Genomic DNA, 55,706 nt, shown 5'->3' with positions numbered 1-55,706 from the left:
CCAGCATCACGGTGGCCGCAGGCCGCGGAATCAAGGGATCGTCTGTCATTCTCGTCTCCTGTGCGCCGCCCTGCTGCGGGTCCGACGCGCGAAATACCGCCCGTCGACAACGTCGAGCGCAATCGATTGCCCGAACGCCTTCGACAGGTTTTCCGACGTCAACGTGTCCGACAGCAGACCGGAATCGACGATCTTGCCCTCCGACAAGATCAAGCAGTGTGAGAATCCGCGCGGGATCTCCTCCACATGGTGGGTGACGAGCACCAGCGCCGGTGAGTCGGGGTCCTGTGCGAGGTCTTCGAGTCGCGCGAGCAGCTCCTCACGGCCGCCGAGATCAAGCCCGGCGGCCGGCTCATCGAGCAGCAGGAGTTCGGGATCGGTCATCATCGAGCGGGCGATCAGCACCCGCTTGCGCTCGCCCTCGGACAGCGTGCCGTACGTGCGTTCGGCGAGGTGTTCGGCACCGACGCTTTCAAGCATGTCGATGGCCTGGTCATAGTCCACGTCGTCGTATTGCTCGCGCCAGCGGCCCAGCACCGCGTAGCCGGCCGAGACGACGAGGTCGCGCACGACCTCACTGTCGGGAATGCGCTGGGAAAGCGCCGAACTGCTCAACCCCACCCGAGAGCGCAGTTCGGCCATGTCGACGCGGCCCAGCCGCTCGCCCAGCACGAACGCCGTTCCTGACGACGGGTGGTCGTGGGCGGCCGCAATACGCAACAGCGACGTCTTGCCTGCGCCGTTAGGCCCGATCACCACCCAGCGTTCGTCGAGTTCGACCGCCCATGTGATGGGCCCGACCAGCGTCTGGCCGCCTCGTCGCAGGGAGACTTTGGCGAAGTCGATCAGCAGGTCGGGGTCGGCTGCATCAGCTTCGGCGTCGGCCACGTGACCATCGTGCCGTATTCGACGGCTGTCGCTGACCGAGACCCCATCCTGCTTCGTCGTTGATGATCACGCGCTCGGCCCGGCCCGCGGTGCCCTCGACCAGTCGAGCGTTGCGCTGGTCGGTGGCCGCGACCCAGGCGCGAGCTTCGTCCGGGCTCTTGCCGAATTGAATGTGACGCGCGACAAGACGATCGATTCGCGTGGTCTCTTCACTCGCCACGAACCACACCTCATCCATCGCGCGCCGCGCCCGCTCCCATCGAGGTTCGTCCAGCAGCAGGTAGTTGCCCTCGGTGACGACGAGTCGCGCCGAGGGCAGCACGACGAGGGCGGCCGACAACGGTTGCTCGAGTGTGCGGTCGAAGCCCGGGACATACACCGGGTCGTCGACCTCGCTTCTGACCCGTTGCAACACATGGGCATAGCCCGTTACGTCGAACGTATCGGGGGCGCCCTTGCGGTCGCGCGCGCCGATCCGGTCCAGTTGGACGTCGGCCAGATGGAAACCGTCCATCGGCACGTGGGCTACCCAGTCGTCGCCCTCGAGATCGCGGATCCTGGCCAGAAGCGTCTCGACAAGATGCGACTTTCCGGCGCCGGGGCTGCCCGCGATGCCGAGGATGGCCCGCGCCGATCCTGCCGAATTAGACGCCAGCGCGATCGCATCGCGAGCCAGCAGATCCGCTATCGCCATCTGTCGAGTATTGCGGGTCCACGTTGCTCGCCTCGGCGACGGAGTTTGTCGCGCGCCTGCGGCCAGCCTCGGCGACGGAATTATTCGCGCGCCTGCGGCCAGCCTCGGCGACGGAATTATTCGCGCGCCTGCGGCCAGCCTCGGCGACGGAGCCCCACCCACTCACCGCCAGCACCCGCCTCGGCGTGACACGCAGAAACAGTTGCACCAGCGGGCCGATGCCGAACGCGTACAACACGGTGCCGATGCCGACGGTTCCGCCGAGCAGCCAGCCGACCGCCAGCACCGTGGCCTCGATCGAGGTGCGGATCAACCGCACCGAAAGGCCAGTGCGCACCACCAGGCCCGTCATCAACCCGTCGCGGGGACCGGGGCCGAGTGCCGCGCCGATGTAGACGACGGTGCTGAACGCGTTGAGCACGACGGCGCCGACCATCATCGCGATCCGCACAGGAAGCGACGTCGGTGTGGGCAGCACCGCCAGCGCGGCGTCGACGGTCACCGAGATGACGATGACGTTGGCGATGGTGCCGATGCCCGGCCGGGTCCGCAGCGGAATCCACGCCAGCAGCACCACCACACCAACCACCGCGCACGCCACGCCGATGGTCATGCCGGTGTGCCGGGCCAATCCCTGGTGAAAGACGTCCCACGGGTCGAGGCCGAGCCCGGCCCGGACCATCACCGCCATCGAGAAGCCGTAACCGCACAGCCCGACCAGCAGGGCCGCGCCGCGCAGAGTGGCTTTACGCATGGTGTGGGAAGCGAATTCGGATCAGATCTAATTCCCGCCGCACGCGTTCGGCGTCACGGTCAATGAATTCGGCGGGCATGGAGTCCGCCGGCTCGAAGAGCCGGGCCAGTGGCCGGGCCAGTTTGGATGTCCAATTGATGCTCATGACTCGATAATCGGAAGAACTGGCTTGCTTATCAATAGCCAGTTAGCGCATACTGGCCTGCAATGTCAGTGGAAATGCATGCACGTGCGCTCGATGTGGACCTTTTGGCCCGCGAGCTGGGCAACTGGCGCAGGTCCAGTCACAGCGGCCCGGCCTACCAGGGGCTGGCCGACGGCATCCGGATGTTGATCGTCGACGGTCGGCTTCCCGTCGGAGCGCAGCTGCCCAGTGAGCGCGCGCTCGCCGACGCACTGCGGGTGTCGCGCACCACCGTCACCGCCGCCTACACCCAACTGCGCGACGACGGCTATCTCAACGGCCGTCGGGGGGCGCGCAGCACCACTGCCCTACCCATCACGACCGACGCCCCCACACCCGCCGTCACAGCACCGGCGGCCAGCCTCGCCGAGGCGACATTGGCCGCGCCGGCCAGCGCGCTGATGGAAGCGTTCGCCGACGCCGCCCACGAGGTGATGCCGTACCTGCACGACATCGGTGTCGAACTCACCGGAGTTGCCCCGCTGCGCGAGGCGATCGCCGAAAGGTATTGCGCCCGCGGCTTACCCACCGAGCCCGACGAGATCATGGTGACGACCGGCGCCCTGCACGCCATCGGGTTGATCCTCGCTACCTACACACAACCCGGCGATCGGGTGCTGGTCGAGCAGCCGACCTACCACGGCGCGCTGTCGGCGATCACCACCAGCGGTGCGCGACCGGTGCCGGTGGCCATGGCCGATGACGGCTGGGAGTTGGACGCCATTCAGGCCGCGGTGCGCCAGCTCTCACCGAATCTGGCCTATCTGGTGGTCGACAATCACAACCCCACCGGCATGACGTTGTCAGAACCAGACCGTCGCCGCCTCGGCAGCATCATCGCCGAAACCCGCACTCGCACAATCATTGACGAAACCATCGCCGACATGTGGCTAGACCGGCCGGTGCCTCCGCCGATGGCGGCGTTCATGCCTTCGCGACGCGATCTGCTCATCACCATCGGATCGGTATCCAAATCGTTCTGGGGCGGATTGCGCATCGGCTGGATCCGCGCCGAACGCAGCACGCTTGCCACCATCGCCGCGGTGCGTCCCTCGATCGACATGGGTACAGCGATCGTCGAACAACTGGCCGCGGCGCGCCTGTTCGCCAAGTCCGACGAGTTGCTGGCGGAGCGGCGTGAGATTCTGCGCCATCGTCGGGAACTGTTGAGAGTGCTTCTGCGCGAACATCTTCCGGATTGGTCGGCCAGCGACAGTCACGGCGGCATGTCGCTGTGGATACGGCTGCCCGCACCCACCAGTTCGGCGTTGTCGGCCGCCGCGTCGCGGATCGGTTTGGTGGTGCCGCCAGGGCCGCGGTTCGGCGTCGACGGGACGCTCGAGCGCTTCATCCGGGTGCCCTACACGCTGCCCGACGACAGGCTGGCCGAGGCGGTCCAGCTGCTCGCGCGCGCCTGGCACAGCGTGACCGGAACGGCGACCGCCGACTCACGTGCGGTGGTCGTTTAACCCTTCATGAGTTCGCCGACGTGCGCGCTCACCGAATCAGCAAGGCCCTGAAGGTCATAGCCGCCTTCGAGTACCGCGACGACGCGCCCGTCGCAATGCTTCTCAGCCGATTGCATGATCGCGCGTGTCACCCACGCGAAGTCGTCGGCGGTCATCTGCAACGAACCAAGCGGATCGCGCTCGTGTGCATCGAAACCGGCCGACACGATGATCAACTCCGGTTGGAACGCGTCGAGCGCGGGGAGGATCCGATCCTCGAACGCCTCGCGCAATTCCGCACCACCGTCGCCGGCGGCCAGCGGCGAGTTGAAAATGTTGCCGACACCGGTCTCGCGGACCGCGCCGGTGCCGGGGAACAGCGGCATCTGATGAGTCGACGCGTACAGCACGCTCGGGTCGGAGTAGAAGATCTCCTGCGTGCCGTTGCCGTGGTGAACGTCGAAATCGACGATCGCGACCCGCTGCAATCCGTGCTCGCGCTGCGCATGCCGGGCACCGATGCTGATGTTGTTGAAGAGGCAGAACCCCATCGCCCGTTCGGTCTCCGCATGGTGGCCCGGCGGCCGGCATGCGACAAACGCGTTCTGCACTTCCCCGCTGAGCACCTTGTCGACCGCCTGTACCGTCGCACCGACGCCGCGCAGCACGACCTCCCACGTCGACGGTTCCATCATGGTGTCGCCACCGTCGAGGTAGACGTATCCGGCGTCGGGCCGGGCAGCCTCGAGGCCGTCGACATAGCGGTTGCTGTGCACGTAGCGGGTGGTATCGAGGTCAGCGAGTTCGGCCTCCACACGAACCAACGGGTCGAACTCGGGCCCGCCGAGGACCGACTCCACCACGCGGTACCGGTCGGGCCGCTCCGGGTGTCCATGGGCGGTTCGATGATTGGCGAAGCACGAGTGGTGCAAAAGCAGGGTGGTCATGGCGCTCAGTCCCTCGTCGAATACTGTATGCAGAGCCTAGCGCATGCGCGGACTCTCCGGATCACTCCGGAATCTCGACCCGACGCACTACCCCGTCGCGCGAGTCGGCGGCCTCGATCTCGCCACGGGTGACGCCCAGAATGAACAGCACGGTGTCGAGATACGGGTGGCTCAGCGACGCATCGGCGACCTCCCGCAGCGCGGGCTTGGCGTTGAACGCGACCCCGAGCCCGGCGGCCGACAACATGTCGATGTCGTTGGCCCCGTCGCCCACCGCGACCGTCTGCTCCATCGGTACCCCGGCTTGGGCGGCAAAATCCCTCAGCGCCTTGGCTTTTCCGGCGCGATCGATAACCGGACCAATCACCCGGCCGGTCAGCTTTCCACCGACGATCTCGAGTTCGTTGGCAGCGACGAAGTCCATCTTCAACTCGTGCGCCAACGGATCGATGACCTGCCGAAAGCCACCGGACACAATGCCGCAGTGGTAGCCGAGCCGGCGCAGCGTGCGCAGAGTGGTCCGCGCTCCCGGGGTCAGCTCGATCTGGTCGGCGACATCGTCGAGCACCTCGGCGGGCAGCCCCTCCAGCGTCGCGACCCTGCGGTGCAACGACTCTGCGAAGTCCAATTCCCCGCGCATCGCTGCCTCGGTGACCGCGGCCACGGCAGCCTCCGCACCCGCGCGGGCGGCCAGCATCTCGATGACCTCACCCTGGATCAGGGTCGAGTCAACGTCGAAGACGATGAGCCGCTTGGCACGTCGCGACAGGCTGTAGTCCTCCAACGCGATGTCGACACCCTCGTTCACGGCCACCCGCGCCATCGCGGCCTGTAGCTGTTCGTAGACGCCGTTCGGCGGCACCGACACCCGCAGTTCCAAACCCGTCACGGGATAGTCGGACACACCACGGATGAAGTCGATGTTGACGCCGAGCGCGGCCAATTCCCTGGCCACCACGCCGAACGACTCGGCGGTGATGGGCCTGCCCAGCACGACGATGGTGTGCGTCGACGGCTCGCGCATCACCGGCATTGAATCGCTGCGCTCGATTGTGACGTCAAGGCCGACACCGTGAATGGCGTCCTCGACCGCGCGACGAAGCTCCGACCCACCGGCCACATCGGGCGCACCGACCACCAGCACGCCCAGCGTCAGTCGGCCGCGGATGACGACCTGTTCGACGTTGAGGAGCTCGACCTTGTGCCGAGACAACACCTCGAACAACGCCGATGTGACGCCCGGTTGATCTGGTCCGGTGACGGTGATCAACAGCGATGAGCGCTCGCGCGGAGTGGGGGTACCACCCGCCCGAAGGGCGGAGGGACCGATGGGTGGTGCCACCTTTCGACCTTTACCCCCGACGACCAGAGGTCAGGTGCGGACGTTCGCGTCGTCCAACCGCGTGACGTCGCCGTCGTCGGGGCCGTGTGCGCGGCCGACGTGGGCTTCGGCGCGCATCCGATCCACCATGTGCGGATAGTGCAGTTCGAACGCCGGCCGCTCGGAGCGGATGCGGGGCAGTTCGGTGAAGTTGTGCCGCGGCGGCGGGCAGCTGGTAGCCCATTCCAGTGAGTTGCCGTAGCCCCACGGGTCGTCGACCAGAACCGGTTCGCCGTAGCGCCAGCTCTTGAACACGTTCCACACGAACGGGATGGTCGAGAGCCCGAGAATGAACGCCCCGATGGTGGACACCACGTTGAGCGTGGTGAATCCGTCGGTGGGCAGGTAGTCGGCGTAGCGGCGCGGCATGCCCTCATCGCCGAGCCAGTGCTGCACCAGGAAGGTGGTGTGAAACCCGATGAACGTCAACCAGAAGTGCAGCTTGCCCAGCCGTTCGTCGAGCAGTCGGCCGGTCATCTTGGGGAACCAGAAGTAGATGCCCGCATAGGTGGCGAACACGATGGTGCCGAACAGCACGTAATGGAAGTGCGCCACCACGAAGTAGGAGTCGGTGACGTGGAAGTCCAGCGGCGGGCTGGCCAGCAGCACACCGGAAAGACCACCGAGCAAGAAGGTGACCAAAAAGCCGACCGAAAACAGCATCGGCGTCTCGAAGGTCAACTGGCCCTTCCACATCGTGCCGATCCAGTTGAAGAACTTGATACCGGTGGGCACCGCGATCAGGAACGTCATGAACGAGAAGAACGGCAACAGCACCGCGCCGGTCGCGTACATGTGGTGCGCCCACACCGCCACTGACAGCGCGGCGATCGACAGCGTCGCGTAGATCAGCGTGGTGTAGCCGAAGATCGGCTTGCGGGAGAACACCGGGAAGATCTCGGTGACGATGCCGAAGAACGGCAACGCGATGATGTACACCTCGGGGTGGCCGAAGAACCAGAACAGGTGCTGCCACAGCAGCACACCGCCGTTGGCCGGGTCGTAGATGTGCGCGCCGAGGTGGCGGTCGGCGGCCAGGCCGAACAGCGCGGCGGTCAGCAGCGGGAAGGCCAGCAGCACCAGGATCGACGTCACGAGGATGTTCCAGGTGAAGATCGGCATCCGGAACATCGTCATGCCCGGGGCGCGCATGCAGACCACCGTGGTGATCATGTTGACGCCACCGAGGATGGTGCCGAGACCACCGACGGCCAAGCCCATGATCCACAGGTCACCACCGGCGCCAGGAGAGTGGATCGCGTCGGTCAGCGGCGTGTAGGCGGTCCAGCCGAAGTCCGCTGCGCCGCCCGGGGTGATGAAGCCGGCGATCGCGATCATCGCGCCGAACAGGAACAGCCAGAACGAGAACGCGTTCAGCCGCGGGAACGCCACGTCCGGCGCGCCGATCTGCAGCGGCAGCACCAGGTTGGCGAACCCGAACACGATCGGGGTCGCGTAGAACAGCAGCATCACCGTGCCGTGCATGGTGAACAGCTGGTTGAACTGCTCGTTGGACAAAAACTGCAGCCCCGGCAGCGCGAGCTCGGTGCGCATGAACAGCGCCATCAGCCCACCGATGAAGAAGAAGATGAAGCAGGCGACGCAGTACATGATGCCGATCATCTTGTGATCGGTCGTGGTGATGAGCTTGTAGACCAGGTTGCCCTTCGGACCGAGCCGAGCCGGGAACGGACGGCGAGCCTCAAGTTCTCCAATTGGGGGCGCTTCGGCTACCAACAGGTCCTCCAAACATCCGGTCGGGACATCCCCGCAAGTCTTCAGATACGAATCCTAACCTTCGAACCTGCCCGAAGTCGGGGTGGTCCTACAAACGGTCGTAATTGCCGCCCCGTATCGCCCAACCAGCTGGAAAGTGCGCGGATGTTACGGTCGGCGACGTGCTGATCAGCGGGAGGCGGACTAGCGCCGTCGCGGGCTCCGCCGCCGCGATCACCGCCGTTGTGGTGACACTGGCCAGCGGATGCAGCGTGTCGGGCGGCGACGAGCAGTCAACCGGCGGCGAGCGCTCCGTCATCACCAGCACCACCAAGATCGCGAGCGCCGGCGTGCTGGGCAATCAACGCAGGCCGGACGAATCCTGCGCACCCGATCCCGCTGGCGTCGACCCCGGTCCGCCGGACCGCGAGGTCCGCCATGCGGCAGGCACCTCCACCGTGCACGCGGACCCGCAGCGCATCGTCGTGTTATCAGGTGACCAGCTCGACGCGCTGTGCGCACTCGGGCTGCAGTCGCGGATCGTCGCCGCCGCCCTGCCGGACGGCTCCGACAGCCAGCCGTCCTATCTGGGCACGGTCGTGCACAAGGTGCGCGGTGCGGGTAGCCGCAGTGAGCCCAACTTCGACGCGATCAAGGCGGCCAACCCCGACCTGATCCTCGGCTCCGCCGCGCTGACACCGGACGCCTATCCACAGCTGACCGCGATCGCGCCGACGGTGTTCACCGGGCCGCCCGGCGCCAAGTGGGAGGACAACCTGCGCACGGTGGGCGCGGCGACGGGACGGCTGGACGCCGCCAATGGACTGGTCGACGGCTTTGAAAAGGACGCCGACAAGACGGGCGCCGACAACGACGCCACGCACTTTCAGGCGTCGGTCGTGCAATTCACCGATACCACGATGCGCGTCTACGGCGTAGACACCTTCCCCGGCAGCGTCCTCGCTGCTGTCGGTGTCGATCGTCCTGCGGCACAACGCTTTACAGACAAGCCGTACGTCGAGATCGGCATCACCGACACCGACTTGGAACACTCCCCCGACTTCTCGGCCGCGGACGGCGACATCGTGTACATCTCGTTCGCGTCGCCGGCCGCGAAAGATCGCGCGCCGACCGTGCTCAACAGCGCCGCGTGGAAGAAGCTGTCGGCCAACCGCGACAACCGGGTCTTCGCGGTCAACAACGAGGTGTGGCAGACCGGCGAGGGCATCGTCGCCGCCCGCGGCATCCTCGCCGACTTGAAGTGGGTCAACGCTCCGATCAACTAATGTCGCGCGGGTGTTCCATGTATTGAGGTCGACCTACCTGCAACCGCCCGACATCGTCGAGCAGACCCGTCCGGCCCATCTGGAATGGCTCAACGGAGAGGTCGCCGCCGGGCGGATCCTGCTCGCGGGACGTCTGGAGGACGGGTCAGGCGCCGTGCTGGTCACCGGAGACATGACCGACGAGGACGTACAGGACATCGTCGACCGCGACCCCTACACGCCCGCAGGCGCAGCACGCTACGAGCGCGTCTCGTTCAACGGCGCGTTCTGCGCGCCAGGCATCTAGGCTCCAACTCACAGCCGATTACGGGATTACGGCCGACGCCTCGGTCGTTGGATTCCTTGGGCCGCATCGTTGCGGCGATTCCATTCGGGCTTCGCTAGCCACTTGGCGCTTGCTGAGACGAGATCAAAAGAGGTTGTGATGAGCACTGTTTCCGCCTATGCCGCATCGTCGGCCACCGAACCGCTGACCAAGACCACGATTACTCGCCGCGACGTAGGCCCGCACGATGTCGCGTTCGACATTCATTTCGCGGGCATCTGTCACTCCGACATCCACACCGTGAAGTCCGAGTGGGGTGAGCCGCTGTACCCCGTCGTCCCGGGCCACGAGATCGCGGGTGTCGTCACCGAGGTCGGCGCCGAGGTGACCAAGTACAAGGTCGGCGACCGCGTCGGCGTCGGGTGCTTCGTCGACTCCTGCCGTGAATGCGACAACTGCAAGGCCGGCTTGGAGCAGTACTGCACCGACGGCGGCATGACCGGTACCTACAACGCCGTCGGCAGGGACGGTGAGAAGACGTATGGCGGCTACAGCGGCGCCATCGTGGTCGACGAGAACTACGTGCTGCGCATTCCCGACAGCCTCCCCCTCGACGCCGCCGCACCCCTGCTGTGCGCGGGCATCACGCTGTATTCGCCTCTGCGGCACTGGGATGCGGGCCCCGGCAAGCGCGTCGCCGTCATCGGCCTCGGCGGACTGGGCCACATGGGCGTCAAATTGGCGCACGCGATGGGTGCGCACGTGACCGTGCTGAGCCAGTCCCTGAAGAAGATGGAGGACGGCCTGCGCCTCGGGGCCGACGAGTACTACGCGACCAGCGACCCTGAGACTTTCACCAAGTTGGCGGGCAGCTTCGACGTGATCCTGAACACCGTGTCGGCGAACCTGGACATGGGTGACTACCTCAACCTGCTCGCCACCGACGGCACGCTCGTCGAACTCGGCATCCCGGAGAAGCCGATGCCGGTACCGGTCTTCCCGCTGGCGGCGGGCCGCCGCAGCCTCTCGGGTTCGATGATCGGCGGTATCGCCGAAACCCAGGAGATGCTCGACTTCTGCGCCGAGCACGATGTGCAGCCCGAAATCGAGGTCATCACACCGGATTACATCAATGAGGCCTACGAACGCGTGCTCGCCAGCGACGTGCGGTACCGCTTCGTGATCGACACGGAGTCACTGCGGTGACGACATCGGACTCCGAGTCACTGCGGTGACGACATCGGACTCCGAGTCACTGCGCAACTAGACGGACTCGTCGCCAACGCCGGTCAGCGGCCACCCGGCCGCGGCCAGTTTGGCGGCGACCTGTTGCACGTTCTGCGGACCGGCGTCGTGATGCGCGACGTCCTTGATGAACGCCGCGATTTCGTCCTCGCCGATTTTGCCGTCGGCGAGTGCTGCCGAGCTTTCTGCGGTGATGTGCCGGACCACCTCCTTGATCTGGTCTTCGGTCAGCGGAGTGGCGCGTAGCAGCGCCAGCAGCGGCACCCGGTCGGGGCCGGGAACGCCTTCCGGATAGCCGGCGCGCAGCCAGTTCAGGATCGAGTGCAGAAACGACGTGGCGGCCACGATGCCAGTGTCGTTGCTGTGGAGTGGCTACGCCATAGCGAATTTCACAGGCTGGCGGTCTTTCGCTGCCTGTTCACTGTGACCGGGCTTGGAATCCGCGAGTTGTGTTACGAGCGTGTGTACTCCGGTTGTCGAGTCGACGGAGTGATGCGACGCTCACTGCGGACTGCATCGTCGCGGGCCATTCATGCCCGTCGATCCGAACCAGGAGGCCCGCGGTGACAACTGAACCCGCAGCCGTTGAGACCACCGTCGCGCCGGCGGCAGGCCTGAAAAAGGGCGCCATCGGCATCGTGGCGGTCATCTTCATGGCCGTCGCCAACGCCGCACCGATCACCGCGATGACCGGCAACGTCCCGATCGCCGTCGGCTTCGGCAACGGACTGGGCGCGCCCGCAGGATTTCTGTTCGCGACGGTCGTCTTGACGGTGTTCGCGCTCGGATACGTCGCGATGGCCAAACACATCACCACCACGGGAGCGTTCTACGGCTTCATCTCACACGGACTCGGCCAGGTGTGGGGCATGGCCAGCGGTCTGCTGGCCACGTTCGCGTACGTGATCTTCGAGGGGTCGCTGATCGGCGGGTGCGCGTACTTCGCCAACGATGCGGTGAACACCCTTGTGGGAGTGAACATCCCGTGGTTGGTGTTCGCGATCGCTGCGATTCTCGTCATCGCCGCGCTCTGCCACTTCCACATCACGCTGACCGCAGCGATCCTCGGCGTCACGCTGGTCTCCGAGGTGCTGGTCCTGTTGGCGCTCGCGTTCTCGGTGATCTTCAAGGGCGGCGGCCCAGACGGTTTCATGCTCAACCAGACGGTGCTGCTGAACAACGCTTTCGAGAGCCTGCCCGCAGGTGCGTTCGGCACCGCCGCGGCGGCGGGATCGATGGCGATCGGCTTGTTCTTCGCGTTCTGGTCGTGGGTGGGCTTCGAGACGACGGCCGTCTACGGCGAGGAGTCACGCAATCCGAAGAAGATCATCCCGCGCGCGACGCTGATTGCCGTGATCGGTTTGGGGCTGTTCTACACGTTCATCTCCGCGATGGTGATTGCGGGCAACGGCGCCAAGAACTCCGTCGACACCTCGATCAGCGCGTCGCCGCTGGACCTGTTCTTCGGGCTGGTGAAAGCCAACCTCGGCGGCGTCCTGCTCGACGTCTACAAGATCCTGCTCGTCATCGGATCGTTTGCATGCGCGTTGGCGTTTCACAACGCGGCGTCCCGGTATCTGTACGCGCTCGGTCGTGAAATCCCCTCCAACGCAGTACGTTCCACCATCGGTGAAACACATCTCAAACACGGATCGCCCCACATCGCTTCTGCGGTACAGGCGGTCATCACGTTGGTGATTGTGCTGCTGTTCGCCGGGTTCACGGCGGTGCAGGTGCCCGATGCCAACGGCGCTCCGGTGGACACCCCGTCGCTGGTGCCCTACACGAACATCTACGGCCTGCTGGCGCTGATCGGCACGGCGGCGATCCTGCTTGTGCAGGCGATCTGCTCAGCCGCGGTGATCTGGTACTTCTGGGTGCGAAAGACCCACCGGGGCAACGTGATCACCACACTGATCGCTCCGTTGATCGGCGGCACGGCGATGCTCTATGTGGTCTGGCTGCTATGGGACAACCGCGCGTTTGCCGCCGGCTATGCGGCGAACTCATTGGTGTTCAAGTCCGCCCCGTACCTCATCGTGTCCGTGTTCGTCATCGGTCTGGCGTACGCAGGGTGGATGCGGTACGCGAAGCCCGAGGCCTACGCCGAGATCGGCCGCACGGTGATGGAGGACGCGCACGAGCGCGCGGAAAACTAGCGCCGCGGACAGCCGGGGCGCCGACACTACGGTTGCTGACGACTTTTCCGCCGATCGTCAGAAACCGTAGTCTCGCGGAGGGTCATCAAGAAAGCTCCAAGCCGTAGACCGCACTCTGTCCGCCCGGCGCGACGGCCCCGACGACCCTTCCGTTCACCGACCTCGGCGCGGCCTCCGGCGTCGCGGTGGACACCACAGGAACCGTCTACGTCAGCGACTCGAAGGCCGGGCAGGTGCGCAGGCTTCCGGCCGGCGCGACCCGCTCAACGGTCCTACCGTTCGGCGACCTCGATCGACCCGCCGGCCTCGCGGTTGACGGGGCAGGCAATGTTTACGTGTCGGACTACAGCGCGAACCGGGTGCTCGAGTTGCCCGTAGGCGCCGATCACCCGGAAGTGCTGCCGTTCACCGGCCTTGACAAGCCCTCGGCGCTGGCGGTCGGCAAGTCCGGCGCCGTCTACGTGCTCGACAGCGGAAACTACCGCGTGCTGAAACTGCCGACGCGCTCACGCTAGATTGCTAGCATGCTAGGCTATGCGATGTGGGCGACGAGGACGTCAAGCAGTTCAACGTGTACCTGCCGGTCAGCTTGATCAGACGGGTCAAGCACCACGCCATCGAGACGGAGTCCTCTCTTTCCGCGTTGGTGGCCGATGCGCTGCGGACCTACCTCGACGCCGGCGAAACGCATTCCACGAAGGAGGCGCAATGACGACAGCGGGCATTGAGGCCGTGTTCTTGCAGACCCACAATTGGGGCAAGTCGGCCAGGTTCTTCCAAACGCTGGGCTACGAAATCGAGTTCGAGACCGACCACAACTCCGGCCAACTGCGCCGCGGCGACGGCCCCTACCTGTTCATCGCCGAGGTACCCGAAACCGAGCCCACCGGAAGGCAACTCGTGCTCGGCGTACCCGACGCCGATGCGGTCGAACTCGACGGCTCGGTGGAGGTGGTCAGCGACTGGGAGGACACCCATTGGGGCACAAGGTTGATGACGGTTCGCGACCCCGACGGACGCGAGTGGAAACTGCAGGCACCACAACGATGAGCGACGCATCCTCTGCACCCGACAGCACCGCCGTCCGCACTGCGCTGTGGCGCGCGCTGCACGTCGAACTCGACGCCCCACCGCATGTCCTCGACGACACCATCGGCTTGCGGCTTGCCGATCCCGAGCCTGATTGGCGGTCGCGTGGCGATATGCATCCCAACGGCACCCGCGCGTTCCGCGCCTCGATCGTGGCGCGCGCACGGTATCTGGATGACCTCGTCATCGCCCGTGCGGCCGAAGGCGTCGACCAATACGTCATTCTCGGCGCCGGACTGGACAGCTTCGCGCAACGCCATCCGGACGTCGCCGTGCGGATCTTCGAGGTGGATCAACCCGGTACCCAGGACTGGAAACGGCACAGGCTCCGCGAGATCGGTTTTCCGCCCGGCCAGAACCTGCAGTTCGTACCGGTCGACTTCGAGCGCGGTGAGATGTTTCCGGATGCCTTGCGGGCCAATGGCTTCGACGCAGATCGCCCGACGGTGGTTTCGTCGATGGGTGTCAGTATGTATCTGACCAAGGAAGCGACGGAGACCACGCTTCGGCAGATCGCCGCATTCGCCGACGGGTCGGTGCTGACCATGACGTTCATGCTTCCGCTGGATCTGACTGACGCGGCCGAGCGCCGCATGCAGGAGTCCGTAGAGGCCGCCGCCGCGGCCTCGGGCACGCCGTTCATCAGCCATTACGCACCTGCGCAGATGATCGAAATGTGCCGCGCGGCGGGGTTTTCCAAGGCTGAGCACGTCAGCCCGGACGACTTGACGGCGCGCTACTTCGCCGGACGCGCCGATGGCCTGCGGCCGCCGACGGCCGAACAATTGATCGTCGCGACCGTTTAGACTCTGCTCGCATGAGTAGCCAGCGAGTACCCGGCGGCGTGGTGCACAAGCTGCCCGCGGATCTCCGCAGCGCCCTGATGGGCAACACCGCGGCACTGGCCGCCTGGAAGGACATCACGCCGCTGGCGCGCAACGAGTTCATCTGCTGGGTCGAGGACGCCAAGCAAGACAAGACGCGGGAGCGTCGCATCCGACGGACTCAGGAGGAGCTGGAGGAAGGCATGCGGCGGCCCTGCTGCTGGCCTGGATGCAAGCACCGGGAGCGCACGGGAAAGGCCTAGGCCATCTCGCGGGCCAACGCGATGTGACCCGCAAAGCCGGACCGTTCAGCGCGAACGCGGTAGCGATCCCGGAAGACGCGGTAGCGGTCGTCGTCGCCGCGAACCTGCGCAAGCATCGCGTTCAACCGCAGCAGCGGCAGCTCGTGATAGAGAAATCCGGGCTCGGTCGGCGTTGCTGCGAGGTCGTCGACGGCAGTCTGGGCTTCGGCGACGTCTCCATCGCCGCCTCGGGCGAGCAGTGCCTCGACGAGGACGGTGGTGCACCATCCACGATTCGTCATTTCCCCGGCCGTGATTTCGTCTGCCAGTACGGCCCGACACAGGGCGATCGCACCGTCGTAATCACCCAGCCGGATCTTCTCCGCTGCGATATCGATGTCGACGCACCATGCCGCAACGATGAGGTTGCGGTGCTCGAGAGCCACCCGGCGAACCCTGTGGAGCAGTTCGAAGCCCAACGCGCGATCGGCGTCCCCGCGGCGCACCAGGACCAGCCCGCGGGTGAATTCTGCGTTGGTGAGGGTGAAGTCGTCCCCGAACTGGTCGGCGATCTGTAGTGCGTCAGCCGTATCCCGCAACGCCTCGTCGTCGGCGAGCAGTGCCCAGCTTTGAGTGGCGATGTACTTGAACATCACGACAGCGCAGAACGTAAACTTGTCGGTACTGCGGGCCAGGCTGACCGCGTCGTCGAAGTCTTCGCGCCAACCGGGAATGCCCAACGCGCACCGCGTCGATGCGCGCATCACCAGTGCGAAAGCCAGCGGCGAGCCGACGATCATGTTGCCCATCGTGGGATCGCCACCCGACAGGTCGATGGCACGCTGGCTCAGCGCCATCGCTTCGGTGGCGTCACCCACAGCCCACTTGACGATCATCGCTGTCATCAGCAGCCCTACCGTCAGTTCGGGATCACCGATCGCATCGAGGCGTTCCACATGCTCTGAGGCCAATAGCGAAGCGTCGCTGTACTTCCCGTAGAACTGCATCAAAGTGACCAGCCCTGTTGTCCCGAAGACGAGGGACCGCTTGTCGCCGACCGCCGTTGTGAGTTCTCGCAGTTCCTCGAAGCCGGCGTCGTCCAGCTTCCCGCCGGCGCGCCATGTGGTCGCGCACAACCAGGTGCGGGGGGCGATGCGCATCGCCATCCGACCATCGACGTCGTCCGGGAGTCGGTCGGCGACGTCACGCGCTCGCGCCCAGCTCATCCGCGCACCGGAAATGTCGCGGTGCCGCAACCAGTCCCCCGCCCGCATGTGCCATGTGAACGCTGCCCGCAGGTCGCCTGCGGCCTCCAAATGGTCGGCGACCATCGCGGCTTTTTCGTCCACCGACGCCGGCTCGCGAGCTTCGATCGCGGTGGCCACCCGGCGGTGCAACTCGGCCCGGTCGGATTTCAGTTGTGATTCGTAGGCCACCGCACGGATCAGTGGGTGATGGAATGTGTATTCGTCGGCGGTCGGCCCGCTGTGATCGATCAACTGCCCCATGACGAGGGCATCGACGGCCGGTTCGACGCCCAACGCGGTGACGAGGCCCAGGCGGAATCGCGCGCCGATCACCGCCGCGGCGCACAAGGTGCGCTTGGCCGACTGATCAAGACGGTCGATGCGCGCGGCGATGGTCGCCTGCAGGGTTGCGGGCACGTTGATCTCAGCTACCTCTGCGGCGGACGTGTACTGGCCTGGCTTGCCGCGCAGCACTCCCCGCTCGGTCAACTCGCGCACGATCTCTTCGGCGAAAAACGGTGTACCCGCGGCTCGTTCGGCGATCATCTTGCCGATGGGAGCGACGGTCGGATCGGTGCCGAGCAACTCGGTGATCAACATTGCGGATTCGTCATCGTTCAGCGGTTCGAGGGCAATCGTTTGTGCGCTCGAAATCTGTGCCAGCGCGCCGCGGTATTCGGGTCGGTATGTGACGACCACCAGAGAAGCGGTCTGCGAGATCACGGCAAGGAGGTCCGCGAGCATGGATTCGCTGACCGCATCGATCCAATGCGCGTCCTCCACCACGTAGAGTGCCGGGCGTATCCGCGTCGACGATTCGGCTTCGATGAGTGCCGTCAGCCGCCGTCGTCGGGCATCGGGGTCCACGGCAGGCAACTGGGCGGTCGTCTCTGCAATTCCGAGCAGGTCGTCCAGCAGCAACATGCTTTCCGGGTCGATCTCAGAGAACTTCTGTCGCAACGACTCTCGGGCTGTTTGCGCGTCCAGACCGGCTAGCCCATTGGCAACCCGCAGAAGACGGCCTACGGCGTGGAAGGCGATCTGGCTGGTGTGTGATTCACAGTGTGTGGCGAACACATCCATACCGCGTGCCTCTGCGGTGGCCGAAACCTCGCGAACCAGGCGGCTTTTCCCTATGCCAGGCGGCCCAACCACCGATACCACGGAGCCGTGGCCGTCGACAGCTCGGTTCAGCAAGGCCTCGACCGCGCTCAATTCCGATCGCCGGCCGACCAGATTCGACTCCGCACGCCTGCCGGGTCCGTGATGATCGGTCATTCCCAGCAGCCGGTGGGCGGGTACCGGGTCGACGGCGCCTTTGATGTGGACTAACTCGCGCTCGCCGAGCGTCGCCGTGTGCTCGACCAGCCGCGCCGTGGACGCGCTGAGCATCACTCCACCCGGTGGTGCGACCGACTCCATCCGCTGGGCCATGCCCACTTGCTCGCCAATGGTCGTGTAACCGAACGTTCCAGAACCCATCTCGCCTGCGATCACCTGACCGGAGTTCAGCCCGACCCGCAGGCTCAGCTCTATGCCGTCGCGGCGTCGGACATCAACGGCCAGTTGGTTGGCATGGTCCTGGATCGCCTGCCCCGCGAGGCAGGCACGCACGGCGTGATCCTCCAACGCCACAGGGGCCCCGAACACCGCCATGATCCCGTCGCCGGTGAAACTGCCGACTGTGCCCCCGAACCGCGCCACCACGCGGGCCGACCGGTCGGCCACTTCCGCCATGATTTCGCGCAACCGCTCGGCTCCCACCGCGGCGGCAATGTCCATCGAATGCACCACGTCGGCGAACAGCACCGTGACTTGCTTGTACTCCGCCGAGCGGCGCGCTTGCGTCAGTCGTGCACCACACTGAGCGCAGAACTTCGCGGCGGGGCCGCAGTGCGTGCCGCAGGTATCGCAAATCAGTACCGTCGCCGCACCGTCGACCTCGGCGTCCACCTCAATATCGTGTCACCGCCCCTCAGCGGTGTCCGCCATATCGGCGTGCTAGAAGTCCCAGTCCTCGTCTTCGGTGTTGACCGCCTTGCCGATCACGTAGCTCGACCCCGAGCCGGAGAAGAAGTCGTGGTTCTCGTCGGCGTTCGGCGACAGCGCCGAAAGGATCGCCGGATTCACATCGGTCTCGTCGCGCGGGAACAGCGCCTCGTAGCCGAGGTTCATCAACGCCTTGTTCGCGTTGTAGCGCAAGAACTTCTTGACGTCCTCGGTCAGCCCGACCTCGTCGTAGAGGTCCTGGGTGTACTCGACCTCGTTGTCGTACAGCTCGAACAACAGCTCGTAGGTGTAGTCCTTGAGCTCCTGCCTGCGGGCGTCGTCCTCGAGCGCGAGGCCCTTCTGGTACTTGTAGCCGATGTAGTAGCCGTGCACGGCCTCGTCGCGGATGATCAGCCTGATCATGTCGGCGGTGTTGGTCAGCTTGGCGCGGGAGGACCAGTACATCGGCAGATAGAAGCCCGAGTAGAACAGGAAGCTCTCCAGCAGGGTGGAGGCCACCTTGCGCTTGAGCGGCTCGTCGCCCTTGTAGTACTGCATGACGATCTCGGCCTTGCGCTGGAGATTCGGGTTCTCCTCCGACCAGCGGAACGCGTCGTCGATCTCGGCGGTCGAGCACAGCGTCGAGAAGATGTTGCTGTAGCTGCGCGCGTGCACCGACTCCATGAACGCGATGTTGGTGTACACCGCTTCTTCGTGGGGAGTCAGCGCATCGGGGATCAGGCTGACCGCGCCGACGGTGCCCTGGATGGTGTCCAGCAGCGTCAGACCGGTGAACACCCGCATGGTCAACTGCTTCTCATGCGCGGTCAACGTGTTCCACGACGGAATGTCGTTGGACACCGGAACCTTCTCCGGCAACCAGAAATTGCCCGTCAGCCGGTCCCACACCTCGGCGTCTTTTTCGTCCTGGAGGCGGTTCCAGTTGATGGCCGACACACGGTCGATCAGCTTGATGCCATCAGACACAAGAACCCCTTTTCGCCGCAGAAGTCGGTTTGCCGAACCGGCATGGTCGACACTACCCCTGGGGTGCGACAACAGCCGGAACCGCGACATCTTGTGTTGGCGTGTCGCCCTACTTTGTCGAGCCGACCCCGAAGAACTTGTACTCCGACGCCTTGAACTTGCGCGTCGACAGCCAGTACTGCCAGGTCATCCCGCTCCACAGCGTCCGGTTCACGCCGTGCTCATCGAGATACCAGCTCTGGCAACCGCCGGTGCTCCACACCGTGCCGGCCAATTCGCGCTGCAGTTCGGCGTTGTAGGCGTCGGACGCCGCCCGCGTGGGCGCCAGCGCCTGCGCGCCCGCCTTGTCGACGGCGGCGATCGCGTGTGCGGCATAGCGGATCTGCGACTCGATCATGAACACCACCGAGTTGTGCCCCAAAGCGGTGTTCGGACCGAGGAGGAAGAACAGGTTCGGCATGTCGGCGATCGTGATCCCGTGCAGCGCGGAGACGCCCTCGCGGGTCCACCGATCGCCAAGGTCCTCGCCGCCGGGCCCCTTGATGTCGACGTAGGTGTAGGAGTCGGTGACGTGGAATCCGGTGGCGAACACGACGACGTCGACGTCGCGTTCCGTCCCGTCGGAGGTGACGATGCCACGCGGCGTCAACCGGGCGATCTTGTCGGTGATCACCTCGGTTTTCGGATTGGCGATGCCGACGTAGTAGGTGTCGGAGTTGAGGATTCGCTTACAGCCGGCGCGGTAGTTCGGGGTGAGCTTGCGGCGCAACTCCCGGTCCTTGATCGAGCGCCGGATGTTGTACTTGCCCATCAGCTCACCGATTTTGAGCAACCTGGGCTGCTTGGTCATCGCGAAGCCGACGGCCTCGTGAATCCAGTAGATGCCCGCCCGCATCGCCGCCCTGGTGCCCGGGACGTTGGTGAACATGTCGCGCATCCATTCCGGGATCGGGTTGTTGGGCCGCGGCATCACCCACGCCGGTGTGCGTTGGTACAGGTGCAGCGCGCCGACGTCCTTCACGATCTCGGGCACGATCTGGATCGCGCTGGCGCCGGTGCCGATCACCGCGACCCGCTTACCAACCAGGTCGACGCTGTGGTCCCACTGCGCGGAATGGAATGCCTCGCCTTGATATTCGTCGAATCCGTCGAACTCAGGGACCAACGGGATGTGCAACCCGCCGACGCCGGAGACCACGAACTGCGCGACGAACTCGCGGCCGTCCTTGGTGAACACGTGCCACCGCAATTCGTCGTCGTCCCAATGTGCCCGGTCGACATGCGAGTTGAACGAGATGTAGCGGCGCAGCCCGTACTTCTCCGTAACGCCCTTGAGATAGTCGAAGATCTCCGGCTGAAACGACCACACGTGCTTCCAGTCCGGCTTCGGCTCGAACGAGAACGAGTACATGTGCGACGGGATATCGCACGCGCAGCCCGGGTAGGTGTTGTCCCGCCAGGTGCCGCCGATCTCGTCGGCCTTCTCCAGGATCAGGAACTCCACGCCGCGGCGCTGCAACTCGATGGCCATGCCGAGCCCCGAGAAGCCGGTGCCGATGATCAGCGCGCGGGTGTGCACGGGCTGCTGGGTGCTGTCCGCAGTCCGCTCGGGGGCAACCGTCATCGAAGGGTCCTTCCTGGGAACGCCGGTACCGGGTATTTCCGGCTTCCAGGTTAACGGTCGCGACCGCTGCGGCCAACGGCGCTGATCAGGCGACCGAAACAGCGCGGTCGGCGGACCGGTGCCGGTCGGGGTCGAACGTCTCGAAGTGACCCGAGCCGACCATCGCGATACCGCGCTGCGGCATCCGGAAGTCGCCGAGGCGGGCCTGGCGCAGCAACGGCCCGGCGGGGCCCAGGTCGCGGCCGTGCAACACCGCGGTCGAGTTGGCGACCATCCACAACTGCTTGGGCGCCATCGTGTAGCAATGCCCGTTCGGGGCACGGCCGGTAAGCCGGACGTCGCCGACGCCCATTGTGCGGCGCGCGACGCGGCTCAGCCGCCGGGAAACCGTCGGATCGGCCCATTTCTCGTCGGGCAGCCGGCCGCCGATCTTGCTCATCAGCCGGGTGGCTCGCGACGTCTCGAAGTCGACGGTCCAGTGCAGTGTTCCCGGAATCTGGATCACCGCCGACCACGGTCCGACCCAGCCGACTTCGATATCGCACTGCACCGTGGGGTTGGCCGTGGCTGCGCTGAAGTAACGGGCGCAGCTGTGTTGCCCCGGCGTCGTCGCGTAGAACGTCCAGTTGCACGACGGGTCGCGATGCCACACCGAAACATAGGGTGGTGCAAACGAAGTCGCGGGAAAATGACGCATCGCCAAGTAGTGCCCGTTGTCGAACGGCAGTCCCATGATGCCGAATCCGACGAAACGCTCGTCGTCACCGGGCGGCAGAATCGGGTTGGCCAGCAGGGCCGCAACAGTGTCTTGTGGGGTGAGTTGTTTGGTCATGCACCGATGGTCACGCGCGGGATGGACCCGTCACATGAGGCGTCTGCCCCAATTTCGGTCAGGCGACGTGCTCGCGGCGACGGACGCCTTCGTGCAGCGGCAGGTCGGCGTCGATCTTGATGCCGAGCAGCTCGCACGTGCCGTTGATGGACCCGACCATGATCGTCGTCAGGTGCGCGACGAACTCGTCGGGCGGCATCCGGCGGGGACTGTCCTGCTCGGTGCCCAGCCACCAGTCGGTGGCCGACGCGATCGACCCGAACGCGGAATACGCGGCCAACTCGAGGGCGGTGGCGTCCAGTTCCATATCGCGTAGCTCGTTGTCGAACATGTTGGCCATCGCCAGCGTGATCTCCCGACCTTCGTTGAGCGCACGCATCGTCGATTCGCTCTGCTCGGCGAAGCGACCCTGAATCAGGAACCGCAGCACGTTGGGGTGCTCGTCGACCAACCGGACGTACTGCTCCACGCTGCGCCGGATCACCTCACGCGCCGGGTCGGTTGACAAGTTGATCGACGGGAAGATGGCCGTCCACAACATGTCCCGCAGGCGCTCCCCGACGGCCTGAAACAGATCCGACTTGTCGGTGAAATGCCGATAGATCTTCGGCTTCGCGGTGCCGGCCTCTTCGGCGATCTCGCGCAGGCTCAATTCCGGGCCGAGTCGGTCGATTGCCCTGAAAGCGGCGTCGACGATTTCGGACCGCACCTTCTTGCGATGCTCACGCCAGCGCTCGCTGCGGGCGTCCACCTTGACACCCGGCTCACTTGCCGAACGTGACCTGGCCCCTCGTCGCACCCGATCACTGTACCGCCCGAGGGTCGCTGACCTGGTCAGACCGACGCGCAACACGGGGTGCCGTCGCGCTGGCCACGCGGATTTGCCTGGGAAACACCGACACGTCACCCTGGGTAATATTCGTGCGACATCCCATGAACGAGAGAGACGTATGACGCAGCGATACGACCTGGTCATCGCAGGTGGCGGGCCCTCGGGCTCGGCCGCGGCGTGGCAGGCCGCGCAGACCGGTGCCAAGGTAGTGGTCCTGGACAAGGCGGAGTTTCCCCGCGCCAAGCCGTGTGGCGACGGCCTGACCGCCCGGGCCGTCAGCTATCTGCAGAAGATGGGCCTGGCCGAGGAGGTCAACACCTTCCATCGGGTCAACCGCGTCACCGTGTTCAGCCCGTCGCAGTGGGAGCTGTCGTTCCCGAAGCGCCCCGGCATGCCCGACCACGGCCACACCGTCAGCCGCGAGCATCTGGACACGCTGCTGCTCAAGCACGCGGAGTCCGCGGGCGCCGAGGTGCGCCAGGGCGCCGAGGTGGCCGGGCCCGAACTCGACGAGAACGGACGCGTCGTCGGCGTCGTGCTGAAGAGCGGCGAGAAGGTATACGGCGACGCGGTGATCGCGGCCGACGGCGCCTACTCCCCCATCAAGCGGGCCTTGAAGATCGATTCTGAGTACAACGGCTACTCCGCGATCGCGATCCGCTCGGAGATGCACGCCAGCCGTCCCGACTCCGACAGCCTCGACATCTATTTGAAGCTCGCGTTCCAGGGCGATCAACTGCCGGGCTACGGCTGGGTGTTCCCGATGGGCAACGGGCTGTTCAACATCGGGCTCGGCTACGTGAACAGCTACAAGAACTGGCAGTCGATCAACGCCACGCAGTTCCTCGGCGACTTCCTGCGCACACTGCCGCGCGAATGGGAACTGCCGCCCATCGAGGAGCTGAAGAAGAACAAGAGTGTCCGTGCGTGGCGGCTGCCGATGGGCTTCACCGCGTGGCCGCCGTGGCGACCCGGTGTGCTGTTCACCGGCGACTCGCTGGGCGCTGGTAAGCCGGCCTCCGGAGCGGGTATCTCGAAGGCGCTCGAATCCGGTTTGGCCGCGGGCGAATGCGCAATCGCGGCGCTGCAGAACGGCGGCCCTGACGACTTCACCAACTATGCGCAGCGGATGGAAGCCGCGTGGGGCAAGGAGTACCGGCGCGGCCGTTACTTCCACAAACTGCTCGGTTATCCGAGGTTCGCCAACGCGGGCATCAAGCTGATCGACAACGCGGCGTTCCGCGACCGGATGCTCAAGGCGCTGTACAAGAAGGCCCAGGGTCCGCAGCACACGGTCAAGAAGTAGGCCGTCGTCGCCGAGTGGCCACTTATGTCACGCAGATCCCCGAATCCTGTGTGATAACTGGCCACTCGGCAGCGTGGTCACCCCGTCTTGAACAGCTGGGTGACCTTGATGAGCAATTCATAGCAGCCGTACGCGAACGGGATACCGACCCACACCCACGCCATTGCGATGTACGCCCTGGGCACCGTCGGCTGGTATTCGTGAAGTTCGGTTTCTGTCATCGTGTCTCCTGAAGTACCTCAGCACGTTCCACGGGTGTGCTTGGCTCATACCACTTCTCGCTGACCGGCCGGATCAGTTCGTTGCACACCAGCCCGACGACTAACAGAGCGATCATGATCGAGAACGACAGCGTGTACAAGGCCGGGCCGGACTTGCCTGCGGCTTCCTGGCTGTCCGCGATCGCGTTGACGATGATCGGCCCGAGGATGCCCGCCACCGACCAGGCCGTGAGCAGCCGACCGTGGATCGCCCCAACCTGGTAGGTGCCGAACAGATCGCGCAGATAGGCGGGGACGGTGGCGAACCCGGCGCCGTAGAAGGACAGGATCAGCATGGTGGCGATCAGGAACACGACCTTGTTCGAGTTCTGCATCAGCGTGAGCGTCAGATACAACAGCGCACCCACGCCGAGGTACATCCGGTAGGCGTTCTTGCGGCCGATCACGTCGGACAGGCTGGACCACCCGATGCGGCCCAACATGTTCGAAAGCGACAGCAGCGCCACGTAACCGGCAGCAGCGGCGGCGAGCGCGGCGGCGGCCACGCCACCCGGGAAGAAGTCCTGGTAGATCGGAGACGCCTTCTCCAGGATGCCGATCCCCGCAGTGACGTTGAAACACAACACAATCCACAGCAACCAGAACTGCGGCGTCTTGATCGCGTTGTTGGCCGAGACCTGGCCGACGGAGACCATTGATCCCATAGTCGGAGGCGCGGGCGTCCAGCCGTGCGGCTGCCAGTCGGGCCGCGGCACCCGGACCAACATCCACCCCAGCGACATGAACACCGCGTACACCAGTCCATGCACCAGGAAGGTCTTGGCGATGCCGGTGGGATTGGTGCCGAACAAGCCGAGCATCGCAGTGGACCACGGTGACGCAATCAACGCACCCCCACCGAATCCCATGATCGCCAACCCGGTGGCCATGCCGGGCTTGTCGGGAAACCACTTCATCAAGGTCGAGACCGGTGAGATGTACCCGATGCCCCAACCGATTCCGCCCAGCAGGCCGTAGCCGAACAGCACCAGCCAGTACTGGTGGAGCGCCAGTCCGGCGGAGCCGACGAGCCAGCCGCCGCAAAAGCAGCACATCGCGACGAACATGGCGGCACGCGGGCCGTTGCGGTCGACCCACGTGCCGAACACCGCTGCGGACAGCCCGAGCATGACGATGCCGACGGTGAATGGCAGGGCACTCAGGGTGCCCGAGATGTGCAGCGCGCCTTCCAGCGGCTTCTTGAACACGCTCCACGAGTACGCGGCGCCGATGGACAGGTGTATCGACAGCGCGGCCGGCGGAACCAACCAGCGGCTCCAGCCCGGCGAGGCGATGATTCGTTCCCGACTGAAAAAGGGCGAGTTCACAGGAGTGGTTTATCACGGTTGGGGACCTGTTGACATGTCGGCTTGATTCACGAAAGTAATTGCGACACAGTGCGTTAAGTCATCGTCCGTTGCCAGCGAACCGGCCGGCAACGATGGTCTTACCCTTTGACTGTTAGCCCCTATCGACCCACCAGCCGGGTGGCGGCACGGCTCGGATTGCTCCGCATATACGAGGCAAACACGGGCCCGGTCGCGGGCGACTGACCCCTAATCCCCTATCCGTGCTTGCCTTGGATTCCCTGGCCGGTGGCAGGCATGAAGAGGCGTGCACCCCGTTTCGGCGATCACAGCGTCTTCTGAGAATTGGTCCACCCCCGCCGCCATCAGTGCAAACAGGCGGCCCGCCTCAGGAAAAGAGCGACTAATGAACAGCACAACCATGCGTCGGCTGATCGCCTCGGCCACTCTCGCCACAGGACTCGCCGTCGGTTTCGCCGCAGCGGCACACGCCCAACCAAACAACTCGACGATGTCGGACTACTGGGAGTGCGTCGCGGACCACCCATACAAGGTCGGTGCGGAGACGTGCTGCGTCTTCTACGGCGGCACTTGGGATCCGAGCCAGTACCTCTACGAGTGCAGTCTGGACCGTGGTGAAGCCCCGAAGTCCAAGCTCGACACGATGCCCGGGCTGTCGGTCGACCCGGGTCCGACCGCACCGCCCAAGGGCCCGAGGGTGACGGCGGGTCGTCTCGCGGAGGTAGCGCGATGAACGTCAAGGGGCTGGTGGGCGCCGTGGCGATGACCGCAGGCCTGGCCATCGGACTAGCCGCGCACGCCGCCGCCGCGCCCGTCAGCGACGACTTCTGGGAGTGCGTGGCCGACCACCAAGACACCGACGGCATCGGCGTCTGCTGCGTCTTCTACGGCGGCGACTACGACGAACGCACCGGCGAATGCTGGATCGACCACGAGGCGAAGCTAGAGGAGGCCAATCCCGGCCCCAGCGTTCCGCCGAAGCACGCAGTGCTGACGCGGGTGGATCGCCTGCCCGTCTACACGATGGGCTAGCGCGGCTCGGCGAGTGTGGACGTATTGCACGAGTACTGACCGCATTGCGTGCATCGAGTCCACACTCGCCGGCGGCGTTCGGGTTACTGTCACCAATATGAAAGGCGCGACGCGGCCGTACCGGATGACCGCGCGCGCGGTCACCACGGCGCGTACCGCCACCGCGATACTGGAAGCCACTTGGGAACTGTTCGCCGACAGACCCTTCGCCGAGATCACCCTTGCCGACATTGCCGCCCGCTCGGGCGTGAGAACGCAGACGGTGTTGCGCCGGTTCGGTGACAAGGATGGGGTCTTCGCCGCAATGTTTGCCGAGTTCGGCACTGACGTGGTCGAGCGTCGCGGTCGTGTACGTTCCAAAGCCATTGAGGACATTGTCGCCAATTTGGTTGACAATTACGAACTCTCAGGGCGTCTCACGCTCAAGATGCTCGCCGAAGAGGCGATAACCCCTGCCGTTCGCGATATCCTCGCTGCTGGCCGCACAGGCCACCGCAAGTGGTGCATGGAGGTTTTCTCCGAGACTCTCGCGGGCCTACCAAGGGCGGAGCGCAATCGCCGGCTTGCGCAACTCATCGCCATCTGCGACGTGCACACTTGGGAGGTGCTCAGGATCCGCTCGGGACTCAGCACACGCGCGACCAAGGTGGCGCTGACAGAGATGCTCGCTCCGCTAGTTGTGAAGCGCGGTGGGTAACTGCGAACGGTGTTGCGCCCATTGCGGTTGGCCGCGGTGCGCGGTCCAGCTAGAACAGCGCAAGTTGCGTCGTGCGGTCGTCGCCCAACGCGGGTGGGGTCGGTCGTTGCCGGACCCGCACCGGCCACCAGAACCACCGGCCCAGCAGTGCGGCGATCGACGGTGTCATGTACGACCGCACGATCAGGGTGTCGAACAGCAGGCCCAGCGCGATCGTGGTGCCGATCTGGCCCAGCACCCGCAGGTCGCTGTAGATGAACGACGCCATGGTGAAGGCGAACACCAAGCCTGCCGCGGTCACCACTGAACCGCTGCCGGCCATCGACCGGATGATGCCGGTGTTGATGCCGGCGTGGATCTCCTCTTTGAACCGGGACACCAGCAGCAGGTTGTAGTCCGACCCGACCGCCAACAGCAAGATGATGGACAACGGCAGGACAACCCAATACAGCTTGACACCAAGCAGGTCTTGCCAGACCAGCACCGAGACGCCGACCGACGCACCCAAGGACAACGCTACTGTCCCCACGATGACGAATGCGGCGACCAGGCTTCGGGTGATGAACAACATGATCAGCAGGATCAGGCTCAGCGAGGCGATGCCGGCGATGATCAAGTCGTAATGGGCCATCTCGGCGATGTCTTTATAGGTCGACGCGGTCCCGCCGAGGTAGATCTTCGAGCCCGCCAGCGGGGTGCCCTTGATCGCCTCGGCCGCGGCATGCCGGATCGAATCGATGTGCGAAATACCCTCCGCTGTGGCTGGATCCACGTCGTGGGTGATGATCATCCGCGCCGCCTTGCCGTCCGGGGACAAGAACAGCTTGAGCCCGCGCAGGAACTCCGGGTTGCTGAACGCCTCGGGCGGCAGGTAGAACGAATCGTCGGTCTTCGAGGCGTTGTAGGCCGCACCCAACTGGGTGGAGTTCTGCAGCGCCGCGGCGCTCTGATCGTTGATCCCGGCCGTGGTGGCGTGATTGGTCATGGTCAGGTCGCGGTTGGTTTCCTGGTTGGCGATCTGCGGCGGGATCAACGCCAACAGCTTGGGTTGCAACGCATCGAGCTTGGCGATGCTGCCCGAGACGTTGGCCAACTGGTCGGTCAACTCGTTGATGCCATCGAGGGCGTCGAACAGCGACCGCAACGCCCAGCACACCGGGATGTCGTAGCAGTGCGGCTCCCAATAGAAGTAGTTGCGCAGCGGGCGGAAGAAGTCGTCGAAGTCGGCGATCTTGTCGCGCAGGTTTTGCGCGGTGGCCACCGTGTCGGCAAACGCCTGACTCTGCTCGTGGGTGATCGCGCTGGACTGCTGCTGCAGCGCATACTGCTGGCGCAATACGTCGATCGAGTCGTTGATGACCTGAACCTGCTTCACCAGATCGGCCGCCCGATCCTGTTGAAACGGCAGGTTGTTGATCTGTGCGGCGCTGTTGGCGCTGAGCTGAAACGGGATCGAGGTGTTGTCCAGCGGGGTGCCCAGCGGTCGGGTGATCGACTGCACCTGGGCGATCCCGTCGGTGTGAAAGACGGCCTTGGCCACCCGCTCCAACAGGATCATGTCGGTCGGATTGCGCAGATCGTGATCGGCGTCGATCATCAACAGTTCCGGATTCAACCGCGCCTTGGAGAAATGCCGCTCGGCGGCCGCATAACCCACATTCGACGGCGCACTGGCAGGCATGTACTCGCCAATGTCGTAGCTGACCTTGTAGCCCGACAGCGCCGCCAACCCGATGAACGCCAAGGCCAACGTCGCGATCAGGATCGGGCCTGGCCACCGCACGATCGCCGTCCCGATCCGCCGAGAGGTGCGCTTGGCGGTTTTACGCTTGGGGTCCAGCAGTCCAAATCGACCGCCCACCACGAGTACCGCAGGTGCGAGGGTCAGGGAGGCGACTAATGACACGACGACACCGATCGCCGCGGGGACGCCCAGGCTCTGGAAGTACGGCAACCGGGTGAAATACAAGCAGAATGCCGCGCCAGCGATGGTCAATCCCGAACCAATTATCACGTGAGAGGTCGACCGGTACACATTGTGGAACGCGGACTGTCGGTCCATCCCCTCGTTGCGGTGCTCGTGATAGCGGCCGAGTAGAAAGATGACGTAGTCGGTGCTGGCGGCGATGACCAACAGGGTCAGGATGTTCGTCGAATACGTGGACAGCCCAATGAGTCCCACGTCCGCCAGGAACGAGACGATCCCGCGGGCCGCGGCCATCTCGACCAGCACCGTGAGCAGCGCCAGGATCATGGTCACCGGCGACCGGTAGACGATCAGCAACATCACCGCGATGACCGCGACGGTCAACAAGGTTACCGGCACAGTGCTTGCGTTACCGATCTCGAACTGGTCGGCGATCTGGGCCGCCGAGCCGGCGACATAGGCGTGAATGCCCGGTGGTGCAGGCGTTTTCGCGATGATGTCGCGCAGCGCGTCGACCGACTCCAGCGACAACGCCTCACCCTGATTACCCGCCAAGAACACCTGCACGTAGGCGGCCTTGCCGTCCGGACTCTGCGAGCCCGCCGCGGTCAGCGGATCACCCCAGAAATCCTGCACATGCTGCACATGCTTGGTGTCTTCGTTGAACCGCTTGACCAACTCGTCGTAATAGCGGTGCGCCTGCGCACCCAGCGGCTGATCGCCCTCCAGCACCACCATCGCCGCGCTGTCGGAGTCGAACTCACCAAATACCTTGCCGATGCGCTGAAACGCCTGCAGCGACGGCGAACTCGGCGAGCTCAGCGCCACATTGTGCTCCTCGCCGACCTTCTCCAACTGCGGCACGAACACATTCGTCACCGCCGCCACGGCCAGCCAGAACAACACGATCGGCACACACAACCGGCGCACCCAGGTAGCCACCCGATGCGTCGTCGCCGGCCGCTCGGCCACGTGCAGGCTCATCCCGACTTGTCCAGACAGTAAGTGAAGGCGTTCAACGCGGTGACCGTTCTCTCGTCCTTGACCACGTCGTCGATCGTGATCCGACAACCCAGCGAGTCGCTGTCGCCCTGGGCGGAGACGTTGACAAAGACCGCCGGTTGGGTGGTGGTCGTGTCATAGCTCCACGGCAGCGTCGCGTCATCGACGCGCTGCGGCTGGGCGTTGACATCCATATAGGTGATGGTCGCGACCGTGCCCGGCGGCCCGAACACCTCCATCACCACATGCTTGGGATTGAACGGATGAATCTCATTGGCCGCCCCACTCGGAGTCGACGTGACGTCCTTGGACCCGAAGATGCCGTTGAGCCGATACACCGAAAAACCCGCGATCACCACCACGAACACCGCCACCAGCAGCATCCAATGCCGCAGCACTCGGGACATCCGTGACCCTTTCACACGCGCACCTCGGCGACCGGTGGCGTAGCCATACATCCGCGTACTGATACCCAGGCGGCGCATCAACAAGCTTGTACCGCAATAGGAATCGGCTATGCCGTCACAGTCTCACCCGCCCGACTGACCGCTCAGACGGCCGGCACGACGTTGTGGTTGATGCGGAACATATTGGTCGGATCGAACGTTTTCTTCACAGCGGCCAGGCGCTCGTAGCGTTGCGGGCCGTAGATTGCTATCGCATCGGCCGCTTCTTCAGGGGCGAGGTTGTTCACCATTCTCCGGTCGCCCTGCCAGGGCGCCATGCCGTCGAGTAGCGCAGCGATCGACTCTTTCAGTCGCTGTTCCTCTGAGAGCGGACCGACTTCAACGCCCAGAAGGACGTACGGCAGACCCCTGGTCGCCACCGCGTTGGGCACCGCCGGCTCCCGGTCCCAGGCTCCGCCCAGGGCGCGTAGTTCGGCGATCCACATGGTGGTGTCGGAGTCCGGGCCCACCAGTTCGACAAACCTGTCCTGCGCCTGGGCGGAGAACTCGCGCAGCGTGATACTGCGCTCGTAGTAGGGCAACGGGTCGGTCGGCTCGCTGTGGATCGATGCGACCTCGCTGTACGGCATATCCGCGACGGTGTCCAGGACCGCGGGACCTATCGCCCGGAGCGGCGCAATGATCCGTTCGCCATCCTCGACAGTGCCGGTGAAAGCGATCCGTAGCGACACCGTGAACGCGTCACGCAGTGGTTCGGGCACTTCGGGCAGCGACGGCAGTCGCATCGCGGCAAACGACGAGATCATGGTCTCCGGTGTGCTGGGGTGCCAGGCGGTCCAGGCGCGCAGCACATCGCACATGCGCTCCCCTGGGAAATAGATGGCGCCACCGTAGAGGCGAGACACCGGAAACAAATCGAATTCCAGCGCCGTTACGACGCCGAAGTTGCCCTTGCCGCCGCGCAGCGCCCAGAACAGTTCGGAGTTGGAATCCGCGTCAACATGGCGCAGTTCGCTGTCCGCGGTCACCACCTCGATTGCGCGTACGTGGTCGGCGGCGTACCCGTGGGACCGGCCCAGGGTGGGGCTGAGGCCGCCCCCAAGGGTGTAACCGACGACTCCGACCGTGGGATTCGACCCGTTCAGCGGCGCCAGTCCCACTTTGGCGGCCTTCTGGACGACATCGCCCCACAGCGCTCCAGCGCCAACCCTGGCGGTGCAACGGACGTTGTCGATGGCAACGTCATCCATCCGATGCGTCGTGATCAGCACGGCGCCGCGCGCTGTGCCGACCATCTGATGGCCGGTGGCCTTCACAAGCACGGGGCGTTGCTGTCCCGCCGCGAACGCGACCGCCGCCTGGACATCCGAAGCGCTTTGCGCGACCACGATCAGCGCAGGCCTCAGACTGTGATTCAGGTTGAAGACGGTGCGTTCGTCGTCGTATCCCGCGTCACCTGGCAGCAGCACCGGGCCGGTCACCGCCGTTACGAGCGCCTCGACATCCTCGCGAAGCACCGGCGGAAGGAACGAATCATAGAAAGTCATGGCTCTCTTTCTTCTGGTGTCACGGAACATTGTCTGCGCAAGCACCTTCTGGCTCGCACCACCAGCGGGTGAAACATTTCGCGTTACTCACACTAACGCGAAATCCTGGGGCGTTGCATCGACGGGCAAGCCGGCGCGAACGGCGGGCCCGTCGCGCGCAGATTCACCGCGAAGGCCAGGACGCAGTCCGTCGGGTAGCACCCTTCGTGCGAACCTGCCGATGAATTACCCGGTTCACCAGTGTCTTTCACTAAGTGTTAGCGCCGCCGAGGACGGTAGGTTCAGGGTTTCGCACAGCGAACTGCTCGTGCCGGCTCCCGGCATCCACAACGGCGCGCTCGGGCCAAAACGTAGTGACGAGGAACACAAATCTCATCGGATTGGCTCAACAATTTCGCGTTACTGTCATACATACGAAAACAGGCGCTCAACAACGTTGTCTGAGAACACGTCTGGTCCCTGGCCGTACAGATGAGAGATGGTATGAGCGCTATGGAGCCGACTCGGCAGAGTTATGACTACATTGTGGTGGGTGGCGGAACGGCGGGTTGCGTCCTGGCAGCGCGGTTATCCGAAGACCCGGCCGTTCACGTGTTGTTGATGGAGGCAGGTGCTCGCGAGCCATTGGAAGCGATGGCGGTGCCTGGGGCGTGGCTGTCATTGATCGGAAGCGCTGCCGACTGGGGTGACAGTGGTGCGGTCAATGCCTTCACCGGTACGCGAGTCGCAACGCCCCGCGGTCGCGGCCTCGGTGGTTCGTCGAGCATCAATGGCCTCGCTTTCCTGCGCGGTCACCACGCCGGCTACGACGCATGGGCGCGGTGCGGCGCACCCGGTTGGGGGTTCGATGACCTATTGCCCTACTTTCGGCGCTCGGAGACCGCCAAGGACGGTGATCCGGCTGTCCGCGGAGTCGACGGTCCACTGACCGTGGGTGCCCCGCCCACTCCGAATCCGATGATCACCGCAGCCGTGGAGGCCGCAATCGAGGTCGGTTGCGGACGGGCGGCTGACCTCAGCAGCGGTCTCGAAATCGGCTTCGGCTGGCCTGATTTCAACATTGTGGCCGGAGCGCGCCAGAGCGCCGCCGACGCATATCTGATCCCGGCAATGGAACGGTCGAACCTGGACATAGTGACCGACGCTTTGGTGCGCCGAGTGGTTGTGGTCGATGGACGCGCCGCAGGTGTTGACTTCAGCGCCGGTGGAACCACAGCCACGGTGCATTGCAACGGCGAAATCGTGCTCACGGCGGGAGCTATCGGCTCGGCACAGTTGCTTCTGTTGTCCGGAATCGGTTCGAGCGAGCACCTGCGCGCAGTGGGCGTCGAGCCCGTGCTCGAGCTACCCGGAGTCGGCGCCAACCTACAGGACCACCCGTTGGCCTCCGTGACCTACCAGTCCAGGCAGCCCATTCCGTCGATGCCCGCCAACGCATCGGGTGAGGCTATGGGTTTCATCCGCACGAGCGTCGAGTTCGACGGGCCCGACTTGCAGTTCGTACTTCACAGCCTGCCGGTGCCTGTGCCGACGCTACCGACACCAGAGCATGGCTACTCCATCCTGTTTTCCGCGATCAACCCGCACAGCCGGGGCAGGGTGCGGCTCGCCGGCCCCGACGCCGACATGCTGCCGCACGTGGACCCCAATTACCTAGGTGACGCGCGTGATGTCGCGACCATGCGCGACGGTTTACGGCTAGCCCGCCGAATCGGTGAAGCTAATGCTCTCGGTCCGTGGCGGGGCGCCGAAGTTCATCCCGGACCGCACGTCGACGATGCCGACAACGACGCATTGGACCAATACCTTCGGATCAGTTTGCGGTGCTACTTCCACTACGTGGGCACATGCCGGATAGGCGGCGATGAGATGGCTGTCGTCGATCCGCAATTGCGGGTGCGTGGCATTGCAGGTTTGCGCGTGGCCGACGCTTCGGTGATGCCCTCGATAGTCGCGGCCAACACCGTCGCGACGGTCTACGGCATCGCCGAACGCGCCGCGGACCTGATCCGCGCCGATCGTGACAATTGATCGACGAGAACTCATTCGCTGCAGGCCGTTTCGTCCTCAGATTCCGTCGAGCTGCCGGCTTCTCCATCGCGGGCAGCGGTGCGGAATCTGTCTCGATAGGTTTTTGGTGAGACGCCGAGCTGGGCGATGAAAGCACGCCGCAGGCTTTCGGTGCTGCCGAAGCCTGCGAGATGCGCGGTTTCGCTCACGGTGCGACCGGCGTCAAGCGCGGCGCGGGCGGCGTCGATTCGCGCCCTCTCGACGTAACTGGCTGGGGTTGTTCCGAGTTCGGATCGAAACAGCCGTGTCAACTGACGGGTACTCAAAGATGCCCGCGCGGCAAGACTTTTCACACTGTGGTCCGCGCCGGGGTTGCACGCAATCGCATCGGTGATCGCTCGCAGCGCGGACTGCGGCGGCGGACTGCCCTCGATCAGCGTCGAGAATTGTGATTGCCCCGCTGCGCGTTTCAGATATACGACCAACCAGCGGGCCACGTCACGGACGAGCTCGGTGCCGCAATCCAGTTCGACTAGGGCAAGGGCCAGGTCGATCCCCGACGACACCCCGGCCGATGTGAAGACATCACCGTCACGGACGAAGATCGCGTCCGGCTCAACGGTGATTTCGGGGAAGGCTCGGGCAAGCAACCGGGTTTCGTGCCAATGCGTGGTGGCACGCCGGCCGTTGAGCAGACCGGCCTGCGCGAGGATGAACGACCCCGTGCAGACGGACGCCAGACGCCGGGTCCGACCGGCTACCGATTTGACGGCCGCGACCAGCTCGGGATCAATCGCCCGCGCGGGCAGATGATCACTGCCAGCGACCAGGACGGTATCGGCGGTCTGTATGGACCGCAGGCTGTCTGTGACACCTAGCCGGGTTCCGATCGACGTTGTCACGTCGCGGCCATCCACCGACGCGATCCTGAGTTGATAGTCCGCGCCGAATCGGTTGGCCTCGGCGAAAACTTCAGCCGCTCCCGCGACATCTAGCAGCGTCACCCCGTCGAAAACGACGACCACCACCACCCGCGAACGCGCTTCGGCTTGCACCACGTATTCCATTGTGTCCCTTTTTGAGGGCAAGAGGTCTCAATAGCCGTGGGTCCATAAAGCGCAACCGGCACAGAGTTGTAGATGTAGCCCGCCCAAGGAGAGATGACCATGGCCCCGCAATCGACCCAAACCATTGCCGGCGTAGCGATCCCAGACACCGCACTGGTCCGCGAAGTGACTGAATTCATTCGTGACTCCGAGGACGACCTGCTGTTCGACCACTCCCGCAGGGTGTTTCTGTTCGCCGCGCTGCAGGGCCGTCGCCTCGGGCTGCAGCCAGATCCCGAATTGCTCTATGCGGCGGCGATGTTCCACGACCTCGGCCTCACCCGAGGCTACCGCTGCTCCATGCTGCGCTTCGAAGTCGACGGTGCCGACGCGGCACGAGACTTCCTGCTGCACCGCGGCGTCGACAGCGCCGACGCCCACAAGGTGTGGCTGAGTATCGCGTTGCACACCACTCCCGGCGTGACGCAGTTCCTGGAACCCGAAATAGCTCTGGTCAAGGCAGGTGTCGAGACCGACGTGGTGGGCATCGGCCGCGACCACCTCTCTTCAGATGCGATCGCGGCCGTCACCAGTGCTCACCCGCGCCCGGATTTCAAACGGGGCTTCGTCGCCGCCTTGGCCAACGGCCTAAAACACCGGCCGCATACCACCTTTGGCGTCATGAACGCCGACGTACTCCAGCACTACGACCCCGCATTTGTCCCCGACGACTTCGTCGACATCATCCTCAACAGCTCCTGGCCTGAATAGCCACCCGACCATCAGATCGACGAACGAGAAAGGTTTCCGAGATGAGCACCCGATTTCTGGCAATGGTAGGAAGCCCGCCTACCGCGTCGCCTCTGTCTGGTGAGGCAAATCCGCGTCCAAGCGCCGGGCAGGGTGCGCGATGTTGAGCGCATTTCTTGTTGTTGCAAACACTTCGCGCGTGGGGTGCGCAGATGTGGAATAAGCGCGAGGACATGATTGTGCGCAGCCAACTGCCGTACAACGCCGAGCCGCCACCTTCGGCGTTGGCGAGCAGTGAGATCACTCCGGTGGATGCGTTCTATGCCCGCAATCACGGCCCGTTTCCGGACATCGCCGTCGACCAGTGGCAGCTGACCGTCGACGGATTGGTGGATAAGCCGCTCACCTTGGACTACGAAGACCTGACCACGCGTTTTTCTCAGCACTGGGTGATAGCGACGCTGGCATGTGCGGGTAACCGGCGCGCAGAGCTGCTGCGCGTGCGGCCGATACCCGGCAAGGCGCCATGGGATCGCGGTGCCATCTCGACCGCCGAGTGGCGCGGCGTACGGCTGTCGGACGTTCTGCGTGCGGCCGGCGTCCATCACGATGACGGACTACATGTGGCATTCGACGCCCCGGATGTGGCCCAGGAGGCCCGGCCTGTGCAGTCCTTCGGCGGCTCCATCCCGCTCAGGAAGGCGATGTCCGACGAGGTACTGCTGGCCTGGCAGATGAATGGCCAAGCGCTACCGCGCGCCCACGGTGGACCGGTGCGCGTCGTCGTCCCCGGCTACATCGGGGCCCGCAGCGTCAAATGGGTCACCGCCGTTACGGTCCAATCCGTCCCGTCACAGAACTATTTTCAGGCCCTCGATTATCGAATCCTGCCACCCGAGGCGGACGCCGATACCGCGGGGCCGGGCGAGGGCATTTCGCTGTCAACGCTCGAACTCAACTGCGACATCTTGGTTCCCGACGACGGTGGTCAGGTCGCCCCCGGTGCGCTGACCATCCGCGGGTATGGGATAGCGAGCGACGGCCACAGCGTCGCGCGTGTCGATGTATCCATTGACGGCGGGCGCAGCTGGCAGCAGGCCAACCTTCATCGCGCACCAAGTCAGTGGGCATGGCGGCCTTGGTCGCTCACCGTGGATGCGAAGCCCGGACCATTGAGCGTCATCGCGCGGGCCTGGGACGACACCGGCCTGCTTCAGCCGGAGTCCGCGGAGTCGTTGTGGAATCCGCGCGGGTACGGCAACCATGCATGGGCCCGCATCGAACTGACCGTCGGGGCCACCTCGGGGTCGCGGCATCCCGATCCGGAACCCGAGAACGCGTAACGATCGCGCGCCACCCAAAGGAGAGCCGAAGATGACTGTTTTAGAGCTGACAAGCGGTGCGGCAGCAGATTTCGATCAGGGCGAGGTGTATTTCATAGGTAACGCCACCACCTTGATCCGTTTCGGCGGGCTGACAATCCTGACTGATCCCGCCTTCCTCCACAAAGGCGAGCACGTCCATCTAGGTCACGGCGTTTGGGCTCGCCGCGAGGTCGAGCCTGCCTGCCAGATCGCCGACCTGCCGTCGATCGATCTCATCGTCTTATCGCACTACCACGGCGATCATTTCGATGACGTCGCTGCACAGGAGCTCGATAAGGAGCTGCCCATCGTCTCGACGGCCGATGCGGTGGAGAAGCTCAGCGCTCTCGGCTTCGAACAGGGCCATGCGCTCGGCACCTGGGAATCGCTCGTGGTGCACAAAGGCGATGCGACGTTGAACATCACCGCCATGCCGGCCAAACACGCCACGGAGGAGGAAGTCGACGGGCTGTTGATGCCTGTCAACGGGCACCTGCTCGACTTCAGCAGCGGCTCTGATCACCTCTACCGGCTCTACATAACCGGGGACACGATGCTCGTCGACAGTCTCGAGGAGATTCCGCGCCGGTATCCCGACATAGACCTCGGTCTGATTCACACCGGTGGCACCACTTTTCTGGTCACCGTAGTCACGATGACCGGCGAGCAAGGAGTGAGAGCCGTCGAGATCACCAGACCGAGGACCGCCATCCCGATCCACTACAACGACTTCTCGGTCTTCCTCTCGGGACTCGACGAATTCAAGAAAGCCGCCCAGAACTCAACCATCAGCACCGAATTCGTCTACCTTGCACATGGGGAGACTTACAGATTCAAACCGCGGGTGTGAAGGTCGGCGGCGCGTCACAGCATGCAGCTGACGCAACCCTCCACCTCAGTGCCCTCGAGGGCCATTTGGCGCAGCCGGATGTAGTACAGCGTCTTGATTCCCTTGCGCCAGGCGTAGATCTGCGCCTTGTTCACGTCGCGGGTGGTCGCTGTGTCCTTGAAGAACAGCGTCAGGCTCAAGCCCTGATCGACGTGCTGCGTCGCCGCCGCGTACGTGTCAATGACCTTCTCGTAGCCGATCTCATAGGCATCCTCGTAGTACTCGAGGTTCTCGTTGGTCATGTACGGCGCCGGGTAGTACACCCGCCCGATCTTGCCTTCTTTGCGGATCTCCACCTTCGACGCGATCGGGTGGATCGAACTGGTTGAATGGTTGATGTAGCTGATCGAGCCCGTCGGCGGAACCGCCTGCAGGTTCTGGTTGTAGATGCCGTGCGCCTGCACCGACTCCTTGAGGAACTGAAGTCGGAATCAGCCCAGCACGCGTCCCTAGGACCGCTACAATTCGGCAGTTATCGCCGCGTAACGGCACTGACTCGCACCGTCGTGGCGGCCGCCCGTCATTACTCTTCAATACAGAAGGTGACGTGACCACTGACCGGCGAAATACCGCAGTCAAGCGCGAAAACATCAAAGACACCGTGCGCAATGCTCTCTGGGCCCGAACTGCGGGCAGATGCACGATCTGCAATCGACGCCTACTTGGTGACAGCCGAACGTATCTGCACTCTGTTCTCCTTGCAGAACTCGCACACAACATCGGCGCCACGGCAGGACCCGGCTCGCCTCGTCGCAACGATGACATCGCCGACACAGAGTCCGAGGAAAACTTGCTGCTCCTATGCCACGACTGCCACAAGGTCATCGATCACCCTGAACATATCGACCTCTTCCCGCCCGAGAAACTGCGTGAAATCAAAGAGGCGTTCGAGCGGCGCATCGAGATGGTCACCGAGAGCGGTGGGCTGACTAGAACGGCCGCCCTCCGCGTCGGATGCAAGATCCGCGGCTCCCTAGCACTTGCATCTCAGCGAGAGGTTGCCGAGACTCTCCTCGCTGTGAACTATCTCGGACTGGTGGAGACGCAACGCAGCGGGGACTTCACCTGTCGGATCCACGGCAGCGCAGGCGGCAAGGGCTTCTGGGATAGCGCCCAACAATCTATCGATGACGCGCTGTATCTCGTGCGTCAAGCCATCGATAGCGGTGACGTTGAACACATCTCAGTGTTCGCGATCGCACCGATACCAGTTCTCGTATATCTCGGCTGGAAGTTAGATGACAAGACCCCAGCACGTATCTTCCAGAAGCACCGCGGCCAATTCATCGGGTGGTCGTGGACAGACCATGATGACCCCATCGATTTCGAAGTTTTGACGGCAGATGCACAAGCGGACGCCAGTGACGTCGTGCTTATGTGCGCGGTTACCAGCGAGGTGAACACAAGCCGGCTTCCCGGACCGATTGCGGTGTCGCCGCGAATCGAGGTTCGGGCGGTGACGGTTGCGCCGGGGCCGACCCTGATGTCGCACGAGCAATCGTTGGCTAACTTCGCAATTCGATGGCGAGACGCCCTGGCCGCGGCTGAATCGCTATATCCGACCGCACGGCGATGGCACTTGATCACCTCGGCACCGGTAAGTGTCGCGATCGAGATGGGTCGTGCTGTGATGAGGGACGCACACCCGCCCGTGGAGGTCTATGAACTAAGCGGCGACGCATACGAAAGCGTGCTCGTTATCAACAGCTGATGAACTGCGGCTTCAAACTCGAGATCAAGCCGCGCCGACAGTCGAATTCAATTGCGGATCGACGGATGTCGAAGCAGGCACAAACGCACGCAACGGTCCAGCCTCGCCGTGCGGCATAGAGATCAGGTGCGTGCCCGAAACGGCTCCCCCAGCACCAAGGTGACTCCCCAATATGCTTGTGAGGCTGGCTGCTACTCCGGCCAGGTCAGCAGCCGAGCCGTGGAAGGTCGGCGTAGAGCATCCCCGGGTAGGAATGATCTGATCCTCGTGCACCGCCGACGAATTCCAAAGCCTGTGAAACGCTTCGAGCGATCCGTCCTTGGCGATCTTCTCCCCGACGCTACGGTCGATCGCCAACGGGCCGATCTGCAACGGTGGCGTAGAGACGGTCAAGATACCCAAGGTCCCTGTCCGAGAATCGGTGGCGACCTGCGCCAGCAGGGGGCGGTCCACAAATCCATCGGCGAGGTCATCGAGCAGTCGACCGACAGCGACGCTCACCGTCGCGTCGATGATGACGTCAACGCCACCCAGGTATTCGCCGGGGATGGCCCCGCCCTGCATCTCTACCTCGACCGTGTCGCTAATTGCCCGGAGGCGTTGCGCGAGCCCTTGCACCTTTGTATTCCCGACATCGGCCTCGACAAAATTCTGGCGCACCAGGAGACCGCCCGAGACTGTGCCCGGGTCGCATAAGACGATCTTCGCGGCTCCAGCCCGCACCACGTACTCCGCAATCCATGAACCGAGGCCGCCGCAACCCCAAATCTGAACGGTCTTGTCCGCGAAACTCGCTACTGGCCGAGCTACATCACGACGCGTCGTGACCTCTTGGCGCTCATCGGATACCGGCCACCACTCCAGCGGTATAGCCGGGTCAACCTGCGATGGGTCAATCTCGATCATCGGACCCCTCCCTCTAGTCGAATTTGCGACCGCACGAATATGGTCCGCCCCGCTAGCCGGGATGCTGGCGGCCAATAGATGCGGGGGACCGCCGTTCGGGTGAGGTACGGCGACGACGAGCCGTTGGGGGTTACCGTCGGCCTTGCGAACCGCGCTTGCTCCGAGCACAGTAAGAACCATCGCTGAGAGGCCAGTCCCCGCCGGTCCTCCCCAGAAAGCAGCACCTGGGGCCGCCCGCCCGAGATACGGGTCGTCGATAGCGTGAAGGAACGTCCCCAGACAACTCCCGGCGCCGAATGGCAAGTCCGCATCCAGCGCAACGACGGGGATGTGCTCAGCCTCCGCGGCGCTGGGTGGGCGGTCAAAGGCCAAGTCGAACCGGTGCGCCGTGCGGAATATGAGCCACCCGTGCTGGGCCCGCATGCCAGCTCGAAGTTCTTCTCGCACAACGACGGTCGGCGCCCCATCCGTCGCATGAAGAACTCCGCCGACAGCGTGGTAGAGCGCAGTCTGCGCATCGAATCGTGCAGCCGCGGCATCCCGAAGCCACTCGACGAGACGATCCAGGAAACCACCGAATCCCGCAATCGGATCCCACTCCCGTGACGCGTCGAGGTAAAGACAAAGTCGCTGCCCTTGTAGCACGTGTGCGTGGTGCAGGAACCGCAGATGATCGACCTCGATACTCGGCGGCGCTAGATCGAACCGGCCCACGTGGACGATGAAATCCTCGTGTTCGTCGAGAATGATCCCACCATCGACGCAAGGAATGTTGTCGGTGCGGAGTCGAAGGCGCAACCGCATCGAGCCGGAATTGCTCAGGCGGTAGTTGCCCACCACCTCGACGTCACCCGGAAACGCCTCGGCGATAGCGTCCAGGTCAGCCAAGACCTGACGCTGCCAGTCGCTGAGGTAGTGCTTGGTCACCCCGCGCGCCCCGACAAACTTACCGTTGCGGCGCCAGCCGATCCGGCCCCTGCGCCAACCGCGCCGTACTTCCCTTCCGCCCCATCGGATTTCGGAGCCGTGAATCCGTCACCGAACAAGGCCTGCCATTTCTTCACGCTCTCGTCCGAGTCGGTCTCGTCGTACGCGGCTTTGATCTCAGCAGCGTGCGTATGGATTCGGTCGCGGAAGTATGCATACGTTTCCTGGCTCCAGCGGTGGTCGAACGACGTACCCGTACCCGCCGGATCCATGATCACCGGCTTGAGTGGCCTGTCCTGTAGCCAGTCGTCGAGATCCGACACAATGTGCACGAGCGCCGTCGGCAGATCCGCGTAGTACCCCGTGTCGATGACCTTGCGCCACGCTTCCACCCGCTCGCCTAGCAGCGTGGTGAGCAGGATCGACTTCGTGCCGGTAAAGGAATTCTTGTGGTCACGGAGAAACTTCATGATGCGGATGACCTCGCGCAGGTGCTTGTTCGCGATCACATCCTGGGACTTCATCCAGGCGGTGAAGCCGTCCGTATCGGTGCGTTCCCATTCGTTGTCATCGCGGTTGATGATCCATTGGGTGCCGTCGGCGCGGAGCACAAACGGGACGATGTCGAGGTGCATGGCATTGTTGGCGTAATTGAGATAGACGCACCGGCACTTCCGACCGTGCGGCATGTCCTTATAGGGCGACGTATTGTGCAACACGCGATAGATGGCGTCGCCGTACGCCTTCTTGTCATCATCCCAGTCAGGGTTCTCAACCATCTGCACCATGAAGTCGCCATCGAACGGCTTGTTGTTCTGCGGACGGATGATGGTCTTCTGCGGCCACGAACCCTGCGGGATCATTTTCTTGATCAACGGACTAAGGTCGTCGTCGGCCTTCAAGACCCCGTAAACGGTGTCGACCCGTTGAGTCAGCAGGTCCAGGTTGAACTGCGACATGTTCACGGTGTTCTCAAGGAAGTTCTTGAAGTAGTCGGTGTGCTTCACGAGTCGCCTCCCGGCGGGGTTGAGGTGCCCTGGCCGCTGCCAGGACCATGGATCGGGGCGTACGGGGGCGCCACGTGGTCAGCGAACATTTGGATGTAGCTGGGACTGAGCACTCGGCTTTGACCTGCGGCCAACCCAGATAGAGCGCTGGGGTCGGCACGATCCAGGGTGAACACGTCGCCAGGCACCATGGCGTCGAAACGGGCGAAGTTCTCCTTGCCGACGAGGTGCATCGCCGTTCCTTGCGCGCCACGGCCGGAAGCGGTAATCATCAGTGGCGCAGCGACCTTCGCCCACGTTGCCCAACCGCCGGCATCTAGACGTTTGTGGTGTGTAGTCCGCTGGTCGACGGTACCGATGTTGAGGACCCGCACGGACCCGAGCGGGACGCCGAGCATGCTGACTGCCTCGCCAATCGCCACGACGGACGGGTTGTTCGCCCACACTCCGCCGTCGATGAGCCGCTGTCCATCGACGGCCGCGGCCGGGAAGAAAGTCGGCGCCGCTGTCGTCGCCATGGCGACATCGACCATGGAGATTCGCCAGTCGCGGCGCAGCCGCTCGTGGTGTGGCGTCTTGAAGATATGGACCTCACCTCGCTGCACGTCCCAGGACGGAATCACCAATCTTTTCGCACTCTGCCCGAGCAAGCGGGCTCCGAAGACGTGGCCGAGCGCCTTGCGCAGAACGTTGCCCGAATAGGCGGGGCTCCAAGCTCGCGGCAGGTAGCGCCATCTCGTTTGGCGCGCGCGGGGGAATACGCGTGCGGTCATCTCGGTGTACTGCTCGACGATCTCTGCGGGCCGCATGCCTGCGCCGAGGCCCAGGCCGATAATGCCACCTGCCGATGTCCCAGCGATCAGGTCAAACGAATCTGCAACACTCACACCGAGATCGGCTTCGAGCCGCGCCAGTACGTGGGCGGTGAAGAGCGCTCTAACGCCCCCGCCATCAAGAGCAAGCACCTGAAATCGTCCGTGACCGGTGCGCGACACACCCGACGGATTGTTGGTATCTGTTGGTTCTTTCGTCATTTAGTCCTGGTGGCGCGCCAGCCGTCACAGCATGCAGCTGACGCAACCCTCCACCTCAGTGCCCTCCAACGCCATTTGGCGCAGCCGGATGTAGTACAGCGTCTTGATTCCCTTGCGCCAGGCGTAGATCTGCGCCTTGTTCACGTCGCGGGTGGTCGCGGTGTCCTTGAAGAACAGCGTCAGGCTCAGGCCCTGATCGACGTGCTGCGTCGCCGCCGCATAGGTGTCGATGACCTTCTCGTAGCCGATCTCATAGGCATCCTCGTAGTACTCGAGGTTCTCGTTGGTCATGTACGGCGCCGGGTAGTACACCCGCCCGATCTTGCCTTCTTTGCGGATCTCTACCTTCGACGCGATCGGGTGGATCGAACTGGTCGAATGGTTGATGTAGCTGATCGAGCCCGTCGGCGGAACCGCCTGCAAGTTCTGGTTGTATATGCCGTGCGCCTGCACAGACTCCTTGAGCCGAGTCCAATCCTCCTGTGTGGGAATGTGAATGCCGGCGTCGGCGAACATCTGCCTTACCCGGTCGGTCTTCGGTTCCCACACCTGCTGGGTGTACTTGTCGAAGAACTCGCCCGACGCATACTTCGACTTCTCGAAGCCCTTGAAGTGCGCACCGCGCTCGATGGCGATCTTGTTCGACGCCCGCAGCGCGTGGTAGAGCACCGTGTAGAAGTAGATGTTCGTGAAGTCGATGCCCTCTTCGGAGCCGTAGAAGATGCGCTCGCGAGCCAGGAAGCCGTGCAGATTCATCTGCCCAAGCCCGATCGCGTGGGAGTCGTTGTTGCCCTGCTCAATTGAGGGGACCGACCAGATGTGCGTCTGATCGCTGACCGCGGTCAGGGCACGGATGGCCACCTCGATGGTCTGCGCGAAGTCTGGGGAATCCATCGTCTTCGCGATGTTCAGCGAGCCGAGGTTGCACGAGATGTCCTTGCCCACCTTGGCGTAAGAGAGATCTTCGTTGAACACCGACGGCGTCGACACCTGCAGGATCTCCGAGCACAGGTTGGAGTGCGTGATCTTGCCGTCAATCGGGTTTGCCCGGTTCACCGTGTCCTCGAACATGATGTACGGGTAGCCGGACTCGAACTGCAATTCGGCAAGCGTCTGGAAGAACTCACGCGCCTTGATCTTCGTCTTGCGGATCCGCGCATCGTCGACCATCTCGTAGTACTTCTCGGTCACCGAGATGTCGGCGAACGGAAGGCCGTACACCCGTTCGACGTCGTACGGCGAGAACAGGTACATGTCTTCGTTCTTCTTCGCCAATTCGAACGTGATGTCGGGGATCACCACACCGAGTGACAGCGTCTTGATGCGGATCTTCTCGTCGGCGTTCTCGCGCTTGGTGTCCAGGAAGCGGTAGATGTCCGGATGGTGTGCGTGCAGGTACACCGCGCCCGCGCCCTGGCGCGCGCCCAACTGATTGGCGTACGAGAACGAGTCCTCCAGCAGCTTCATGATCGGGATGACGCCCGAACTCTGGTTCTCGATGTTCTTGATCGGCGCGCCGTGCTCCCGAATGTTGGACAGCAGCAACGCGACTCCGCCACCCCGCTTTGACAGCTGCAGGGCGGAGTTGATGGAGCGTCCGATCGACTCCATGTTGTCCTCGATGCGCAGCAGGAAGCAGCTGACGGGCTCACCGCGCTGCTTCTTACCCGAGTTGAGGAACGTCGGGGTGGCCGGCTGGAACCGCCCGTCCATGATCTCGTCGACGAGCTTCTCCGCCAGCGAGGTGTCGCCCGCCGCCAGCGTCAGCGCCACCATCACGACACGGTCCTCGAACCGCTCCAGATACCGTTTACCGTCGAAGGTTTTCAGCGTGTAGGAGGTGTAGTACTTGAACGCGCCGAGGAATGTCGGGAATCGGAACTTCTTGGCGTAGGCCCGGTCCAGCAGCGACTTGACGAAATTGCGCGAGTACTGATCGAGCACCTCGCGCTCGTAGTACTCCTTCTGGATCAGGTAGTCCAGCTTCTCGTCATAGTTGTGGAAGAAGACCGTGTTCTGGTTGACGTGCTGCAGGAAGTACTGATGCGCGGCTTCGCGGTCCTTTTCGAACTGAATCCTGCCCTCGGCGTCGTACAGATTCAGCATCGCGTTGAGCGCGTGGTAATCCGTCTCGCCGGGCAGCGCGTGTGGGGCGGCGGTTACAGGCTCTGCAGCTGTGACGGTTGGTGACACGTCTGGTCCTTCCAAAAGTCTTCCAAGCCCGCGCGGACGGCTTCCACGTCGTCGGGGGTCCCCATCAATTCGAAGCGATACAGATACGGCACCCCGCACTTACGGGAAACCACGTTGCCCGCGTAGGCGAATTCAGCGCCGAAGTTGTTGTTGCCCGCGGCGATGACGCCGCGAATCAACGACCGGTTGTGTTCGTTGTTCAAAAAGGCGATGACCTGTTTGGGCACGTAGCCCCCGTCGTTGATGTCCGGGGTGGCGCGCCCACCGCCGTAGGTGGGCAGCACCAGCACGTACGGCTGGTCCACCTCGATGCGCCCGTGCAGCGGTATCCGGATGGCGGGCAATCCCAGCTTCTCGACGAAGCGGTGGGTGTTCTCCGACACGCTGGAGAAGTAGACGAGGTTGCACGATGCCATCTCGACCTCCTCTCCCTTTCTGCGTCGGATTACCCCACTTATGCCGTCGCCGCCACCGCGCCGGCGAGCGCCTTGATGCGGTCTGGCCGGAACCCCGACCAGTGCTCGTTGCCAACCACCACCACCGGCGCCTGCAGGTACCCAAGGGCCATGACGTAGTCGCGGGCCTCGCTGTCCAGGCTGATGTCGACCGTCTCGTAGGCGATCCCCTGCTTGTCCAGCGCCTTGTAGGTGGCGTTGCACTGCACGCATGCGGGCTTGGTGTACACGGTGATGGAGGGCTGGGACATCTTCGGTACGGCTCCTCTGCGGACGGACTGGCAACTGGTCAGGTACTGCATATCGCTTGAATTCAGCGATCCTCGGGCCCTCAAAATTCCTGGCGTCCGGGGCCGCTGCCCGGTGGGTCTCAAAACCGACACCGCCGGATTTCTGGGCTCCGGCCGACCCGGGAAGGTACACGTACCGATGGGGGTCTGTCGGTGCTCGAAACACTACACCTAGTGTCCGACATTGCGAAGGGATACAAGATGTTCTGAATAACATTTTTGAAATTCCCTGGTCGTAAGCTGTCAGGCGGCGTTTCGCCCGGCGTGTCGCACATCACATCTTGGGTGTGTCACGACGCTTCGACTAGGTCTACCACGGGCCACCGACACCACCGCGACGGCGAAGCGTCACGGTGACGTAACAGCAAAGTCGAATCAGCAGCGCGCCTTGGCGGGCTCGCAGATCCGTGTGCCCGGCGCGATGGCCGGTGCGGCGCCGCGAGCCGGCGCAGGCTTGGCCTTGCCGAGCCCCTTGACCGACGTCGGCACCATCGAGGACAGCGTCCGAGTGAATCCGCACATGACAAGATGCTGCGGCGCAGGGAAAGGCGTCGTCACGAGTAGTGCACTACCCGACTCCCTTGCGACGACGGGAACCGCTACCCGACTTCGGCGGCCAGCTTGCCCACCACATCGCGCAGATTCGATGCCACCTCCGCGTTCTCGCGCGGATGCCTGCCGTCGAACGCGGTCGTCTGCACGGACAGCTTGAGATCGTCGACAACCCGAACCCCTGCGATACCGAACGACTTCCGCGTCTCGTCATGCGCCCACACGCCGCCATAGCGGCCGTGTGCAGCACCCACCACCGCGACCGGCTTGCCCTTGAGCGCGCCGTTGCCGAACGGGCGCGACAACCAGTCGATCGCGTTCTTCAGCACAGCAGGGATGCTCCCGTTGTACTCAGGGGTGATGACGAGCGCAGCGTCGGCATCGGCCGCGGCCGCACGCAGCGCCTTCACGGGCTCGGCAACGTCGTCGGTGTCGATGTCCTCGTTGTAGAAAGGCAGCTCACCCAGCCGGTCGAACAGCTGCAGGTGCACACCTTCGGGGGCGGCCTCCACCGCGAGTTCGGCAAGCTGACGGTTGATCGAGGCGGCGCGCAGGCTTCCCAGCAGCACCAACACCTTGGTGTCGGACATCTTCACATTTCCCTTCGGTCCTCGGGAGGATAATCCCACGCGCCAACCGGACCATGGTCCGATTTATTCCGGCTGAACTAAACTGCAAACATGACCGCTTCTCCCCCACTGCGCGAGTTGCCGGTCACCGATCAACCGCCCCATGAGCGTGGCGACGCCGCTCGCAACCGCACCCTACTGCTGGACGCCGCACGCCGTCTGATAGCCGAGCGCGGTGCGGAGGGGGTCACCACCGACGACATCGCCGCGGCCGCAGGCGTCGGAAAGGGCACGCTGTTCCGGCGGTTCGGCAGTCGGGCCGGACTCATGATCGTCCTGCTCGATGAGGACGAGAAAGCCCAGCAGCAGGCCTTCATGTTCGGACCGCCGCCGCTGGGGCCAGGCGCGCCCGCACTGGATCGGTTGCTCGCCTACGGCCGGTCCCGACTGCAGTTCGTGGTCGCCCACCACGCGCTGATGTCGGATGCCAACCGTGATCCGCTGACGCGGTTCAACGAGCCGATGATGCTGCACCATCGCCACATTCGGGTGTTGCTGGAGGACGCGGGCACCACCGGCGACCTTGATGCTCAGGCGCATGCTCTGCACTCGCTTCTCGACGTCGACTATGTGCATTTCCAGATGACCCAGCGCGGCCGGACTCTCGACCAATTGCGCGAGGCGTGGGACAGCGTGGCACGCAAACTCTGCGGCCGATGACACCTAGCTGGATCCTGCACGTCGACCTTGATCAGTTCCAGGCCGCCGTCGAGGTGCGTCGCAGGCCCGAACTCGCCGATCTGCCGATCATCGTCGGCGGCAACGGTGACCCCGACGAACCGCGCAAGGTTGTCACATGCGCGTCCTATCCCGCCCGCAAGTTCGGTGTGCGCGCAGGAATGCCATTGCGTGTCGCGGCCCGCAAGTGTCCGGACGCCACGTTCCTGCCGCTGGACACGGCGGCATACGACGAGGCGTCCGAGGAGGTGATGAACCTGCTGCGCGATCTCGGCCACCCCGTCGAAGTGTGGGGCTGGGACGAGGCTTACGTGGGCGCCGACGTCGACGATCCGATCGAGCTGGCCGAGCAGATCCGCCAGGCCGTCGGCCAGACGGAGCTGTCCTGTTCGGTCGGCATCAGCGACAACAAACAGCGCGCCAAGGTCGCCACCGGCTTCGGCAAACCGGCGGGCATCTATCAGCTCACCGACGAGAACTGGATGGCGGTGATGGGTGACCGCGAGGTCGACGCCCTGTGGGGCGTCGGCCCGAAAACCGCCAAAAAGCTTGCCGGGATGGGCATTACCACCGTCGCCGACCTTGCGGCGACCGATGCCACATTACTGACGTCGACGTTCGGACCGACCACCGGACTGTGGCTACTGCTCCTGGCCAAGGGCGGCGGCGACACCAACGTCAGTGCCCAGCCCTGGATTCCCCGCTCGCGCAGCCACGTGATCACCTTCGCGCAGGATCTCACCGAGCGCGTGGAAATGGACTCCGCTGTCATCGATCTCGCGCGGCAAACCCTTGCCGAGATCATCGACCAGAATCGTGTCGTCACCCGGGTCGCCGTCACCGTGCGGACCAACACGTTCTACACGAGAACGAAAATCCGCAAACTTCCCACGCCGACCACCGACGCCGAACCCATCACGCGGACGGCGCTGGATCTGCTCGGCCAGTTCGAACTCGACCGGCCCATCCGGCTACTGGGTGTGCGGCTCGAACTCAATCCACCGGAAGGCGGGTACTGAACCAGATGCTGCAGACGGTCGCCATCCGTGGGTACCGCTCACTGCGCGAGATCGTGCTGCCGCTTTCCGGTCTCACGGTGATCACCGGCGCCAACGGTACCGGCAAGTCATCGCTGTATCGGGCGTTGCGCCTACTCGCCGACTGCGGCCGCGGTGAGGTGATCGGCTCGCTGGCCCGCGAAGGCGGCCTCGAGTCGGTGCTGTGGGCAGGCCCCGAGCAACTGGGTGGCGCGCGCAGGACCGGGCGGGTCGAGGGGACGACGCGCACCGGACCCGTGTCGCTCGAACTCGGGTTCGCCTCAGACGATTTCGGCTATCTGGTGGACCTAGGGCTGCCACAGATGGCCGGGCACAATTCGTTGTTCGCACGTGATCCTGAGATCAAACGCGAAGCGGTGTTCGTCGGCCGGGTGATGCGGACCAGCTCGACCTTGGTGCGCCGCACCCGCGACTATGCCGAGGCCAGCGCGGAATCCGGCAGGGGCTTCGAGGAGATGACCAGATCGCTGCCTGCATACCGCAGCGTGCTGGCCGAATACGCGCACCCCGGCGCACATCCCGAGCTCGCCGCTGTGCGTCACCGGCTGCGCAGCTGGCGGTTCTACGACGGCTTCCGGGTCGATGCGGCCGCGCTGTCGCGACACCCCCACGTCGGCACCCGAACACCCGTGCTCTCCGACGACGGCAGCGACCTGGCGGCAGCGGTGCAGACGATCATCGAGACCGGCTTCGACGAGCTCGCGCGTGCTGTGGCCGACGCGTTCGACGGCGCATCGGTGTCGGTGGCGGTCCGTGACGGGATGTTCGATCTGCAGCTACACCAGCGCGGGATGTTACGGCCATTGCGGGCGGCCGAATTGTCCGATGGCACACTGCGTTTTCTGTTGTGGGCCGCCACACTGTTGAGCCCACAGCCGCCGTCTTTGATGGTGCTCAACGAGCCGGAGACGTCACTGCATCCGGATTTGGTGCGGCCGTTGGCGTCGCTGATCCGGGCGGCGGCGGGTCGGACACAAGTCGTGGTGGTCACGCATTCGCGGGCAATGCTGGAATTCCTCAACACCGTGCCGGTCACCGACGCCGACGACGGCACCGCGGTCGAGATCGAGCTGTACAAGGAACTCGGCGAGACGCGGGTCAAGGGAATGGGCATGCTGGCCGCGCCGCCGTGGGACTGGGGCAAGCGTTAACGTTTGACGGCCGGCCGCAGTGCGCGGCTGAACAGGACGTTGGCCTGCCGCATCGCAATGCTGTAGGGCCACCAGGCCGTTCGCTTGAACAGATACAACGCACGGATATCAGGCGACGTGTAGATCAGGAAGCGGTTCTTGCGCACGCCGCCGAGAATCTTTTCGGCGACATGTTCCGGCGACACCGCGTGCCCGCTGAACCGGTCGGTCCACCGCTTCACGTTCGGGTCTTCACGATCCACCCCTGCGATCTGAACCGTCTGCACCAGAGGCGTTTTCACCGCGCCGGGCACCACCACCGACACCCCGATGCCGTATCGCGCCAAGTCGAAGCGCAGTACTTCAGACAAGCCACGCAGGCCGTATTTGCTTGCGCTGTAGGCCGCGTGCCATGGCAACGCGACGAGACCGGCAGCCGATGACACGTTGACAAGGTGCCCGCCGTTGCGGGCCGCCAGCATCGGCGGAATGAACGTCTCGATGACGTGGATCGGTCCCATCAAGTTGATGTCGATCATCGATTTCCAGTGCTGATGGGTGAGCTTGTCGACTGTGCCCCAGGCGGATACGCCCGCGATGTTCATCACCACGTCCATCGGTGGGTGATTGGTGTGAATGTGCTCGGCGAAGGCGGCCACCTCGTCGTAGTCGGCGATATCGACAACCCGATACTCGGGCACTTCGGCACCCAACGCCCTGGCGTCGGCGACGGTGACCTGCAGGCCCTCGGCATCACGGTCGGTGAGGTACAACTCGGCGCCTTCAGCGGCCAGTTTCAGCGCGGTCGCGCGGCCGATGCCGCTGGCTGCCCCGGTGATGAAACAACGCCTGCCAGTGAAGCCGCTTTCCCGCAAGACGCCAGCCATGGCGCTGAGACTACCGGTCAGGCCAGAACGCGCTCAGCCACAGTCGCTCCACGATCTCGATGGCGCGCGCCGGATCCTGACCTCGTCCGATGAAGGTGCTGTCGTGCGTCAGCGTCATCGTCGTCACCGCAGCCATCGTGCGCACCAGCGCGGGCACGTCGTCGGAGATCGGGCGGGCGTCGGGATCCTGCTCGAGCAGCGTGATCAGCTTTTCGATCACGCTGTCGTAGAAGTCGTCCATCATCTCGCGGATCTGCGCGTCGGTGTACCGCGCGACTTCGCAGGCCGACAACACCGGATCGTCGTTGGCGTAAACCGCCGCGGCGCTGCCCACCATCCGCTTCGCGAACGCGGCGGGACTCTCCCCCGGCTCACGCGGTGCGAAGTGGTGCGTGAGCTCGTCGAGCAACTCGCTGGCGTCGGCGAGGATTGCCGCGAGCACCGCGTACTTGGAATCGAAGTAGAAGTAGAAGCCGGATCGCGCTACACCGGCCCGCTCGCTGATGGTGCTGACCGACAAGTCGGCAAAAGACCGCTCCTGCAGTAGCTCGCGGACCGCGGTGACGATCGCCTCACGTTGCCGGTCGCCGCGGCTGCGGCGGGCCTCCTGAGGGGCGGGTTGGGCACTCATTGTCCTAAACCTTTGCACTCACGCCGCGCCGGATCAAAACTTGACATGCGTCAAGTGTGGCATTCAGGATGAAGATTAACGTGACAACGGCCACAGTCTTTTTGCCTGAGGAGCATGCATGGCGACGATCAGCACCAAGGACTACCTGCTTGACCAGGCCAAGCGCCGGTTGAAGCCGACTCCCGTCACCATTCCGGGGATGGGATTGGCCGAGAAGCGCCTTCGCAGGCACGACTTCAAGCAGTTCCCGCTGGCACAGCCGCCCGCAGGTAGCGGACTCAAACCCGTGATGGGCGATGCAGGACTGCCGATCATCGGCCACTTGATCGAGTTCTTCCGGATGGGGCCGGACTACGCCGTGGAGATCTACCGCAAGTTCGGCCCGATCCACTACAACTATTCGCCGGCTCTGTCTGCGGTGGCGGCCCTCGGCCCGGACGCCACACAGGCTGTCTTCTCGAACCGGAACAAGGAGTTCTCCCAGCGGGCATGGGACCCCGTCATCGGGCCGTTCTTCGATCGAGGCCTGATGCTGCTCGACTTCGACGAGCACATGTTCCACCGCCGGATCATGCAGGAGGCGTTCACCCGTAGCAGGCTGACTGGCTACGTCGAGCACATCGATGCGGTGGCGAGCCAGGTGGTGGCCAGCGATTGGGTCGCCAACGACCCGCGGTTCCTGTTCCACCCCGCCGCCAAGGAACTCACTCTCGACATCGCGTCAGTGGTGTTCATGGGCCATGAGCCCGGCACGGATCGCGAACTGGTCACCACGATCAACCAGGCCTTCACCACGACCACCCGCGCCGGCAACGCGATCGTTCGCAAGCCGGTCAAGCCGTTGACGTGGTGGCGCGGCATCGAGGCCCGCAAGACGTTGGAGAACTATTTCACCGCCCGGGTCGCCGAAACACGCGGCAACGAGGGCACCGACATGCTCAGCGTGCTGTGCCAGGCCGAAGACGAAGACGGGCAGCGGTTCACCGACGACGACATCGTCGCGCACATGATCTTCCTGATGATGGCGGCCCACGACACGTCCACATCGACGATGACGACGATGGCCTACCACCTTGCCGCGAATCCGGAGTGGCAGGACCGCTGCCGCGACGAGTCCGCCCGCATCGGCGACGGCCCGCTGGACATCGAGGCGCTGGAGAAGCTGGAGACCTACGACCTGGTGATCAACGAGGCACTGCGAATGGTCACCCCGCTGCCGATGAACTTCCGGCGGGCGGTGCGCCACATCGAGCTGCTCGGCTACTTCATCCCGGCGGGCACCGACGTGGTGACGTGGCCGTCGCTCAACCATCGCCTGCCCGAGTTGTGGACGAATCCGGACAAGTTCGATCCCGAACGCTTCGCCGAGCCGCGCTCGGAGCACAAGAAGCATCGGTACGCGTTCGCGCCGTTCGGCGGCGGTGCCCACAAGTGCATCGGAATGGTGTTCGGTCAGCTGGAGATCAAGACCGTCATGCACCGCCTGCTGCGCCGCTACAAGCTGGAGCTGACCCATCCGGATTACAAGCCGCGCTACGACTACGGCGGGATGCCCGTGCCGTTGGACGGCATGCCGATCGTGCTGCGCCCGCTTCGGTAGGCGCATTGCGCCGAAACGGTATTCCAGCAGGGCCTCACTCGCACTTTCGCTGCTGGAATACAGTTTCGGCGAGAGTCAGGCGGTCAGCAGCCGGTTTGCGCATGCGATGACGGCGCGCAACGCCGACTGCGTCGGGTCCTCGGACCACCCCATCGCCCACTGGGATCCGATTCCGTCGGAACCGCGCACGAACGTCGCGGTGTGCGCGCCCGCCGGAACTTGGTGAAACGCCGTCATTTCCACCGCGATGCCGTGACCGTGAAGCATCTCGGTCAGCGCTGCGACCGGTCCGCAGGCCGAGGCCGACGACGTGCTGATGCGATCACCGACCGCCAGGGTGGCTTGGTAATTGCGGGCCTGCGGCCCCAGCCGGGAGGACGGCCGCTCGGCGTCGGTGCATTGCCAATTGCCCAGCCGCAGCGGTCCCGAACTGGACGCGTATTCGTCGTGGAACGCCTCGAAAGTCATCGCGTCGGCCTCCTCGCGCAGACCGCGTGGCATCAGCCCGGTCATCCGGGCCGCGAACGAAATGGACGTCAGCGGCGGTGCGCTGGTAGCAGAAAAGGTTTTCATTGGTGCCGGTCTTCTTGATCGAAAGGGTGACCGACGTAGTAGCTCCGACCCACAGCGAGGGGTCGGTCAGGATCAGACCCCGCTGCGGGTTGCTACTACGAGTCGCCTCGGCACGTCCGCGATGTTAGGCGCTCACCCCAACCCTGTGCAACGCCTTTTGGTTTCGTGTTTGGGATGAAACCCCTGCACAATTGTTCGCCCATCGGCTGTCCCGCAGTCAAAGGCAATGGCATTCTCATAGAACTTCTTGGGTTGGGACGTCCTGGGAAATGGTGGGGACCTTTACTTGAACAGTGAGAATCCTTGTTCTCGTGCTTCCACGATTCCGATGGGCGAACGAGTCGGTTCGTTCCGGTATACGCGCGCGGACGACCGCTGGGAGTGGTCGGATGCCGTCGCTCATATGCACGGCTACATGCCCGGGCAGGTGCATCCGACCACCTCATTGGTGATGTCGCACAAGCATCCCGAAGACGCTGAAAACGTGCGGCGGCTCATCGGGGCGATGACCGGTGAGGGACGGCCGTTCTCGAGTCGCCATCGGATCGTCGACACGCACGGCCGCATTCATCCGGTAGCGGTGATCGGCGAGCGGCTCACCGACGAGGCAGGCAACGTGATCGGCAGCCAAGGTCTGTACGTGGACCTGAGCGACTTCGACGACGTCGGCACCGTCGAGGACGCGATAGCCGATTTCACCGAGCATCGGGCGATCATCGAACAGGCCAAGGGCGTGCTGATGATGATGTACGGCATCTCGGCCGACCGTGCCTTCGACATTCTGGTGTGGCGGTCACAGGAGACCAACACCAAACTACGCAAGCTCGCGACCCACCTGGTGCAGGACTTCACCTCCGAATTGCACGTGCCCGCGGGCATCCGCGAGCGCGCCGATCACCTTCTGCTGACCGCGCACCGGCGCGTGCGCGCACCGCTTCCGGCGCCCGGCTCACACAGCGACGCCTGCTAGTCGGCGAATTCGACGCGAGCGGACGCGAAAGCGCCCAAAACCGCGCGGATGTGTGCGACGTTGCGTGTGTTCGGCAAACGGGAATCCCCAATCTTTGCTCTGATGGCTTTATCATTGGTCCATGACGACAGACGGTAGCGCCGCCAGGGCCACAACGGACGACCTGTTCAGCAAGGTCAATCCGGGCCGGGCGTCCGAGATGATCGTCGACCAGATCCGGCTTCTGATTCGTGACGGGTCACTCAAACCCGGCGATCGGTTGCCGGCGGAGCGTGAA

57 protein-coding genes and 2 pseudogenes (2 of these 59 running past the window's edge) are annotated in these 55,706 nt (G+C 64.2%); 26 read left to right on the top strand and 33 right to left on the bottom strand.

Going from position 1 to position 55,706, the window contains the following annotated elements; all coding sequences use genetic code 11:
• The 5 genes in view from ACGFK1_RS02065 to ACGFK1_RS02045 are tightly spaced (each overlapping or abutting the next) and all read right to left on the bottom strand, a layout consistent with a single transcriptional unit that may run on beyond the window.
• Window positions 1-49: the beginning of an NUDIX hydrolase gene (locus ACGFK1_RS02065; RefSeq protein WP_393424837.1), read on the bottom strand. 773 nt of this gene lie to the left of the window's left edge; 49 of the gene's 822 nt are visible here — the first part of the coding sequence; it begins with the start codon at window positions 47-49; the stop codon falls past the left edge of the window.
• Window positions 46-906, bottom strand: coding sequence for an ABC transporter ATP-binding protein (locus tag ACGFK1_RS02060; protein ID WP_393426272.1), 861 nt, complete (start codon window positions 904-906; stop codon window positions 46-48). Before ACGFK1_RS02060 ends, ACGFK1_RS02065 begins: the two co-directional genes overlap by 4 nt.
• Complete coding sequence (locus tag ACGFK1_RS02055) at window positions 869-1,582, bottom strand: nucleoside/nucleotide kinase family protein (RefSeq protein ID WP_393424834.1); 714 nt, start codon at window positions 1,580-1,582, stop codon at window positions 869-871. Before ACGFK1_RS02055 ends, ACGFK1_RS02060 begins: the two co-directional genes overlap by 38 nt.
• On the bottom strand, window positions 1,533-2,336 hold the full coding sequence (locus tag ACGFK1_RS02050; protein ID WP_393424831.1) for a YitT family protein: 804 nt from the start codon (window positions 2,334-2,336) through the stop codon (window positions 1,533-1,535). Before ACGFK1_RS02050 ends, ACGFK1_RS02055 begins: the two co-directional genes overlap by 50 nt.
• Window positions 2,329-2,481, bottom strand: coding sequence for a hypothetical protein (locus ACGFK1_RS02045; protein WP_393424828.1), 153 nt, complete (start codon window positions 2,479-2,481; stop codon window positions 2,329-2,331). The genes ACGFK1_RS02050 and ACGFK1_RS02045 overlap by 8 nt, the downstream gene beginning before the upstream one ends.
• Window positions 2,482-2,543: 62 nt before the next feature.
• Between ACGFK1_RS02045 and ACGFK1_RS02040 the strand changes: the two genes are divergently transcribed.
• The gene (locus ACGFK1_RS02040; RefSeq protein WP_393424825.1) at window positions 2,544-3,989 is read left to right on the top strand and encodes a PLP-dependent aminotransferase family protein; all 1,446 of its coding nucleotides are present in this window, start codon (window positions 2,544-2,546) and stop codon (window positions 3,987-3,989) included.
• On the opposite strand, the gene ACGFK1_RS02035 is transcribed toward ACGFK1_RS02040, so the two are convergent.
• The 3 genes from ACGFK1_RS02035 to ctaD all read right to left on the bottom strand — a co-directional run bounded on the left by ACGFK1_RS02035 (window position 3,986) and on the right by ctaD (window position 8,033).
• A complete protein-coding gene (locus ACGFK1_RS02035; RefSeq protein WP_393424822.1) occupies window positions 3,986-4,915 on the bottom strand; it encodes a histone deacetylase family protein in 930 nt (309 codons plus the stop codon). The two genes, ACGFK1_RS02040 and ACGFK1_RS02035, sit on opposite strands and share 4 nt — an antisense overlap.
• Before the next feature lie 61 nt (window positions 4,916-4,976).
• A complete protein-coding gene (gene serB, locus ACGFK1_RS02030) occupies window positions 4,977-6,245 on the bottom strand; it encodes a phosphoserine phosphatase SerB (RefSeq protein WP_393426269.1) in 1,269 nt (422 codons plus the stop codon).
• A gap of 42 nt (window positions 6,246-6,287) precedes the next feature.
• A complete protein-coding gene (gene ctaD, locus ACGFK1_RS02025; protein ID WP_393424819.1) occupies window positions 6,288-8,033 on the bottom strand; it encodes a cytochrome c oxidase subunit I in 1,746 nt (581 codons plus the stop codon).
• Window positions 8,034-8,194: 161 nt separating this feature from the next.
• Between ctaD and ACGFK1_RS02020 the strand changes: the two genes are divergently transcribed.
• The 3 genes from ACGFK1_RS02020 to ACGFK1_RS02010 all read left to right on the top strand — a co-directional run bounded on the left by ACGFK1_RS02020 (window position 8,195) and on the right by ACGFK1_RS02010 (window position 10,769).
• Window positions 8,195-9,298, top strand: a complete 1,104-nt coding sequence (locus ACGFK1_RS02020; protein ID WP_393424816.1) for an iron-siderophore ABC transporter substrate-binding protein — start codon at window positions 8,195-8,197, stop codon at window positions 9,296-9,298.
• 10 nt (window positions 9,299-9,308) lie between these two features.
• A complete protein-coding gene (locus ACGFK1_RS02015; protein ID WP_393424813.1) occupies window positions 9,309-9,584 on the top strand; it encodes a YciI family protein in 276 nt (91 codons plus the stop codon).
• Window positions 9,585-9,722: 138 nt separating this feature from the next.
• Window positions 9,723-10,769: an NAD(P)-dependent alcohol dehydrogenase gene (locus ACGFK1_RS02010; protein ID WP_393424810.1), complete on the top strand. Its 1,047-nt coding sequence runs from the start codon at window positions 9,723-9,725 to the stop codon at window positions 10,767-10,769.
• A 57-nt stretch (window positions 10,770-10,826) separates the two neighbouring features.
• Here ACGFK1_RS02010 and ACGFK1_RS02005 read toward each other — a convergent pair whose 3' ends face one another.
• Window positions 10,827-11,153: a DUF3349 domain-containing protein gene (locus tag ACGFK1_RS02005; protein ID WP_393424807.1), complete on the bottom strand. Its 327-nt coding sequence runs from the start codon at window positions 11,151-11,153 to the stop codon at window positions 10,827-10,829.
• A 218-nt stretch (window positions 11,154-11,371) separates the two neighbouring features.
• Here ACGFK1_RS02005 and ACGFK1_RS02000 point away from each other — a divergent pair, with 218 nt between their 5' ends.
• From ACGFK1_RS02000 to ACGFK1_RS01975, 6 genes are all read left to right on the top strand, one after another.
• Entirely contained in the window at window positions 11,372-12,967 is a 1,596-nt protein-coding gene (locus ACGFK1_RS02000) for an APC family permease (RefSeq protein ID WP_393424804.1), read from the top strand.
• A 185-nt stretch (window positions 12,968-13,152) separates the two neighbouring features.
• Complete coding sequence (locus tag ACGFK1_RS01995; RefSeq protein ID WP_393424801.1) at window positions 13,153-13,482, top strand: hypothetical protein; 330 nt, start codon at window positions 13,153-13,155, stop codon at window positions 13,480-13,482.
• Between the two features lie 26 nt (window positions 13,483-13,508).
• Entirely contained in the window at window positions 13,509-13,679 is a 171-nt protein-coding gene (locus ACGFK1_RS01990) for a ribbon-helix-helix domain-containing protein (RefSeq protein WP_393424798.1), read from the top strand.
• A complete protein-coding gene (locus tag ACGFK1_RS01985; RefSeq protein ID WP_393424795.1) occupies window positions 13,676-14,017 on the top strand; it encodes a VOC family protein in 342 nt (113 codons plus the stop codon). The genes ACGFK1_RS01990 and ACGFK1_RS01985 overlap by 4 nt, the downstream gene beginning before the upstream one ends.
• Window positions 14,014-14,862, top strand: coding sequence for a class I SAM-dependent methyltransferase (locus tag ACGFK1_RS01980; protein WP_393424792.1), 849 nt, complete (start codon window positions 14,014-14,016; stop codon window positions 14,860-14,862). Before ACGFK1_RS01985 ends, ACGFK1_RS01980 begins: the two co-directional genes overlap by 4 nt.
• An 11-nt stretch (window positions 14,863-14,873) precedes the next feature.
• Window positions 14,874-15,143, top strand: a complete 270-nt coding sequence (locus ACGFK1_RS01975) for a YdeI/OmpD-associated family protein (protein ID WP_393424789.1) — start codon at window positions 14,874-14,876, stop codon at window positions 15,141-15,143.
• Here the strand turns inward: ACGFK1_RS01975 and ACGFK1_RS01970 are convergent.
• The 5 genes from ACGFK1_RS01970 to ACGFK1_RS01950 all read right to left on the bottom strand — a co-directional run bounded on the left by ACGFK1_RS01970 (window position 15,140) and on the right by ACGFK1_RS01950 (window position 22,600).
• A complete protein-coding gene (locus ACGFK1_RS01970) occupies window positions 15,140-18,322 on the bottom strand; it encodes an ATP-binding protein (protein WP_393424786.1) in 3,183 nt (1,060 codons plus the stop codon). The genes ACGFK1_RS01975 and ACGFK1_RS01970 overlap by 4 nt on opposite strands.
• 48 nt (window positions 18,323-18,370) lie before the next feature.
• The gene (gene nrdF, locus ACGFK1_RS01965) at window positions 18,371-19,333 is read right to left on the bottom strand and encodes a class 1b ribonucleoside-diphosphate reductase subunit beta (protein ID WP_393426266.1); all 963 of its coding nucleotides are present in this window, start codon (window positions 19,331-19,333) and stop codon (window positions 18,371-18,373) included.
• Window positions 19,334-19,454: 121 nt separating this feature from the next.
• Window positions 19,455-20,969 carry a flavin-containing monooxygenase gene (locus tag ACGFK1_RS01960; RefSeq protein ID WP_393424783.1) on the bottom strand — a complete coding sequence of 505 codons (1,515 nt, stop codon included), beginning with the start codon at window positions 20,967-20,969 and terminating at the stop codon, window positions 19,455-19,457.
• Between the two features lie 85 nt (window positions 20,970-21,054).
• On the bottom strand, window positions 21,055-21,801 hold the full coding sequence (locus tag ACGFK1_RS01955; protein WP_393424780.1) for a hypothetical protein: 747 nt from the start codon (window positions 21,799-21,801) through the stop codon (window positions 21,055-21,057).
• Between the two features lie 58 nt (window positions 21,802-21,859).
• Window positions 21,860-22,600, bottom strand: a complete 741-nt coding sequence (locus tag ACGFK1_RS01950; RefSeq protein WP_393424777.1) for a TetR/AcrR family transcriptional regulator — start codon at window positions 22,598-22,600, stop codon at window positions 21,860-21,862.
• Window positions 22,601-22,751: 151 nt separating this feature from the next.
• On the opposite strand from ACGFK1_RS01950, the gene ACGFK1_RS01945 reads away from it, so the two are divergent.
• On the top strand, window positions 22,752-23,939 hold the full coding sequence (locus ACGFK1_RS01945) for a geranylgeranyl reductase family protein (protein WP_393424774.1): 1,188 nt from the start codon (window positions 22,752-22,754) through the stop codon (window positions 23,937-23,939).
• A gap of 77 nt (window positions 23,940-24,016) precedes the next feature.
• Here the strand turns inward: ACGFK1_RS01945 and ACGFK1_RS01940 are convergent, their stop codons facing one another.
• Both ACGFK1_RS01940 and ACGFK1_RS01935 read right to left on the bottom strand, forming a co-directional pair.
• On the bottom strand, window positions 24,017-24,160 hold the full coding sequence (locus tag ACGFK1_RS01940) for a hypothetical protein (RefSeq protein WP_393424771.1): 144 nt from the start codon (window positions 24,158-24,160) through the stop codon (window positions 24,017-24,019).
• Window positions 24,157-25,527, bottom strand: coding sequence for an OFA family MFS transporter (locus ACGFK1_RS01935; RefSeq protein WP_393424768.1), 1,371 nt, complete (start codon window positions 25,525-25,527; stop codon window positions 24,157-24,159). The genes ACGFK1_RS01940 and ACGFK1_RS01935 overlap by 4 nt, the downstream gene beginning before the upstream one ends.
• A gap of 385 nt (window positions 25,528-25,912) precedes the next feature.
• On the opposite strand from ACGFK1_RS01935, the gene ACGFK1_RS01930 reads away from it, so the two are divergent.
• From ACGFK1_RS01930 to ACGFK1_RS01920, 3 genes are all read left to right on the top strand, one after another.
• The gene (locus tag ACGFK1_RS01930; RefSeq protein WP_393424765.1) at window positions 25,913-26,260 is read left to right on the top strand and encodes a hypothetical protein; all 348 of its coding nucleotides are present in this window, start codon (window positions 25,913-25,915) and stop codon (window positions 26,258-26,260) included.
• The gene (locus tag ACGFK1_RS01925) at window positions 26,257-26,559 is read left to right on the top strand and encodes a hypothetical protein (protein WP_393424762.1); all 303 of its coding nucleotides are present in this window, start codon (window positions 26,257-26,259) and stop codon (window positions 26,557-26,559) included. Before ACGFK1_RS01930 ends, ACGFK1_RS01925 begins: the two co-directional genes overlap by 4 nt.
• 124 nt (window positions 26,560-26,683) lie before the next feature.
• Window positions 26,684-27,256, top strand: a complete 573-nt coding sequence (locus tag ACGFK1_RS01920) for a TetR/AcrR family transcriptional regulator (protein WP_393424759.1) — start codon at window positions 26,684-26,686, stop codon at window positions 27,254-27,256.
• A gap of 49 nt (window positions 27,257-27,305) precedes the next feature.
• Here the strand turns inward: ACGFK1_RS01920 and ACGFK1_RS01915 are convergent, their stop codons facing one another.
• The 3 genes from ACGFK1_RS01915 to ACGFK1_RS01905 all read right to left on the bottom strand — a co-directional run bounded on the left by ACGFK1_RS01915 (window position 27,306) and on the right by ACGFK1_RS01905 (window position 32,139).
• The gene (locus ACGFK1_RS01915) at window positions 27,306-30,167 is read right to left on the bottom strand and encodes an RND family transporter (protein WP_393424756.1); all 2,862 of its coding nucleotides are present in this window, start codon (window positions 30,165-30,167) and stop codon (window positions 27,306-27,308) included.
• Window positions 30,164-30,592: an MmpS family transport accessory protein gene (locus ACGFK1_RS01910; protein ID WP_393424753.1), complete on the bottom strand. Its 429-nt coding sequence runs from the start codon at window positions 30,590-30,592 to the stop codon at window positions 30,164-30,166. The genes ACGFK1_RS01915 and ACGFK1_RS01910 overlap by 4 nt, the downstream gene beginning before the upstream one ends.
• 143 nt (window positions 30,593-30,735) lie before the next feature.
• Entirely contained in the window at window positions 30,736-32,139 is a 1,404-nt protein-coding gene (locus tag ACGFK1_RS01905; RefSeq protein ID WP_393424750.1) for an FAD-binding oxidoreductase, read from the bottom strand.
• A 483-nt stretch (window positions 32,140-32,622) separates the two neighbouring features.
• Here ACGFK1_RS01905 and ACGFK1_RS01900 point away from each other — a divergent pair, with 483 nt between their 5' ends.
• The gene (locus ACGFK1_RS01900) at window positions 32,623-34,170 is read left to right on the top strand and encodes a GMC family oxidoreductase (RefSeq protein ID WP_393424747.1); all 1,548 of its coding nucleotides are present in this window, start codon (window positions 32,623-32,625) and stop codon (window positions 34,168-34,170) included.
• A gap of 11 nt (window positions 34,171-34,181) precedes the next feature.
• Here the strand turns inward: ACGFK1_RS01900 and ACGFK1_RS01895 are convergent, their stop codons facing one another.
• Window positions 34,182-35,216 carry a GlxA family transcriptional regulator gene (locus ACGFK1_RS01895; protein WP_393424744.1) on the bottom strand — a complete coding sequence of 345 codons (1,035 nt, stop codon included), beginning with the start codon at window positions 35,214-35,216 and terminating at the stop codon, window positions 34,182-34,184.
• A 99-nt stretch (window positions 35,217-35,315) separates the two neighbouring features.
• Here ACGFK1_RS01895 and ACGFK1_RS01890 point away from each other — a divergent pair, with 99 nt between their 5' ends.
• From ACGFK1_RS01890 to ACGFK1_RS01880, 3 genes are all read left to right on the top strand, one after another.
• Complete coding sequence (locus ACGFK1_RS01890) at window positions 35,316-35,966, top strand: HD domain-containing protein (RefSeq protein WP_393424742.1); 651 nt, start codon at window positions 35,316-35,318, stop codon at window positions 35,964-35,966.
• A 191-nt stretch (window positions 35,967-36,157) separates the two neighbouring features.
• Window positions 36,158-37,288, top strand: coding sequence for a sulfite oxidase (locus tag ACGFK1_RS01885; RefSeq protein WP_393424739.1), 1,131 nt, complete (start codon window positions 36,158-36,160; stop codon window positions 37,286-37,288).
• A gap of 31 nt (window positions 37,289-37,319) precedes the next feature.
• Window positions 37,320-38,159, top strand: coding sequence for an MBL fold metallo-hydrolase (locus tag ACGFK1_RS01880; protein WP_393424736.1), 840 nt, complete (start codon window positions 37,320-37,322; stop codon window positions 38,157-38,159).
• Window positions 38,160-38,173: 14 nt separating this feature from the next.
• Here the strand turns inward: ACGFK1_RS01880 and ACGFK1_RS01875 are convergent.
• Window positions 38,174-38,614 (bottom strand): annotated as a pseudogene (locus ACGFK1_RS01875) (ribonucleotide-diphosphate reductase subunit alpha); the annotation flags it as partial.
• A gap of 131 nt (window positions 38,615-38,745) precedes the next feature.
• On the opposite strand from ACGFK1_RS01875, the gene ACGFK1_RS01870 reads away from it, so the two are divergent.
• The gene (locus ACGFK1_RS01870) at window positions 38,746-39,909 is read left to right on the top strand and encodes an HNH endonuclease (protein WP_393424733.1); all 1,164 of its coding nucleotides are present in this window, start codon (window positions 38,746-38,748) and stop codon (window positions 39,907-39,909) included.
• A gap of 24 nt (window positions 39,910-39,933) precedes the next feature.
• Here ACGFK1_RS01870 and ACGFK1_RS01865 read toward each other — a convergent pair whose 3' ends face one another.
• A complete protein-coding gene (locus ACGFK1_RS01865) occupies window positions 39,934-40,815 on the bottom strand; it encodes a ThiF family adenylyltransferase (protein WP_393426263.1) in 882 nt (293 codons plus the stop codon).
• 261 nt (window positions 40,816-41,076) lie between these two features.
• Here ACGFK1_RS01865 and ACGFK1_RS01860 point away from each other — a divergent pair, with 261 nt between their 5' ends.
• The gene (locus tag ACGFK1_RS01860) at window positions 41,077-41,421 is read left to right on the top strand and encodes a hypothetical protein (RefSeq protein WP_393426368.1); all 345 of its coding nucleotides are present in this window, start codon (window positions 41,077-41,079) and stop codon (window positions 41,419-41,421) included.
• On the opposite strand, the pseudogene ACGFK1_RS01855 reads toward ACGFK1_RS01860, so the two are convergent.
• The 8 genes and pseudogenes from ACGFK1_RS01855 to ACGFK1_RS01820 form a co-directional block, all read right to left on the bottom strand.
• Window positions 41,386-41,619 (bottom strand): annotated as a pseudogene (locus ACGFK1_RS01855) (thiamine biosynthesis protein ThiF); the annotation flags it as partial. The gene ACGFK1_RS01860 and the pseudogene ACGFK1_RS01855 sit on opposite strands and share 36 nt — an antisense overlap.
• 119 nt (window positions 41,620-41,738) lie before the next feature.
• Window positions 41,739-42,749: a cyclic GMP-AMP synthase DncV-like nucleotidyltransferase gene (locus ACGFK1_RS01850; RefSeq protein WP_393424730.1), complete on the bottom strand. Its 1,011-nt coding sequence runs from the start codon at window positions 42,747-42,749 to the stop codon at window positions 41,739-41,741.
• The gene (locus ACGFK1_RS01845; RefSeq protein ID WP_393424727.1) at window positions 42,746-43,783 is read right to left on the bottom strand and encodes a CBASS cGAMP-activated phospholipase; all 1,038 of its coding nucleotides are present in this window, start codon (window positions 43,781-43,783) and stop codon (window positions 42,746-42,748) included. The genes ACGFK1_RS01850 and ACGFK1_RS01845 overlap by 4 nt, the downstream gene beginning before the upstream one ends.
• A 24-nt stretch (window positions 43,784-43,807) precedes the next feature.
• A complete protein-coding gene (gene nrdE, locus ACGFK1_RS01840) occupies window positions 43,808-45,925 on the bottom strand; it encodes a class 1b ribonucleoside-diphosphate reductase subunit alpha (RefSeq protein WP_393426260.1) in 2,118 nt (705 codons plus the stop codon).
• A 17-nt stretch (window positions 45,926-45,942) separates the two neighbouring features.
• Window positions 45,943-46,392, bottom strand: a complete 450-nt coding sequence (nrdI, locus tag ACGFK1_RS01835; RefSeq protein ID WP_393424724.1) for a class Ib ribonucleoside-diphosphate reductase assembly flavoprotein NrdI — start codon at window positions 46,390-46,392, stop codon at window positions 45,943-45,945.
• Between the two features lie 38 nt (window positions 46,393-46,430).
• The gene (locus ACGFK1_RS01830) at window positions 46,431-46,682 is read right to left on the bottom strand and encodes a redoxin NrdH (RefSeq protein WP_393424721.1); all 252 of its coding nucleotides are present in this window, start codon (window positions 46,680-46,682) and stop codon (window positions 46,431-46,433) included.
• Window positions 46,683-47,096: 414 nt separating this feature from the next.
• On the bottom strand, window positions 47,097-47,243 hold the full coding sequence (locus ACGFK1_RS01825; protein WP_393424718.1) for a hypothetical protein: 147 nt from the start codon (window positions 47,241-47,243) through the stop codon (window positions 47,097-47,099).
• 77 nt (window positions 47,244-47,320) lie between these two features.
• Window positions 47,321-47,863 carry an NADPH-dependent FMN reductase gene (locus ACGFK1_RS01820; protein ID WP_393424715.1) on the bottom strand — a complete coding sequence of 181 codons (543 nt, stop codon included), beginning with the start codon at window positions 47,861-47,863 and terminating at the stop codon, window positions 47,321-47,323.
• 90 nt (window positions 47,864-47,953) lie between these two features.
• Between ACGFK1_RS01820 and ACGFK1_RS01815 the strand changes: the two genes are divergently transcribed.
• Genes ACGFK1_RS01815 through ACGFK1_RS01805 form a run of 3 tightly spaced genes read left to right on the top strand, consistent with a single transcriptional unit; the run spans window position 47,954 to window position 50,789 of the window.
• Window positions 47,954-48,562 (top strand): TetR/AcrR family transcriptional regulator, encoded by a 609-nt coding sequence (locus tag ACGFK1_RS01815; RefSeq protein WP_393424712.1) that lies wholly within the window; start codon window positions 47,954-47,956, stop codon window positions 48,560-48,562.
• Window positions 48,559-49,599 (top strand): DNA polymerase IV, encoded by a 1,041-nt coding sequence (locus ACGFK1_RS01810; RefSeq protein ID WP_393424709.1) that lies wholly within the window; start codon window positions 48,559-48,561, stop codon window positions 49,597-49,599. The genes ACGFK1_RS01815 and ACGFK1_RS01810 overlap by 4 nt, the downstream gene beginning before the upstream one ends.
• A gap of 5 nt (window positions 49,600-49,604) precedes the next feature.
• Window positions 49,605-50,789, top strand: a complete 1,185-nt coding sequence (locus ACGFK1_RS01805) for an AAA family ATPase (protein WP_393424706.1) — start codon at window positions 49,605-49,607, stop codon at window positions 50,787-50,789.
• Here ACGFK1_RS01805 and ACGFK1_RS01800 read toward each other — a convergent pair.
• Window positions 50,786-51,655, bottom strand: a complete 870-nt coding sequence (locus ACGFK1_RS01800) for an SDR family oxidoreductase (RefSeq protein WP_393424703.1) — start codon at window positions 51,653-51,655, stop codon at window positions 50,786-50,788. The two genes, ACGFK1_RS01805 and ACGFK1_RS01800, sit on opposite strands and share 4 nt — an antisense overlap.
• A gap of 10 nt (window positions 51,656-51,665) precedes the next feature.
• Window positions 51,666-52,286 (bottom strand): TetR/AcrR family transcriptional regulator, encoded by a 621-nt coding sequence (locus ACGFK1_RS01795; RefSeq protein ID WP_393424700.1) that lies wholly within the window; start codon window positions 52,284-52,286, stop codon window positions 51,666-51,668.
• A gap of 118 nt (window positions 52,287-52,404) precedes the next feature.
• Between ACGFK1_RS01795 and ACGFK1_RS01790 the strand changes: the two genes are divergently transcribed.
• Complete coding sequence (locus ACGFK1_RS01790) at window positions 52,405-53,886, top strand: cytochrome P450 (protein WP_393424697.1); 1,482 nt, start codon at window positions 52,405-52,407, stop codon at window positions 53,884-53,886.
• Between the two features lie 75 nt (window positions 53,887-53,961).
• Here ACGFK1_RS01790 and ACGFK1_RS01785 read toward each other — a convergent pair whose 3' ends face one another.
• The gene (locus tag ACGFK1_RS01785; RefSeq protein ID WP_393424694.1) at window positions 53,962-54,459 is read right to left on the bottom strand and encodes a homocitrate synthase; all 498 of its coding nucleotides are present in this window, start codon (window positions 54,457-54,459) and stop codon (window positions 53,962-53,964) included.
• A gap of 328 nt (window positions 54,460-54,787) precedes the next feature.
• On the opposite strand from ACGFK1_RS01785, the gene ACGFK1_RS01780 reads away from it, so the two are divergent.
• Together ACGFK1_RS01780 and ACGFK1_RS01775 are read left to right on the top strand one after the other, a co-directional pair.
• On the top strand, window positions 54,788-55,429 hold the full coding sequence (locus ACGFK1_RS01780) for a PAS and ANTAR domain-containing protein (protein ID WP_393424691.1): 642 nt from the start codon (window positions 54,788-54,790) through the stop codon (window positions 55,427-55,429).
• A gap of 121 nt (window positions 55,430-55,550) precedes the next feature.
• A protein-coding gene (locus tag ACGFK1_RS01775) for a FadR/GntR family transcriptional regulator (RefSeq protein ID WP_393424688.1) crosses the window boundary here: on the top strand, window positions 55,551-55,706 show its 5' portion. It continues 585 nt past the right edge of the window; 156 of the gene's 741 nt are visible here — the first part of the coding sequence; it begins with the start codon at window positions 55,551-55,553; its stop codon lies off the right edge, out of view.

Origin of the sequence: Mycobacterium sp. NPDC048908, from assembly GCF_043197955.1 — a bacterium.
Taxonomy (GTDB): Bacteria; Actinomycetota; Actinomycetes; order Mycobacteriales; family Mycobacteriaceae; genus Mycobacterium.
Note: the sequence above shows the minus strand (reverse complement) of the source record. Positions and strands in the feature narration are given on the sequence as shown.

Bases quoted from the DNA above. Each gene is read 5' to 3' on its own strand.
- ACGFK1_RS02055 (WP_393424834.1), bottom strand. From the start codon at position 1,582: ATGGCGATAGCGGATCTGCTGGCTCGCGATGCGATCGCGCTGGCGTCT.
- ACGFK1_RS02050 (WP_393424831.1), bottom strand. From the start codon at position 2,336: ATGCGTAAAGCCACTCTGCGCGGCGCGGCCCTGCTGGTCGGGCTGTGC.
- ACGFK1_RS02045 (WP_393424828.1), bottom strand. From the start codon at position 2,481: ATGAGCATCAATTGGACATCCAAACTGGCCCGGCCACTGGCCCGGCTC.
- ACGFK1_RS02040 (WP_393424825.1), top strand. From the start codon at position 2,544: ATGTCAGTGGAAATGCATGCACGTGCGCTCGATGTGGACCTTTTGGCC.
- ACGFK1_RS02035 (WP_393424822.1), bottom strand. From the start codon at position 4,915: ATGACCACCCTGCTTTTGCACCACTCGTGCTTCGCCAATCATCGAACC.
- ACGFK1_RS02010 (WP_393424810.1), top strand. From the start codon at position 9,723: ATGAGCACTGTTTCCGCCTATGCCGCATCGTCGGCCACCGAACCGCTG.
- ACGFK1_RS01985 (WP_393424795.1), top strand. From the start codon at position 13,676: ATGACGACAGCGGGCATTGAGGCCGTGTTCTTGCAGACCCACAATTGG.
- ACGFK1_RS01980 (WP_393424792.1), top strand. From the start codon at position 14,014: ATGAGCGACGCATCCTCTGCACCCGACAGCACCGCCGTCCGCACTGCG.
- ACGFK1_RS01975 (WP_393424789.1), top strand. From the start codon at position 14,874: ATGAGTAGCCAGCGAGTACCCGGCGGCGTGGTGCACAAGCTGCCCGCG.
- ACGFK1_RS01960 (WP_393424783.1), bottom strand. From the start codon at position 20,969: ATGACGGTTGCCCCCGAGCGGACTGCGGACAGCACCCAGCAGCCCGTG.
- ACGFK1_RS01955 (WP_393424780.1), bottom strand. From the start codon at position 21,801: ATGACCAAACAACTCACCCCACAAGACACTGTTGCGGCCCTGCTGGCC.
- ACGFK1_RS01945 (WP_393424774.1), top strand. From the start codon at position 22,752: ATGACGCAGCGATACGACCTGGTCATCGCAGGTGGCGGGCCCTCGGGC.
- ACGFK1_RS01940 (WP_393424771.1), bottom strand. From the start codon at position 24,160: ATGACAGAAACCGAACTTCACGAATACCAGCCGACGGTGCCCAGGGCG.
- ACGFK1_RS01930 (WP_393424765.1), top strand. From the start codon at position 25,913: ATGAACAGCACAACCATGCGTCGGCTGATCGCCTCGGCCACTCTCGCC.
- ACGFK1_RS01925 (WP_393424762.1), top strand. From the start codon at position 26,257: ATGAACGTCAAGGGGCTGGTGGGCGCCGTGGCGATGACCGCAGGCCTG.
- ACGFK1_RS01920 (WP_393424759.1), top strand. From the start codon at position 26,684: ATGACCGCGCGCGCGGTCACCACGGCGCGTACCGCCACCGCGATACTG.
- ACGFK1_RS01915 (WP_393424756.1), bottom strand. From the start codon at position 30,167: ATGAGCCTGCACGTGGCCGAGCGGCCGGCGACGACGCATCGGGTGGCT.
- ACGFK1_RS01910 (WP_393424753.1), bottom strand. From the start codon at position 30,592: ATGTCCCGAGTGCTGCGGCATTGGATGCTGCTGGTGGCGGTGTTCGTG.
- ACGFK1_RS01905 (WP_393424750.1), bottom strand. From the start codon at position 32,139: ATGACTTTCTATGATTCGTTCCTTCCGCCGGTGCTTCGCGAGGATGTC.
- ACGFK1_RS01900 (WP_393424747.1), top strand. From the start codon at position 32,623: ATGAGCGCTATGGAGCCGACTCGGCAGAGTTATGACTACATTGTGGTG.
- ACGFK1_RS01895 (WP_393424744.1), bottom strand. From the start codon at position 35,216: ATGGAATACGTGGTGCAAGCCGAAGCGCGTTCGCGGGTGGTGGTGGTC.
- ACGFK1_RS01890 (WP_393424742.1), top strand. From the start codon at position 35,316: ATGGCCCCGCAATCGACCCAAACCATTGCCGGCGTAGCGATCCCAGAC.
- ACGFK1_RS01885 (WP_393424739.1), top strand. From the start codon at position 36,158: ATGTGGAATAAGCGCGAGGACATGATTGTGCGCAGCCAACTGCCGTAC.
- ACGFK1_RS01880 (WP_393424736.1), top strand. From the start codon at position 37,320: ATGACTGTTTTAGAGCTGACAAGCGGTGCGGCAGCAGATTTCGATCAG.
- ACGFK1_RS01865 (WP_393426263.1), bottom strand. From the start codon at position 40,815: ATGATCGAGATTGACCCATCGCAGGTTGACCCGGCTATACCGCTGGAG.
- ACGFK1_RS01845 (WP_393424727.1), bottom strand. From the start codon at position 43,783: ATGACGAAAGAACCAACAGATACCAACAATCCGTCGGGTGTGTCGCGC.
- nrdI (WP_393424724.1), bottom strand. From the start codon at position 46,392: ATGGCATCGTGCAACCTCGTCTACTTCTCCAGCGTGTCGGAGAACACC.
- ACGFK1_RS01830 (WP_393424721.1), bottom strand. From the start codon at position 46,682: ATGTCCCAGCCCTCCATCACCGTGTACACCAAGCCCGCATGCGTGCAG.
- ACGFK1_RS01825 (WP_393424718.1), bottom strand. From the start codon at position 47,243: ATGTGCGGATTCACTCGGACGCTGTCCTCGATGGTGCCGACGTCGGTC.
- ACGFK1_RS01820 (WP_393424715.1), bottom strand. From the start codon at position 47,863: ATGTCCGACACCAAGGTGTTGGTGCTGCTGGGAAGCCTGCGCGCCGCC.
- ACGFK1_RS01815 (WP_393424712.1), top strand. From the start codon at position 47,954: ATGACCGCTTCTCCCCCACTGCGCGAGTTGCCGGTCACCGATCAACCG.
- ACGFK1_RS01810 (WP_393424709.1), top strand. From the start codon at position 48,559: ATGACACCTAGCTGGATCCTGCACGTCGACCTTGATCAGTTCCAGGCC.
- ACGFK1_RS01805 (WP_393424706.1), top strand. From the start codon at position 49,605: ATGCTGCAGACGGTCGCCATCCGTGGGTACCGCTCACTGCGCGAGATC.
- ACGFK1_RS01800 (WP_393424703.1), bottom strand. From the start codon at position 51,655: ATGGCTGGCGTCTTGCGGGAAAGCGGCTTCACTGGCAGGCGTTGTTTC.
- ACGFK1_RS01795 (WP_393424700.1), bottom strand. From the start codon at position 52,286: ATGAGTGCCCAACCCGCCCCTCAGGAGGCCCGCCGCAGCCGCGGCGAC.
- ACGFK1_RS01790 (WP_393424697.1), top strand. From the start codon at position 52,405: ATGGCGACGATCAGCACCAAGGACTACCTGCTTGACCAGGCCAAGCGC.
- ACGFK1_RS01785 (WP_393424694.1), bottom strand. From the start codon at position 54,459: ATGAAAACCTTTTCTGCTACCAGCGCACCGCCGCTGACGTCCATTTCG.
- ACGFK1_RS01780 (WP_393424691.1), top strand. From the start codon at position 54,788: ATGGGCGAACGAGTCGGTTCGTTCCGGTATACGCGCGCGGACGACCGC.